Source organism: Duganella sp. Dugasp56 (genome assembly GCF_047304105.1).
In the GTDB taxonomy this organism is placed as follows: domain Bacteria; phylum Pseudomonadota; class Gammaproteobacteria; order Burkholderiales; family Burkholderiaceae_D; genus Rugamonas; species Rugamonas hordei.
The window spans coordinates 112,488-168,892 of the sequence record NZ_JBGLYQ010000012.1; the positions used below are offsets into that span (position 1 = coordinate 112,488).

The 56,405-nt window shown below is 63.4% G+C and carries 50 protein-coding genes (1 of these 50 only partly in view); 24 read left to right on the plus strand and 26 right to left on the minus strand.

The window, feature by feature from the left end; all coding sequences use genetic code 11:
• Window positions 1-247, plus strand: partial view of a dienelactone hydrolase family protein gene (locus ACCD07_RS10740; RefSeq protein ID WP_413447332.1) — the final stretch only. It extends 713 nt beyond the left edge of the window; only the last 247 of its 960 coding nucleotides appear in the window; its start codon lies off the left edge, out of view; its stop codon occupies window positions 245-247.
• A gap of 4 nt (window positions 248-251) precedes the next feature.
• On the opposite strand, the gene ACCD07_RS10745 is transcribed toward ACCD07_RS10740, so the two are convergent.
• The 3 genes from ACCD07_RS10745 to ACCD07_RS10755 are packed head-to-tail and all read right to left on the minus strand — an operon-like array spanning window position 252 to window position 6,420.
• Window positions 252-980, minus strand: coding sequence for an SDR family oxidoreductase (locus ACCD07_RS10745; protein WP_413447333.1), 729 nt, complete (start codon window positions 978-980; stop codon window positions 252-254).
• A gap of 28 nt (window positions 981-1,008) precedes the next feature.
• Entirely contained in the window at window positions 1,009-3,282 is a 2,274-nt protein-coding gene (locus ACCD07_RS10750) for a molybdopterin cofactor-binding domain-containing protein (protein ID WP_413447334.1), read from the minus strand.
• Window positions 3,283-3,300: 18 nt separating this feature from the next.
• Entirely contained in the window at window positions 3,301-6,420 is a 3,120-nt protein-coding gene (locus tag ACCD07_RS10755; RefSeq protein WP_413447335.1) for an EAL domain-containing protein, read from the minus strand.
• A 188-nt stretch (window positions 6,421-6,608) separates the two neighbouring features.
• Between ACCD07_RS10755 and ACCD07_RS10760 the strand changes: the two genes are divergently transcribed.
• Window positions 6,609-7,118, plus strand: coding sequence for a DUF1993 family protein (locus ACCD07_RS10760; RefSeq protein WP_176653854.1), 510 nt, complete (start codon window positions 6,609-6,611; stop codon window positions 7,116-7,118).
• Between the two features lie 6 nt (window positions 7,119-7,124).
• On the opposite strand, the gene ACCD07_RS10765 is transcribed toward ACCD07_RS10760, so the two are convergent.
• Both ACCD07_RS10765 and ACCD07_RS10770 read right to left on the minus strand, forming a co-directional pair.
• Window positions 7,125-7,316: a DUF1289 domain-containing protein gene (locus ACCD07_RS10765; protein WP_141753242.1), complete on the minus strand. Its 192-nt coding sequence runs from the start codon at window positions 7,314-7,316 to the stop codon at window positions 7,125-7,127.
• Window positions 7,313-7,870, minus strand: coding sequence for a DUF1415 domain-containing protein (locus ACCD07_RS10770; RefSeq protein WP_413447336.1), 558 nt, complete (start codon window positions 7,868-7,870; stop codon window positions 7,313-7,315). Before ACCD07_RS10770 ends, ACCD07_RS10765 begins: the two co-directional genes overlap by 4 nt.
• Before the next feature lie 228 nt (window positions 7,871-8,098).
• Here ACCD07_RS10770 and ACCD07_RS10775 point away from each other — a divergent pair, with 228 nt between their 5' ends.
• The 3 genes from ACCD07_RS10775 to ACCD07_RS10785 all read left to right on the plus strand — a co-directional run bounded on the left by ACCD07_RS10775 (window position 8,099) and on the right by ACCD07_RS10785 (window position 12,340).
• Window positions 8,099-9,487 (plus strand): transglycosylase SLT domain-containing protein, encoded by a 1,389-nt coding sequence (locus ACCD07_RS10775; protein WP_353402342.1) that lies wholly within the window; start codon window positions 8,099-8,101, stop codon window positions 9,485-9,487.
• 215 nt (window positions 9,488-9,702) lie between these two features.
• Entirely contained in the window at window positions 9,703-10,494 is a 792-nt protein-coding gene (fabI, locus tag ACCD07_RS10780) for an enoyl-ACP reductase FabI (protein WP_413447337.1), read from the plus strand.
• Between the two features lie 160 nt (window positions 10,495-10,654).
• The gene (locus ACCD07_RS10785) at window positions 10,655-12,340 is read left to right on the plus strand and encodes a methyl-accepting chemotaxis protein (protein WP_413447338.1); all 1,686 of its coding nucleotides are present in this window, start codon (window positions 10,655-10,657) and stop codon (window positions 12,338-12,340) included.
• Between the two features lie 758 nt (window positions 12,341-13,098).
• Here ACCD07_RS10785 and ACCD07_RS10790 read toward each other — a convergent pair.
• Together ACCD07_RS10790 and ACCD07_RS10795 are read right to left on the minus strand one after the other, a co-directional pair.
• On the minus strand, window positions 13,099-14,292 hold the full coding sequence (locus ACCD07_RS10790) for an RHS repeat-associated core domain-containing protein (RefSeq protein ID WP_176653849.1): 1,194 nt from the start codon (window positions 14,290-14,292) through the stop codon (window positions 13,099-13,101).
• 253 nt (window positions 14,293-14,545) lie between these two features.
• Complete coding sequence (locus ACCD07_RS10795; protein WP_413447339.1) at window positions 14,546-15,934, minus strand: arginase family protein; 1,389 nt, start codon at window positions 15,932-15,934, stop codon at window positions 14,546-14,548.
• Between the two features lie 203 nt (window positions 15,935-16,137).
• On the opposite strand from ACCD07_RS10795, the gene ACCD07_RS10800 reads away from it, so the two are divergent.
• From ACCD07_RS10800 to ACCD07_RS10820, 5 genes are read left to right on the plus strand one after another with little or no spacing between them, the layout of a single operon-like run.
• Entirely contained in the window at window positions 16,138-17,388 is a 1,251-nt protein-coding gene (locus ACCD07_RS10800) for an NHLP bacteriocin system secretion protein (RefSeq protein WP_413447340.1), read from the plus strand.
• 1 nt (window position 17,389) lies between these two features.
• Window positions 17,390-19,564, plus strand: a complete 2,175-nt coding sequence (locus ACCD07_RS10805) for an NHLP family bacteriocin export ABC transporter peptidase/permease/ATPase subunit (RefSeq protein WP_413447341.1) — start codon at window positions 17,390-17,392, stop codon at window positions 19,562-19,564.
• On the plus strand, window positions 19,561-22,446 hold the full coding sequence (locus tag ACCD07_RS10810) for an NHLP bacteriocin export ABC transporter permease/ATPase subunit (RefSeq protein WP_413447342.1): 2,886 nt from the start codon (window positions 19,561-19,563) through the stop codon (window positions 22,444-22,446). Before ACCD07_RS10805 ends, ACCD07_RS10810 begins: the two co-directional genes overlap by 4 nt.
• Window positions 22,439-22,969, plus strand: a complete 531-nt coding sequence (locus ACCD07_RS10815; RefSeq protein WP_176653845.1) for a cyclic nucleotide-binding domain-containing protein — start codon at window positions 22,439-22,441, stop codon at window positions 22,967-22,969. Before ACCD07_RS10810 ends, ACCD07_RS10815 begins: the two co-directional genes overlap by 8 nt.
• 3 nt (window positions 22,970-22,972) lie before the next feature.
• Window positions 22,973-24,502: a TolC family protein gene (locus ACCD07_RS10820; RefSeq protein WP_413447343.1), complete on the plus strand. Its 1,530-nt coding sequence runs from the start codon at window positions 22,973-22,975 to the stop codon at window positions 24,500-24,502.
• A gap of 108 nt (window positions 24,503-24,610) precedes the next feature.
• On the opposite strand, the gene ACCD07_RS10825 is transcribed toward ACCD07_RS10820, so the two are convergent.
• The 4 genes from ACCD07_RS10825 to ACCD07_RS10840 form a co-directional block, all read right to left on the minus strand.
• Complete coding sequence (locus tag ACCD07_RS10825) at window positions 24,611-25,975, minus strand: hypothetical protein (RefSeq protein ID WP_413447344.1); 1,365 nt, start codon at window positions 25,973-25,975, stop codon at window positions 24,611-24,613.
• Between the two features lie 437 nt (window positions 25,976-26,412).
• Window positions 26,413-27,336, minus strand: a complete 924-nt coding sequence (locus ACCD07_RS10830) for an alpha/beta hydrolase (RefSeq protein WP_413447345.1) — start codon at window positions 27,334-27,336, stop codon at window positions 26,413-26,415.
• Window positions 27,337-27,338: 2 nt separating this feature from the next.
• The gene (locus ACCD07_RS10835) at window positions 27,339-27,860 is read right to left on the minus strand and encodes a hypothetical protein (RefSeq protein ID WP_413447346.1); all 522 of its coding nucleotides are present in this window, start codon (window positions 27,858-27,860) and stop codon (window positions 27,339-27,341) included.
• A gap of 104 nt (window positions 27,861-27,964) precedes the next feature.
• A complete protein-coding gene (locus ACCD07_RS10840) occupies window positions 27,965-29,245 on the minus strand; it encodes an NHLP bacteriocin system secretion protein (RefSeq protein WP_413447347.1) in 1,281 nt (426 codons plus the stop codon).
• 323 nt (window positions 29,246-29,568) lie between these two features.
• Here ACCD07_RS10840 and ACCD07_RS10845 point away from each other — a divergent pair, with 323 nt between their 5' ends.
• Entirely contained in the window at window positions 29,569-30,972 is a 1,404-nt protein-coding gene (locus ACCD07_RS10845) for a DEAD/DEAH box helicase (RefSeq protein ID WP_176653823.1), read from the plus strand.
• A 119-nt stretch (window positions 30,973-31,091) separates the two neighbouring features.
• Complete coding sequence (locus ACCD07_RS10850) at window positions 31,092-31,925, plus strand: class I SAM-dependent methyltransferase (protein ID WP_413447348.1); 834 nt, start codon at window positions 31,092-31,094, stop codon at window positions 31,923-31,925.
• Between the two features lie 13 nt (window positions 31,926-31,938).
• Here the strand turns inward: ACCD07_RS10850 and ACCD07_RS10855 are convergent, their stop codons facing one another.
• From ACCD07_RS10855 to ACCD07_RS10885, 7 genes are read right to left on the minus strand one after another with little or no spacing between them, the layout of a single operon-like run.
• Entirely contained in the window at window positions 31,939-32,427 is a 489-nt protein-coding gene (locus ACCD07_RS10855) for a hypothetical protein (RefSeq protein WP_413447349.1), read from the minus strand.
• Window positions 32,428-32,436: 9 nt separating this feature from the next.
• A complete protein-coding gene (locus ACCD07_RS10860; RefSeq protein ID WP_413447350.1) occupies window positions 32,437-33,180 on the minus strand; it encodes a DUF899 domain-containing protein in 744 nt (247 codons plus the stop codon).
• Between the two features lie 27 nt (window positions 33,181-33,207).
• Window positions 33,208-33,855 carry a PQQ-binding-like beta-propeller repeat protein gene (locus ACCD07_RS10865; RefSeq protein WP_413447351.1) on the minus strand — a complete coding sequence of 216 codons (648 nt, stop codon included), beginning with the start codon at window positions 33,853-33,855 and terminating at the stop codon, window positions 33,208-33,210.
• 46 nt (window positions 33,856-33,901) lie between these two features.
• A complete protein-coding gene (locus tag ACCD07_RS10870) occupies window positions 33,902-35,122 on the minus strand; it encodes a helix-turn-helix domain-containing protein (RefSeq protein ID WP_413447352.1) in 1,221 nt (406 codons plus the stop codon).
• 24 nt (window positions 35,123-35,146) lie between these two features.
• Window positions 35,147-35,728, minus strand: a complete 582-nt coding sequence (locus ACCD07_RS10875) for a YdeI/OmpD-associated family protein (protein ID WP_353402302.1) — start codon at window positions 35,726-35,728, stop codon at window positions 35,147-35,149.
• The gene (locus ACCD07_RS10880) at window positions 35,725-36,198 is read right to left on the minus strand and encodes a hypothetical protein (protein WP_413447353.1); all 474 of its coding nucleotides are present in this window, start codon (window positions 36,196-36,198) and stop codon (window positions 35,725-35,727) included. The genes ACCD07_RS10875 and ACCD07_RS10880 overlap by 4 nt, the downstream gene beginning before the upstream one ends.
• Before the next feature lie 3 nt (window positions 36,199-36,201).
• Complete coding sequence (locus ACCD07_RS10885; protein WP_413447354.1) at window positions 36,202-36,681, minus strand: GFA family protein; 480 nt, start codon at window positions 36,679-36,681, stop codon at window positions 36,202-36,204.
• Between the two features lie 16 nt (window positions 36,682-36,697).
• Here ACCD07_RS10885 and ACCD07_RS10890 point away from each other — a divergent pair, with 16 nt between their 5' ends.
• The 5 genes from ACCD07_RS10890 (at window position 36,698) to ACCD07_RS10910 (ending at window position 40,735) form a co-directional block, all read left to right on the plus strand.
• A complete protein-coding gene (locus tag ACCD07_RS10890; RefSeq protein ID WP_413447355.1) occupies window positions 36,698-38,260 on the plus strand; it encodes a retroviral-like aspartic protease family protein in 1,563 nt (520 codons plus the stop codon).
• Window positions 38,261-38,308: 48 nt separating this feature from the next.
• Window positions 38,309-38,851 (plus strand): RNA polymerase sigma factor, encoded by a 543-nt coding sequence (locus ACCD07_RS10895; protein ID WP_176653815.1) that lies wholly within the window; start codon window positions 38,309-38,311, stop codon window positions 38,849-38,851.
• Between the two features lie 24 nt (window positions 38,852-38,875).
• Complete coding sequence (locus ACCD07_RS10900) at window positions 38,876-39,169, plus strand: hypothetical protein (protein WP_176653814.1); 294 nt, start codon at window positions 38,876-38,878, stop codon at window positions 39,167-39,169.
• A 4-nt stretch (window positions 39,170-39,173) separates the two neighbouring features.
• Window positions 39,174-40,424 carry an MFS transporter gene (locus tag ACCD07_RS10905; protein ID WP_413447356.1) on the plus strand — a complete coding sequence of 417 codons (1,251 nt, stop codon included), beginning with the start codon at window positions 39,174-39,176 and terminating at the stop codon, window positions 40,422-40,424.
• 119 nt (window positions 40,425-40,543) lie between these two features.
• On the plus strand, window positions 40,544-40,735 hold the full coding sequence (locus ACCD07_RS10910) for a hypothetical protein (RefSeq protein WP_176653511.1): 192 nt from the start codon (window positions 40,544-40,546) through the stop codon (window positions 40,733-40,735).
• A 30-nt stretch (window positions 40,736-40,765) separates the two neighbouring features.
• Here ACCD07_RS10910 and ACCD07_RS10915 read toward each other — a convergent pair whose 3' ends face one another.
• Both ACCD07_RS10915 and ACCD07_RS10920 read right to left on the minus strand, forming a co-directional pair.
• Window positions 40,766-41,014, minus strand: a complete 249-nt coding sequence (locus tag ACCD07_RS10915) for a DUF3297 family protein (RefSeq protein WP_090320741.1) — start codon at window positions 41,012-41,014, stop codon at window positions 40,766-40,768.
• Window positions 41,015-41,026: 12 nt separating this feature from the next.
• Window positions 41,027-42,232 carry a cation:proton antiporter gene (locus tag ACCD07_RS10920; RefSeq protein WP_413447357.1) on the minus strand — a complete coding sequence of 402 codons (1,206 nt, stop codon included), beginning with the start codon at window positions 42,230-42,232 and terminating at the stop codon, window positions 41,027-41,029.
• A 174-nt stretch (window positions 42,233-42,406) separates the two neighbouring features.
• On the opposite strand from ACCD07_RS10920, the gene ACCD07_RS10925 reads away from it, so the two are divergent.
• The 5 genes from ACCD07_RS10925 to ACCD07_RS10945 all read left to right on the plus strand — a co-directional run bounded on the left by ACCD07_RS10925 (window position 42,407) and on the right by ACCD07_RS10945 (window position 47,981).
• Window positions 42,407-42,877, plus strand: coding sequence for a MarR family winged helix-turn-helix transcriptional regulator (locus ACCD07_RS10925; protein ID WP_176653811.1), 471 nt, complete (start codon window positions 42,407-42,409; stop codon window positions 42,875-42,877).
• Window positions 42,878-42,889: 12 nt separating this feature from the next.
• Window positions 42,890-44,242: an MFS transporter gene (locus ACCD07_RS10930; protein WP_413447358.1), complete on the plus strand. Its 1,353-nt coding sequence runs from the start codon at window positions 42,890-42,892 to the stop codon at window positions 44,240-44,242.
• A gap of 12 nt (window positions 44,243-44,254) precedes the next feature.
• Window positions 44,255-45,217 (plus strand): LysR substrate-binding domain-containing protein, encoded by a 963-nt coding sequence (locus tag ACCD07_RS10935; RefSeq protein ID WP_413447359.1) that lies wholly within the window; start codon window positions 44,255-44,257, stop codon window positions 45,215-45,217.
• 143 nt (window positions 45,218-45,360) lie between these two features.
• The gene (locus tag ACCD07_RS10940; RefSeq protein WP_176653808.1) at window positions 45,361-46,656 is read left to right on the plus strand and encodes a Glu/Leu/Phe/Val family dehydrogenase; all 1,296 of its coding nucleotides are present in this window, start codon (window positions 45,361-45,363) and stop codon (window positions 46,654-46,656) included.
• Between the two features lie 92 nt (window positions 46,657-46,748).
• On the plus strand, window positions 46,749-47,981 hold the full coding sequence (locus ACCD07_RS10945; protein WP_413447360.1) for a malic enzyme-like NAD(P)-binding protein: 1,233 nt from the start codon (window positions 46,749-46,751) through the stop codon (window positions 47,979-47,981).
• A gap of 28 nt (window positions 47,982-48,009) precedes the next feature.
• On the opposite strand, the gene ACCD07_RS10950 is transcribed toward ACCD07_RS10945, so the two are convergent.
• The 3 genes from ACCD07_RS10950 to senA form a co-directional block, all read right to left on the minus strand.
• Window positions 48,010-49,293 (minus strand): hypothetical protein, encoded by a 1,284-nt coding sequence (locus ACCD07_RS10950; RefSeq protein ID WP_413447361.1) that lies wholly within the window; start codon window positions 49,291-49,293, stop codon window positions 48,010-48,012.
• A 126-nt stretch (window positions 49,294-49,419) separates the two neighbouring features.
• A complete protein-coding gene (locus tag ACCD07_RS10955; RefSeq protein WP_353402287.1) occupies window positions 49,420-50,709 on the minus strand; it encodes a metal-dependent hydrolase family protein in 1,290 nt (429 codons plus the stop codon).
• A gap of 54 nt (window positions 50,710-50,763) precedes the next feature.
• The gene (gene senA, locus ACCD07_RS10960; protein WP_413447362.1) at window positions 50,764-51,966 is read right to left on the minus strand and encodes a selenoneine synthase SenA; all 1,203 of its coding nucleotides are present in this window, start codon (window positions 51,964-51,966) and stop codon (window positions 50,764-50,766) included.
• Between the two features lie 34 nt (window positions 51,967-52,000).
• Between senA and senB the strand changes: the two genes are divergently transcribed.
• Both senB and selD read left to right on the plus strand, forming a co-directional pair.
• Window positions 52,001-53,023 carry a selenoneine biosynthesis selenosugar synthase SenB gene (senB, locus tag ACCD07_RS10965; protein WP_413447363.1) on the plus strand — a complete coding sequence of 341 codons (1,023 nt, stop codon included), beginning with the start codon at window positions 52,001-52,003 and terminating at the stop codon, window positions 53,021-53,023.
• Window positions 53,013-54,059 (plus strand): selenide, water dikinase SelD, encoded by a 1,047-nt coding sequence (gene selD / locus ACCD07_RS10970; protein WP_353402281.1) that lies wholly within the window; start codon window positions 53,013-53,015, stop codon window positions 54,057-54,059. The genes senB and selD overlap by 11 nt, the downstream gene beginning before the upstream one ends.
• A 342-nt stretch (window positions 54,060-54,401) precedes the next feature.
• On the opposite strand, the gene ACCD07_RS10975 is transcribed toward selD, so the two are convergent.
• The 3 genes from ACCD07_RS10975 to ACCD07_RS10985 form a co-directional block, all read right to left on the minus strand.
• Window positions 54,402-55,118: a hypothetical protein gene (locus ACCD07_RS10975; protein ID WP_413447364.1), complete on the minus strand. Its 717-nt coding sequence runs from the start codon at window positions 55,116-55,118 to the stop codon at window positions 54,402-54,404.
• On the minus strand, window positions 55,048-55,686 hold the full coding sequence (locus tag ACCD07_RS10980) for a transglycosylase domain-containing protein (protein WP_413447365.1): 639 nt from the start codon (window positions 55,684-55,686) through the stop codon (window positions 55,048-55,050). Before ACCD07_RS10980 ends, ACCD07_RS10975 begins: the two co-directional genes overlap by 71 nt.
• A gap of 129 nt (window positions 55,687-55,815) precedes the next feature.
• Window positions 55,816-56,271, minus strand: a complete 456-nt coding sequence (locus ACCD07_RS10985) for a hypothetical protein (protein WP_413447366.1) — start codon at window positions 56,269-56,271, stop codon at window positions 55,816-55,818.
• Between the last annotated feature and the right edge of the window lie 134 nt (window positions 56,272-56,405).

A 56,405-nucleotide genomic window follows, 5' to 3' on the forward strand; every position in this document is an offset into this window, starting at 1 on the left:
CTATCCGCTGCATATCCTGCCGAAGGCGCCCAGCGCCATACCCTGCGGCACGGTGCAATGGGATATCGCAAGCTGGACCATCCATTCGGAATTGACCGGTGCCGATCTGGCTTCCGCAGCCCTCCCCGACTTCTTCAAGAAGTGCACCCGATACGGTCTGCACGTCGGCCGCAACACGGCGGCGGCAGTACAGGCGCGCAGCGACGTGCTTGCGTTCGTGCAGCAGGTATTCTTCAACGCCAAATAACGGCCTAGAGATTACGCAAATCGGCGGTCGCCTGGCTGCCGAAATCCGGCCGCAGCAGATAATCGATGACCTCGCGAGCGCAATCTGCCGGAGAGCTCAAGTGACCTTCGGCCTTCAATTGCTCGAAACGCGGGCGCAAGGGGAAACCATCGAGCTCGGCGCCCCTGACCTCGGCCTGCATGTCGGTATCGATGACGCCCGGCGCCAGGCTGCAGATGCGCACGCCGGGAATGGCGTCCGCGACCACAGCGCGGGCATGATGGTCGAGTGCGGCTTTGCTGGCGCAATAGATGCTCCACCCAGGATAAGCCTGCTGCGCGGCGCCCGAAGACAGGTGCAAGATGCGCCGCTGCTTCGCCAGCGGCGTAGCCGCCAGGAAGGCGCTGGTCAGCATCAGCGGCGCGCTGACATTGAGCGCGATGGCCGCGGCGATGGCGTCCGGGGCATGCCGGTCGGCGCGGCCGGTCGGCTGGACGGTGCCCGCATTATTGAGCAACAGCACCTCGTCCTCGCCCTGCAGGAAATCGCCCAGCGCCCCGCTGTCCAGCCAGCGCAATACCGCGCCGCTATCGGCCAGACTCAGCGCCTGCTGCCGCAGCGCCGCGCCGAAGCGTTGCTGCAACGCGGCACTCTCTCCGCGCGCCAAACCCAGCACCGGTATTCCGCGCGACAACAACTCGCCCGCAAGCGCCAGGCCCAGCCCCCGCGAATGACCAGTAACGACAGCTTTCATGCCGACCTCTCTCTAACAAGAATTGAACCTACAGCGTCAGCGGCAAACTGCGCAGGCGCTTGCCCGTCAGTTTAAACACCGCGTTGGCGACGGCAGGCGCGATTGGTGGCGTGGCCGGTTCGCCCATGCCTTCCGGATGCTCGGCGCTCGGCATGATGATGGTTTCCACCTCCGGCGCCTGGTTCATGCGCAGCACGGGATAATCGCCAAAATTGCTTTGCTCGACCTTGCCGTCCTTGATCGTCACCGCGCCGAACAGCGCCGCCGACAGCCCGAACACCACCGCCGACTCAACCTGCTGCGCGATGATGTTCGGATTGACCGCGATCCCGCAATCGACCGCGCACACCACCCGGTGCACCTTGATCTCCGTGCCCTCCACCGACACCTCCGCCACCTGCGCGACGATGGTGCCGAACGACTGGTGCAGCGCCACGCCGTGCGCGCGGCCCTCCGGTGCGGCGCCGGCCTTGGCCACCGCCGCATTCAGTACCGCCAGATGGCGCGGATGCCGCTTCAGCAGGCCGCGCCGGAACTCCACGCTGTCCTTGCCCGCCGCGTGCGCGAGTTCGTCGACAAAGCTCTCCTTGAAAAACGCATTGTGCGAGTGCCCCACCGAACGCCAGTAACCCAATGGCACCGGGCTGTCCACGATCACATGCGCGATGCGCTGGTTCGGAAACTCGTACTGCATGTCGAATTCGCCCTCGGCGGTGGTCTTGTCCGGCCCCCCCGGCGGCAAGCCCAGGTTGCGCTTCATGAACTGGTGCGACACCGATCCACTGGCCGACTTGTTGTCGTAGCCGAGCACATTGCCCGCCGCATCCAGGCTGGCGTTGAAACGCGCCAGCGCCGCCGGGCGATACACATCGTGCGTCATGTCGTCTTCACGCGACCAGATCATCTGCACCGGCACGCCGGCGGAAGCCTTGGCCACCGCCACCACCTGCGCCACCATGTCGACATCGAGCCGGCGGCCGAAACCGCCGCCCAGCATCGTCACCACCAGCACCACATTATCGGTCGAGACGCCGCCAACCTTGGCCGCCGTTTCCACTGCAAATCCTGGCGACTGCGTCGGCGCCCACAGATACACCTTGCCATCCTTGACCTGCGCCGTGCAGTTGACCGGCTCCATCGCCGCATGCGCCAGGTAGGGCGCGCGGTACTCGGCCTTCACCGTCTTGGCGACGCCCGCGGCCTTGCCTTCCACCGCATCCATGTCGCCGGCCTTGTAGTAGGCATGGCCCGACTCCGCATCCAGCCTGGCGGCAAAGTCTGCATAGATCGCGGCGCTGGACAAGCCGGCCTGCGCTCCCGCATTCCATTGCACCTCCAGCGCCAGCGCGGCCTGCCTGGCCTGCCACCAGGTCGACGCCACCACCGCCACACCGGCGCCGGCACCGGTCTTCTCCGGCAGCGCGCTGGAAAAATCGACCACGCGCAGCACGCCCGGCATCTTCAACACCGCATCCTGCTTGACGCTGGCGACAGTCCCGCCGATCACCGGCGACATGCGCACCGCCGCATACACCATGCCGGCAGGCCGCGCGTCGATGCCGAAAGCCGCCGTGCCATTGACCTTGGAAGGCGTATCCCGGCGCGGCTGCGCATGGCCGATCAGCTTGAAATCCTTGGGTGACTTGAGCCGGATCTCGCCCGGCTCGGAAGTGGCGGCGGCAGTGGCCAGCGCGCCATAGGCCAGCCTGCGGCCATCGGCGTGGATCACGAAACCGTCCTCGGTACAGCAGGCGGCGACGCCCACGTTCCATTGTCTGGCCGCCGCCGCGACCAGCATCGCGCGCGCGGAAGCGCCGGCCTCGCGCATCGGCTGCCATGCATCCTTCACGCTGGACGAGCCGCCGGTGATGATCAGCCCCAGCTCGCGCGCCACCTTGCCGACGGTCCAGCTCACCGCAGCCTTCAGGTTGCCGCTGTCGTCCGGGTGGAACGGCAGGCCGTCCTTGAGCATGGCGATATTGCCGAAGATTTTATCGATGGGCGACTGCACCAGCCGCACGGAGGCCAGCGGCACGTCCAGCTCCTCCGCCACCAGCATCGGCAGCGCGGTATGGACGCCCTGCCCCATTTCGCTGCGCGGCATGGCCACGGTGACCATGCCGTCCGCGCCGACGGCGACCCAGCCATTCAAGGCCACCGCGCCGTCGCTCACCGGCAGCGGATGCGAAGCGTTCAAGCGCTGGCGCGCCGGCATCACGCCCCAGCCCACCACCAGCGCGCCAACGGCCGCCACGCCGCCGAAAATAAAACGGCGGCGCGATCCTGTCTTCACTCCGTGCATACCAGTCTCCGGTTTTTATTATTTGTGCCAGCGGTCCAGCATGTCGGCGGCAGCCAGCGGTTTGCTGTAGAAATAGCCCTGCGCCAGATGGCAGCCATGGCGCAGCAGGAACGCCGCCTGCTCTTCCGTCTCCACGCCTTCCGCGATAACGGAAAGATTCATGCTCTTGCCCAGCTGGATAATCGCGATGGCGATCGCCTCGTCGTTGACGTCGGTCGAGATATCCTTGATGAAGGAACGGTCGATCTTCAGCGTCTGCACCGGCAGCTGCTTCAGATAGGCCAGCGACGAGTAGCCGGTGCCGAAATCGTCGATCGCCAGGCCCACGCCGATCGAATGCAGGTCGTTGATGAAGACCATGGCGTCGCCGGTATTCATGATCACCGATTCGGTCACTTCCAGCTGCAGGCGGCCCGGTTCCAGTCCCGTCTCGCGCAGGATGTCGGCCACCATGTTGACGATGCTGCCGCGCTCGAACTGCTTGGCCGACAGGTTGACCGCCATCTTCGGCACGACCAGGCCGGCCTCCTGCCAGCGTATCATCTGGCGGCAGGCTTCTTCCAGCACCCACTTGCCAAGCTGGTTGATGAAGCCCGTGTCCTCGGCCAGCGGAATGAAGCGGATCGGCGGTATCAGGCCCAGTTCCGGATGGTTCCAGCGCACCAGCGCCTCGACGCCGACCAGGCGGCCGGTATCGATTTCCACCTGCGGCTGGTAGTTCAGGAAGATCTCGTCCTTCTCGATCGAACGGCGCAGGAAGGTCTCCAGGCGCAGGCGCTCGACGCCCTCGCCGGTCATCGACGGCGCATAGAAGCTGTAGCCGTTGCGGCCGCGCGCCTTGGCCTGGTACATCGCCACGTCTGCGTTACGGATCAACATGTTCAGGTCGACCGCGTCTTCCGGGAACAGGCTGATGCCGACGCTGCAGGTGACGAACAGCTCGTGCCCGGCCACCATGAACGGCTGCTCGAACATCTGCACCAGCTTCTCGGCGACCTGGCTGGCGCCGAACTCGTTGTCGATATTTTCCAGCAGGACGATGAACTCGTCGCCGCCCAGGCGCGCCAGCGTGTCGCCCTCGCGCAGGCGCTCCTGCAACGCCTTGGCGACCTGCTTGAGCAGCTCGTCGCCGATGTGGTGGCCCAGCGTGTCGTTGACGTTCTTGAAGCGGTCCAGGTCGATGAACAGCAGCGCCAGCTGTTCGCCGTCGCGCGCGGCGCGCTGCAGGGCGTGCTGCAGGCGGTCGTGGAACAGCAAACGGTTCGGCAGCGCCGTCAGCGGATCGTGGTGCGCCAGGTGGTCCAGCTTTTCCTGCGATTCCTTGACCTTGGTGATGTCGCTGAACACGCCGACGTAATGCGTGGTCTCGCCGCGGCTGTCGCGCACCGCGCTCACCGTCAGCCACTCCAGATACAGCTCGCCGTTCTTGCGCTGGTTCCAGATCTCGCCGCGCCAGAAGCCCTTCTCCATCTGCTCCTGCCACATGGCGTCGTAGAATTCCTCGTCGTGGCGGCCGGAGCGCGTCAGCGTGCGGTCGCGGCCCAGCGCCTCGGCCTCGGTGTAGCCGGTGATCTGCGTGAACGCCGGGTTGACGGCGACGATGGTGCCGCTTGCGTCAAGCACCACCACGCCGTCGGCGATGTGCTCGATCACGGTGGCCGACAGGCGCAGCTTCTCCTCGGCCTCCTTGCGCTGCGTGACGTCGGCATACACCCAGATGCTGCCCTCGTTGGCGCGGTTGTGGTCGAGCGCATAGCCGCTGACCATGCACCAGAACAGGCTGCCGTCCTTGCGGCGGTAGTGGCGCTCCTCGTTGAAGTAGTCGCCCTTCGACAGCGACGGGTACTGGCGCGCGCCGGCCGATTCGAAGTCGAAGGAATTGGGGAACACGATCGAGGTGGAGGCGCCGGTCATGGCGCCCGGCTCGTAGCCGAACAGCTCTTCGCAGCGGCGGTTGACCGAGACGATCTGGCGGTTACGCACGAACATCACGCCGAACATCACGTTGTCCAGGATCGCGCTCTGCTCGGCCAGCAGCGCCTCGATGCGCATCTCGTTGTGCTTGCGCTGGCTGATGTCGGAAATGATGCCGTCCACCCAGGGCGCGTTGCCTTCGCCGTCGTGCGGCTGCGGCTGGCCGTTCTCGGCCACCCAGCGTTCATTGCCGGAGGCGTCGAGGATGCGATATTCCACCTCGTACGGTTCGCCATTGTGGATTGCATCGGACACGGCCTGGCGCTGCTTCTCGCGGTCTTCCGGCTCGATCAGGTTGATCCACGAATGCGTGGTGCTGCGCATGAACTGCGCGGCCGAATAGCCGGAGATCTCTTCGATCGCGTCGGAGACGAAGTCGATCGGGCCGTTGGGACGGAAACGGAACACCGCGCCCGGCACCTGCGTGACGATGGTGCGGAAGCGCTCCTCGCGCTGGCCGATGTCCTCGAACAGGCGCTTGATCGCCACCCGCATCTGGTCCAGCTGGCTGGCCAGGCGGCCCAGTTCATCGCTGCCGGTCAGGTCCAGCCGGGTTTCGAAATCGCCGTGCGACAGGCGGTCCGAGAAGCGCATCAGCTTGCGCAGCGGCTTGATCAGCCGGGTATTCAGAAACAGCACGATCAGCAGCAGCGACACCATCAGCTGCGCCGCCAGCACGAACACGTAGGAAATCTGCTTCTCGCGCAGTTCCTGCTGGCTGCGGGCGTCGTCCATCTCGACCATGATGCGGCCGATGCGCTCGCCGCGCACCAGGATCTCGCGCTCGGCGCGGTAGACGTTGCCGGCCGCCTGCCGCGGCGAATGCAGCTTCATGAACTGGGTGTCGGCCTGGCCCACCACCTCCACCTGCAGCACGGAACGGTCGCGCATCACCGACTCAACCAGCGAATGGGCCGATTCGGCGTTCATGTTCCACAGCGATTCCTGCATGCCCAGCGCGAGGATGTCGGCGTTGCGCTGCAGCGATTCCTTCAGCGTCGCGCGCGCCGACTGCTGCTCGTGCACGCCGATCAGCAGGTAGCTGCCGATAATGGCCGGGATCACCAGACCGCCGAACACCACCAGCAGCAGCGCACCGTAGATGGACAGACCGTACAGCGCGCTCAGCCTGGCGCGCATTTTTTGATAGATGGTGCTAGTCATGCACCATCACGGGTAGGTTGGTAAGTTTGCATCGTCAGTCGGTAAGTAAGTGGTAGCGCAAACTTTTTACTATTACTCTTCTAATACTAATCGGAATTATGCACGGAAAATGCATGAAAAATCACGGCCCGAGCAAAAAACCCACAGGCAGGCTATCATCGCGGCTCCATTCAACAGAGGAACCCGCCATGACCACCTTCTCCATGTACTCCGCCTCCATTCCTGTGTTCAAGCAGATCCTCAACAGCCTGCTGGCCATCCTCGACAAAGCCGAGGCCCACGCGACCGAGAAAAAGATCGAACCGAACGCGCTGCTGCAGTTCCGCCTGTTCCCGGACATGCTGCCGTTCACCCGCCAGATCCAGATCGCCTGCGACTTCTCCAAAGGCGCAGCAGCCCGCCTGGGCGGCCTGGAAGTGCCGTCGTACGACGACACCGAAACCACCTTCGCCGAGCTGAAAGCCCGCATCGTCAAGACGCTGGCCTACATCGACAGCGTGCCGCAGGCGGCCATCGAAGGCAGCGAAACGCGCGAAATCACCACCGGCAGCGGCGAAAAGACCAAGCACTTCACCGGCCAGAGCTATCTGTTCCACTACGCACTGCCGCACTTCTTCTTCCACGCCACCACCGCCTACGACATCCTGCGCCACAACGGCCTGGACATCGGCAAGAAGAATTTCATCGGCACTTATTAATATCGGCTAGGTATTCCGGCGCGGGTAACCCTGCGCCAGGATGCGCTGCCACACCAGCTCTTTCTGCTCGGCGCTCATGGATACCCAGTGCGCCACCTCCACCACGCTGCGTCCGCAGCCGCGGCAGATCTCGTCGAACGTGGTCGAACACACCGCCACGCATGGCGTGTCCGGCCGGACCGGCAAATCGCCCATCATTTCACCTGCATCAGCTTGTCCCAGCCGTCGTGGCCGAGGGTGCGCAGGGTGTCGATGTTCTTCTCGAAGATGTCGGCCGCCTCCGGGAATGCCTCCACGGCGCGCTCCACGCTGTCTTCGCGCAGCAGGTGCAGGCTCGGGTACGGCGAGCGGTTGGTGTAGTTCTCGATGTCGTTCTTGTGGGTGTCGGCGAACTGGTAGTCCGGGTGGAAGCTGGCCACCTGCAGGATGCCGTCCAGGTCCATGTCTTCCAGCGCGGCGTCGGCCACGTCCAGGAACTCGTTGTAGTCCTCGAAGTCGGCCAGCACGTTGGGATGGATGATGATGGTCGTGTCGACCTTGTCCGGGTCCGCCTCGGCCAGGTATTCCAGCTCTTCCATCAGCTTTTCCAGCAGCGCCTCCGGCGTATCGGCGTCGCAGACGACATAGCGGATCTGCTGCTTGACATGGACGGCTTTGGCGAACGGACACAGGTTCAGGCCGATCACGGCCTTTTCCACCCAATTGACGGTCTCGGCGATAACGGCGTCGTGATCGATGGCGGGGCTGCTCATATTTCTATTCCTTGGTGAACTACTCAAAGACGAGATTGTACGCATTCTTTGCGCTATCTCATACTTCAGCCAATATGCAGCGATCTGAGCCTTATTTACATAGAATTATTGCATAAAAGAATTAGTCATCCGCCTGACATATTCCTTGACTCGACCGGGCGACCTTCGTACACTCCACGTTTATTCATGGTCCGTCCGATGTTTCACCTTCGGCAACAATGGAAAACTATGCAAGCACGAATTCCTAAATCCGCGGCCCTGGCGGCACTGCTGGCGCTGATGGCGCCGGCGATCAGCCAGGCCCGCGATATGGCGCTGGAGCTGCCGCCGGCGGCGACCACGCCGCTGTCTCCCCTGCCCAAACCTCCCGCCCTCGACGTTTCCTCCCTGAAAATCAACAAACCGGCAAAGCTTGCCGACGATGATGCTTTCCGCGAGAAAGACGTGTGGGGCCGCATCCGCAGCGGCTACGCCATTCCGGATATTAATAACGAGCTGGTCGGCAAGCACGTGACCTGGTACGCCACCCGCCCCGACTACATCGCCCGCACCACGGCGCGCGCCTCGCGCTACCTGTTCCACGTCGTCACCGAACTGGAAAAGCGCGGCATGCCGACCGAGCTGGCGCTGCTGCCGTTCATCGAGTCCGCGTTCAACCCGCAAGCGCTGTCGAGCGCCAACGCGGCCGGCATGTGGCAGTTCGTGCCGGGCACCGGCCGCGATTTCAACCTGAAGCAGGACGCCTTCAAGGACGAGCGCCGCGGCATCCTGGCCTCGACCGACGCCGCCCTGACCTACCTGCAGCGCCTGTATGACATGTTCGGCGACTGGCAACTGGCGCTGGCCGCCTACAACTGGGGCGAAGGCTCGGTGCAGAAAGCCATCAAGCGCAACCAGGCCGCCGGCAAGCCGACCGATTTCGAAAGCCTGGCCGAGCTGATGCCGGCCGAAACCCGCAACTACGTGCCCAAGCTGCAGGCGGTGAAGAACATCATCGCCAATCCGGCCCAGTTCGGCCTGAGCCTGCCGGCCATCGACAACACCCCCTACTTCACCGCCGTCGACAAGACCAGCGACATCGACCTGACCATCGCCGCCCACCTGGCCGAGCTGTCGGTCGACGAGTTCAAGGCGCTGAACCCGCAGTTCAAGCGCCCGGTCATCACCGGCGACGAACAGACCAAGATCCTGCTGCCGAAGGAAAACGCCGACAAGTTCCACCTGAACCTGGCGCAATGGGGCAAGGAACTGTCGACCTGGACCACGCACAAGATCACCAGCGCCCGCGAAAGCATCGGCACCCTGGCGTCGCGCTTCCACACCACGCCGGAAGTGCTGCGCCAGGCCAACAATATCCCGCAGAAATCGCTGCTGAAGGCCGGTTCGACGATCCTGGTGCCGAAAATCTCCACCTCGGCCAGCGTCGACATCTCGCCGGAAGTCGAGCGCAACGCCACGGTCGCGTTTGAAGCCGAGCGCGAGCGCACCACCGGCAAATCGGGCTACAAGCTGGCCAAGGGCGGCAAATCCGCCAAATCCAGCCCTGTGGCGCTGGTCAAGGCCCACGTGTCGCGCGACGCCGCCAAGGGCAAATCCCGCCACAAGAAAGACAACTGACCCCCGCTGAGCCCGCGCCGCCGCCGTCGGCGCGCGCGGAACCGGGGCTGCGGCTGCGATCAAAGGTTGCAGTCGCGGCTCAGTCGCCCTACAATCTTGGTCTTGCAGCGGCCGGCAACGGGCCTCTCACACTAACAACAACCCCACTGACGTCGCCAGCCAGCTTAGCAATCCACTAAGGCAAGCCCGGGCGCGCAGTTGCAATCGGAGTCACTATGGCGTTCTTGCAAGGCAAAAAAATCCTCATCACTGGTTTGCTGTCGAACCGTTCCATCGCTTACGGTATCGCCAAGGCCTGCCATCGCGAAGGCGCCGAACTGGCGTTCACCTACGTCGGCGAACGCTTCAAAGACCGCATCACCGAATTCGCCGCCGAATTCGGCAGCAGCCTGGTGTATGACTGCGACGTCGGCAGCGACGAACAGATCGACGCGCTGTTCGCCGACCTGGGCAAGAGCTGGTCGCAGCTGGACGGCCTGGTGCACGCGATCGGCTTCGCGCCGCGCGAAGCCATCGCCGGCGAGTTCCTGGACGGCCTGAGCCGCGAGAACTTCCGCATCGCCCACGACATCTCGGCCTACAGCTTCCCGGCGATGGCCAAGGCCGCGCTGCCGCTGCTGAAGGAAGGCTCGTCGCTGCTGACCCTGTCCTACCTGGGCGCGGTCCGTGCCATCCCTTACTACAACACCATGGGCCTGGCCAAGGCGTCGCTGGAAGCGTCGGTACGCTACCTGGCGGAAAACCTGGGCAAGCTGGGCATTCGCGCCAACGGCATCTCCGCCGGCCCGATCAAGACCCTGGCCGCCTCCGGCATCAAGGACTTCGGCAAGCTGCTGGGCTTTGCCTCGTCGCACGCGCCGCTGCGCCGCAACGTCACCATCGAAGAAGTGGGCAACACCGCCGCCTTCATGCTGTCGGACCTGGCCTCGGGCATCACCGGCGAAATCACCTATGTCGACGGCGGCTTCTCGCACGTCATGGGCCTGAACGCGGAAGACTACACCTGACCGCGTACGCCGTATCGCATCCAAGGCGCCTGCGGGCGCCTTTTTTTGTTAACCACGGGTAAGGATATCCTTATAGGCATCTCAGCCTCAGCCGCTGCCATCAACGCGATTTCTTTGCTATTCTTCAACAAATACGTAAGTTCACCGAAGGAGGCGCAGCATGCTGGAGAGATTGAACGTCAAGACGCGTTTTTTCGTATTAATCGGCTGTTTCGTGGCCGGCTTCGCGATCTACGGAAGCTGGTCGTTCAAGATCCTCAGTGAAATCAAGGTCAACGGGCCGATCTACGACCGCATCGTGCAAAGCAAGGACTTGATCGCCGACATCCTTCCTCCGCCGGAATACATCATCGAATCCTATATGGTATGCCTGCAAATGGCGGCCACCGAGGACAAAGGCGCGCAGCAGAAGCTGGCGGAGCGCCTGAAGGAACTCAAGAACGACTACGATACGCGGCATGCCTACTGGGCCCAGCAGCCGCTGGAACCCGAACTGAAACAAACCATGCTGGAGCGGGCGCACGAGCCTGCGATGGCGTTCTATCAGACCGCGTTCGACACGTATGTCCCCGCGCTGATGAAGCAGGACAAGGATGCCGCCGCGGCGGCGATGACGCGGCTGGGCAGCCTCTATGAAACGCACCGCAAGGTCATCGACCAACTGGTTCAGATGGCCACCAAGCGCTCCGAAACCGACGAGGCGTCGGCGCGCGAACGCATCGCCACCGCCGCCTGGCAGAGCGCCTTGATTTTGGCGGCCACCCTGGCCACCAGCGTGGTCGTGACGGAGATCATCACGCGCGGCCTGCGCAGGCAACTGGGCGGCGAGCCGGCGCTGGCCGCCGAGATCGCCAACCGCATCGCGGCCGGCGATCTGACGGTCGAAGTGGCAACGGCACCCGGCGATGAATCGAGCCTGCTGCACGCGATGCGCGACATGCGCGACAAGCTGGCCCAGATCGTCACCCAGGCGCGCCAGGGCACCGACGCCATCGCCTCCGCCTCCGGCCAGATCGCCTCGGGCAACCTCGATCTGTCGTCCCGCACCGCGCAGCAAGCCGGCTCGCTGGAGGAAACCGCCACCTCGATCGAGGCGCTCAACGACACCGTGCACCGCAACGCTGAAAACACGCGGCGGGCCAACGCGATGGCGGTGTCCGCGTCCGACGTGGCGGCCAGGGGCGGCGCCGTGGTGGCACAAGTGGTCGACACCATGGGCTCGATCAACAATTCGTCGCGCAAGATCGCCGACATCATCGGCGTGATCGACGGCATCGCCTTCCAGACCAATATCCTGGCGCTGAACGCGGCGGTCGAGGCGGCGCGCGCCGGCGAACAGGGACGCGGCTTTGCCGTGGTGGCGACCGAGGTGCGCAACCTGGCCCAGCGCAGCGCGGCGGCGGCCAAGGAAATCAAGGCCCTGATCGACGACTCGGTGCAGCAGGTCGACGCCGGCGCCAGGCTGGTCGATCAGGCCGGCGCGACCATGTCCGAGATCGTCGCCAGTGTCCAGCGCGTGACCGACATCATGGGAGAAATCGCCTCGGCCACCGACGAGCAGACCTCGGGCATCGCCCAGATCGGCCAGGCCGTCAATCAGATGGACCAGGCGACACAGCAAAACGCCGCGCTGGTGGAGGAAGCCGGCGCGGCGGCCCACTCGCTGCACGACCAGGCCAGCGAACTGGCGCAGGTGGTCAGCGTGTTCAAACTGAGCGCTCAGCCTGCGGCCGCGCGCTCCATGGCGGAGGTGAAACCATTGGTCCGGCCTCGTACCGAGGCCAAGCGACCGGCGCCGGTGGCCATCACGCAGCAAATGACGTCGTCGCACCGAACACGGCTGTGACAGCACAGGCACTACCGCAATTTTCACTCAGAGTTGCAACTTGACGAAAAAAATCGGCGAGTCCGAAAACGAACTCGCCGACGCGACAGGATGATTCGTCGTCAGAGGCTAGTTGCGCTTATTTGCTCTCCATATTTTCCAGACTTGTATCGCCATTGGTACGGCATAGATTAAAACAACCGAAAGGGGCAACATGGCAAGCCCCACTGAATTACGAAGGCGTGCTGGGCCCGACGAACCAAAATACAGGAGGAAACCGAACACAGCCCCTGCGAAGGCGCCCGTGGCCACAAATTTAAGCAACGCCACTATCAACTCTCTCATCACAATCCCCTTCAATGCCAACCAAGACCACCGGGACTATTGCGCAGCTCCCAGCGGGGTAATGCCATCATCGACCAAGTCATCACCACATTCCAGACGTCGCTGAGCAGACGCTTACCACCACCTTGACGGAAATGCCGTAAAAATAAAATCGGCGAGCCCGAATACGAACTCGCCGACGTGACAGGCCGATTCGCCGTCAGAGACTAGTTGTGCTTATTTGCTCTCCATATTTTCCAGATTTGTCTCGCCATTGAAGCGCCATAGATCAAGAAAGCCGAAAGGGGAAGCATAGCAAATCCTACTGAATTACGAAGGCGTCCCGGGCCCGAAGAGCTGAAATACACGGAGAAACCGATCATCGCTCCTAGGAACAAGCCTATTGCCACAAATTTGAGCAACCCAATTATCAAATCTCGTATCATGATTTTTCCTTAATGCCAACCAGGGCCATTGGGAAGATCACTGAACCCACTCAGGTTTCCGAGAAAATTCGATGAAGAGACGCCAATAGCATTCATATTTGGAGCCAAGGTAGAATTGGCGGGGCTATATCCCAATCCCTTGCCAAGGCTCAGCAAGTTACTTCTATTCAATCCAGCCTGCAAGCCAACTCCGATATTAGCGGCCATTTGCCCGACTGCTCCTCCTACGGCCCCCAGCATAGCATTTCGGACAAAGTTGGCGGCCTGGCCTTTGCCTGCAGGGTCGCAGCCAAGCAGATTACTTGCAGTTTGGGTCGCCATACCTATTCCGCCGTTAAAAATAGCCCCAGCAAGCGCGCTTTTCGCAACGGAAGTGGTGACGGCACCAACCCATGCGCCGGAAGCACCGGAAAGCGCCCCGCCAGCGGTGTTGACGAGAACAACGCCCCAGTTGATTGGAGCATCGCCGTTTAGTTGCTGAATCAGATTGGTACCGCCTCCGAATAGTCCACCTACAACCGCGCCGAAGCACCACGGGCAGTTACCTGTAGGGTCCGTCACGCTCACCGGATTGCCATTGACATACGCATAGGTGTTTACACCGGCCGCGATGCCAAGTGGATCGCTCTGGATGTAGCGCTTTACGGCCGGATCATAATAACGATTCCAGTTGTACCACAGGCTGGACTCCGAATCATAATATTGTCCAGGGAAACCGATATTCATCCCGCCGATGGTATTGACCACAACGGTGCGATCAAACGCCGTGTTGTTTGCGCGCCAAACGACAGCGCCGGCAGTACTAGTCAGTACTTCTGGACGTCCGAGCTGATCTGAATGGACCGCGTAAAACGTGCCGCTACGAGCGACGCCGATCAGCAAACCTTCCAACCAAACATAGCTGGTGGGAGTTGCACCATTCTCGTAGATCAGATGTCCTTGCTCATCGTAAATATACCGGTTTGTGCCCTTGAGAACACGTTGATTCAGAGCATTAGTTGAGTATGTCGTCGTCACACCAGCAACGGTCATCGTTTGTGTACGATCAAAAGTGTCATAGGTGATGCCGTGAGTTCCGTCATTTAGCACATTGCCGATACCATCATAAGAATAGCTCCGCGAAACTCCCCCGCTGACCGAGTCGATCCGGTTACTTTGCGAATTTAGAACAATAGTGCTCGATACACCGGCCCTGCTGCTCACCGTAGGGTTACCGGCAAGGTCCCAGGTAATGCTCTGATTATCGCTAGAGCGCGTTATGCTAGGCTTGCGAGGAGGAGGACTGCGGGGCAATCAGCTTTTACGACTCAGGCAAGCCTAGGCGGGAAGGCCAGAATTTTTGGCCGACGGCGCGCACCTACCCCGAACACAAGTGTGTGAGCCAAGTAACTTTGCCATGGGAAGCCGTGGAATCGTCCCTTTCCAACCCAGGCCGCCAGCTGGTGCGACGGTTAACCTAAAGCGGCATCCGCGCGTCGATCGGCGTTTCGCAATAAGCGGCGATCGATGGCAGCGCGCGCAGGCGCCGCACCAAGTCAGGCCACGGTTGCGCCCACACTTGCGGATACAGGCGCTCGCCGTCCGTCACCACCGGGAACGCCAGGTTTTCATGGCCGGGGGTGAACTCGCAATGGACGGTGGCCTTGTTGCCGCGCGCGTCGCAGCGGTACCAGCCGCCCTCCTTCAGCCACACCGCGACCAGCGCGTGCGTGCAAAACGGCGAGCCGGCGTCACGCAGCGTCAGGCGCTGGTAGCACAGGCCCGCCGGGATGCCGTTGGCACGCAGCAGCGCCACCAGCAGGTGGCTCTTGGCGATGCACAGGCCGGTGCCCAGCGCCAGCGCCTCGGAGGCGTTGACGCTGACCTCGTCGCGCTTGAAATCGATGCTGTGCTGGATACGGTCGCGTACCCATTCGAAGCAGCGGCGCGCCGTCGCCTCCGGCGTATCCGCCGCCAAGGTGCGCGCCAGCGCGGCCACGTCGGGATGGTGGAAATCGATTACGTCGCTGACCGCCAGGTAGTCGTCGGCCAGCAGGCGCCTAATGACCGGCTCCAGGCTGTCGATCAGCGGCCCGGGCGATACCGGCGCCCCGCCCGCTTCCCACGCGTCTTGAAATTCCGCGATTTCCAGGCCGACGATCTCCACCTCCGCCAGCACGGTGCCCGCCGCATGCAGGTCTTCCAGGCTGAGGCCGTGATCGCAGCGATATTCGGTGGGCACGATGCCCGGCTCGAGCACGTCGCAATCCAGGTGGATGTACACCGGCCGGCCGGTGACCGCGGCGCGCAGTTCGGCGGCCAGGTTCGGCCCCGGCGCGATATGCCTGACCGCCCCGCCGTCGATCAGTGCCTGCTCGGCCGGGTCGATGTCGCGCTGGCCGACCAGGATCACGTTCGACAAGGCCAGGCCGGCGCCCAGGCCGGAATCCCACAAGCCCAGCGGCCCGGACAGCGCCATCCCGCCCAGGTAGCCGCTGCCGGTGGTGGCCGGCGTGTTCAGGTCCGCATGGGCGTCGAACCACACCACGCAGGCATCCGGCCGGTGCGCGGCGACGGCAGGCAAGGTGGCCAGCGACGCGGAACAGCGACTGGACGCGGTCAGCGGGCGCCTGCCCTGCGCCATCAAAAGGTTGAAGTGCGCGCTTATCGCCGTCAGCTCGGGCAGCGCCGCGTCCAGCTCCACTTTCCAGTCCGCGCCGATGGCAGGCCGGGGATGGCCGAGCAGCACGGGCGCCAGTGCCAGCCGCTCGCCCAGCAGCGCGCCCAGCGACCTGGCGCCTGCGATGGCCAGGTCGTTGCGATCGCCGACCCTGGCCTGGACGATGGAAAGTGCGATATTGCTCATGCAAATGCTCCTGAAGATGGACATCGAAACCGATGCCGGAATAATAACGGTTTCGCCCGCAGCCTGCCTGCAAGCCGGTGAGCGATGTAATGGAGCAACGAGTTATTGCTTATGAGATATCTTTCCGGTCGAAAAAACGTTATACTTTTACTCTTAGTCATTAGGTAAACAACAGTACCGTGGGCGCGAACCGGAATCCGTCGTTGGAACGCTTGATCTCGCCCGACCGCGCGGATGTCTTGCCGTCGGTAAATCACCCGCCCAAGCGCCTGTTCGTTGCCGGCGCGCTGATCCTGCTGCTGCTCTGCTGCGCCTGGCTGGTGTTCGGCGTCGTCGACACCCGCATCAAGGGCCGCTGCCTGCTGCTGTCGCCGCAGGGCGTCGACAACATCGCCAGCGCCGTCGACGGCCGCGTCGAGGGCATCGCCATCCGCCCCGGCGACAGCGTCGCCGCCGGCCAACTGCTGGCCACCATCTCCCGTCCCGAATTCGACACCCGCCTGCGCAAGGCCGAAGCGCGGCTGGCCGAACTGCGCCGCCGCAGCGACGCCGCCGCACCGGTCATCGCCCGCAGCCTGCAACTGGGCCGCAACGGCGTCGCCAGCGAACAGGCCACCGTGGCCGAACGCCTGCGCACGCTGACCGAGCGCCAGCAACTGGCGGCCAAACGCCTGCAGGGGCAGCAATCGTTGTTCGAGCAAGGCCTGTCGACCCGGCAGTCGCTGCTGTCGGCGCAGGACCAGGTCGACAAGCTGGCGATCGAGCAGGCCGGCCTGCAAAGCCGCGCCAAGCAGCTGGACTTCCAGGCGCAGGAGGAACAGCGCAACCTGAACGGCGAGTCCGGCCAGCTGGCGCTGCAAGTGGCCGAGGCGGAGCGCGAACTGGCGCAACTGCAGCTCCAGCAGCGCGAACTGATGCAGGTGCGCGCGCCGCACGCCGGCACCGTCATCGAGCTGAAGACCCGCAACGGCCTGGCGCTGCCGGCCGGCGGCGACATCGCCTCGATCGAGCTGGCCAACGGCGGCAATGGCGGCAACGGCAGCAAACTGCCACCGCCGTTGTCGGCGCTGATCTTCGTCCACGCCGCCGACGGCAAGCTGCTGCAGGCAGGCATGAGCGCGGAGATCACGCCGACCAACGTCAAGCGCCAGGAGTTCGGCTTCATCCGCGCGCAGATCGGCGCCGTGTCGGCCTTCCCCGCCAGCCGCGAGGCGATCAACCAGCGCCTCAACAATCCGGACGTGGTCAAGGAACTGGCCGGCGACGGCGTCAGCACGCAGATCCAGTCCGCGCTGCTGCGCCGGCCCGACGGCAACTACGCCTGGTCCGGCGCCGCGCGCCAGCCGCCGGACGTGCGCAGCGGGTCGATGTGCAGCGCCGAGATCGTGGTGCGCGAACAGCATCCGATCGAATTCGTCTGGCCGCTGATCAAAAAACTGACGGGGACCAGCTGACATGGGCCTATTGAACAAAGCCATACAGCGCAACGTCGTGCGCACGCCGACGGTGCTGCAGATGGAATCGCTGGAATGCGGCGCCGCCGCGCTGGCGATCATCCTCGGCTACCACGGCCGCCACGAGCCGCTGGAGCAGCTGCGCGTGCGCTGCGGCGTCGGCCGCGACGGCGCCAAGGTCAGCAACCTGCTGCGCGCCGCCCGCAGCTTCGGCATGCAGGCCACCGCCTGGAGCACCGAAGCGGCCGAGCTGCCGAAGCTGAAGATGCCGTTCATGGTGTTCTGGAACTTCAACCACTTCGTCGTGGTCGAAGGCTTCGCCGACGGCATGGCGTACCTGAACGACCCGGCCAGCGGCCGCCGCCAGGTGCGCGCCGAGGATTTCGCCGCCGCCTTCACCGGCGTCGTGCTGACCTTCGAGCCGGACGCCGACTTCAAGACCGGCGGCGCCACCGGCGGCCTGCTGCAAGCCATGCTGGCGCGCATGGCCAGCGACCGCCCGGCGCTGATCTTCGCCGCCCTGGCCGGCCTGTTCATGGTGGTGCCGGGCATGGTGATCCCGGTCTTCACGCGCCTGTTCGTCGACCGCATCCTGATCGACAGCCAGATGGGCTGGTTCCTGCCCATCCTGCTCGGCCTGTTCCTCAGCACGATGCTGGAGGCGGGCCTGGCCTGGCTGCAGGGCTACCATCTGCTGCGGCTGCAGTACAAGCTGGCGCTGGCCGCGACGGGCCGCTATTTCTGGCACATCCTGCATCTGCCGGTGCTGTATTTTTCGCAGCGTGCGCCGGGCGAGGTGGCCTCGCGCCTGGCCCTCAACGAATCGGTGGCCAAGGTGGTGTCGGGCGACCTGGCGCGGGCGCTGATCAACGGCGGCCTGGCCTTCTTCTTCGTCGCCGTGATGCTGACCTACGACGTGCTGCTGACCTGCATCAGCGTGACCATGGTCTGCGCCAGCATGGCGGCCTTCCGCTACGCCGCCAAGCGCACGCAGGAACTGTCGATCAGCTACGCCATCGCCGACGGCCGCCTGCGCGGCAACGCCTCCAACGGCATCGCCATGCTGGAGACGCTGCAGGCCGGCGCCGACGACAGCCATTTCTACACCAGGCACATGGCGCAGCAGGCGCTGGTGGTCAACGCCAACCAGCGCATGGAAACCAGCAGCGCCATGTACAGCCAGGTGCCGGCCTTCCTGATGATGTTCAACGCCACGCTGATCCTGGTCATCGGCGGCTTCCGCGTGATGGACGGCTACCTGACCATCGGTATGCTGATCGCCTACCAGGGCCTGGTCTACAACTTCTCGCGGCCGATGTCGGACCTGTTCAACGTGCTGGAAAAGGTCCAGCGCCTGCGCGGCGACCTGCAGCGGCTGGACGACGTCCTCAATTGCAGCGTCGACCCACTGACCACCGCGCCCGCGCCGCAGGATCCGGACCTGTCGCAAAAACTGTCCGGCGCCTTTGAACTCAGCGGCCTGCGCTTCGCCTACAGCCCGCAGGACAAGCCGTTGTTCGACAACCTCGACTTCAGCGCGGTGGCCGGCGAGCGCATCGGCATCATCGGCGCATCCGGCAGCGGCAAGTCGACGCTGGCGCGGCTGGTGGCCGGCATGTACAGCCCCGACGCCGGCGAGATCCGCTTCGACGGCAAGCCGCGCCTCCACTATCCGCGCGCGATGCTGGCCAGTTCCGTCGCCCACGTCGACCAGGACATCCAGTTCGTCGAAGGCACGGTGCGCGAGAACCTGACGCTGTGGGACAGCAGCCTGACCGAAGCGCAGATCGTCAGCGCCGCCAAGGATGCGCTGATCCACGACTTCATCATGGCCATGCCGAAGGGCTACGACACGCCGATGCAGGAAAACGGCCGCAACCTGTCCGGCGGCCAGCGCCAACGGCTCGACATCGCCCGCGCGCTGGCCGGCAATCCGCGCATCCTGCTGCTCGACGAATCGACCAGCTCCATCGACGCCGCCTCCGAAGCACGCATCATGGACAACTGCCGCCGGCGTGGCTGCACCACCATCATCATCACGCACCGCCGCTTCTCGCTGCAGGCCTGCGATCGCGTGATGGTGCTGGAACGCGGCGCCATCACCGAAGAAGGCCTGTTCGACACGCTGTACGCGCGGCGCGACAGCACCTGCCGCCGCGTGCTGGAGGAAGCATGAGAGACCGGGCCGACAAGCAGGACGGCCTGCCGCGCCAGGCACGCCCGCTGGCTGCGCCTATGCTGTTGACCGAAGGCGCCATCAGCCTGGTGCTGCACCGCACGCCGTCGCAAAGCCCCGGGCGCGGCCTGCTGCCGCTGGGCGAAGTGAACGCACCGGCGGTGATTCCGGCCATCGCCGACGTGCTGGCCGGCTCACTGACGTACCAGCCGCTGGCCTTCCACACGCGAACCGCGCGCAGCGTGCCGCTGGCCGGCGAAGACTCAATGGAAAGCGCGCCGCTGGACGCATGGCTGAACGGCGCCGCCGCCGTCGCCGGCTGCTGGCCAATGCCGTCGGCCGCCAATCCCGTCAACGACACCATCACGCGCGGCCGCTACCAGGCCGCCGCCGGTCAGCGCATCGCCAGCCCCGCGCTGGTGCTGGTGCGCGTGCTGGAAGGCAGCCTGCAGGTCGAGGGGCTGGAGCACGAAACGCTGCAGCCAGGCGACCTGCTGGCGGTGCCGCGCGAACTGTCGTTCACAGTGCTGGAAGACGTGGCGCTGGACGTGTTCCGCTTCGGCGAGGCCGACTTCCCCACCCGCATGGCCTGCCTGGAAAAACTGTGGCGGCTGTCGTTCGTCATGGCGTGGGAGCTGCGCTGCACCGAGGAAGCCAACGAAGAGCAGCGCCTGGCAGACACCCGCGCGCGCGACGACGGCGACATGGAAACCGGCATCGGCGCCCTCGCCGGCCTGGTCGAAGGTGACGCCGACTGGATCGCCCCCAAGGACGGCGAAGCCGGTCCGCTGCTGCAAGTGGCGCGCCACATCGGCGCCCTGATCGGCGTCGAGTTCAAGAAGGAAGTCCGGCGCGGTCGCGGCAACAACGACACGGCGGCCGACCTGGCCGAAGCCAACGGCCTGCGCAGCCGCCAGGTTCTGCTGGGCGCGCGCTGGTGGCAGATGGACAGCGGCGCGCTGCTGGCCTTCGACGCCGCCACCGAGGAGCCGCTGGCATTGCTGCCGCAACGTTGGAAGCGCGGCTACGTCGCCGTCAACGCCGCCGGTGAACGCACCGTGCTCGATGCCGCCAGCGCGGCCCGCATCAAGCCTTACGGCTACGTCTTCTACCGCCCGCTGCCGGCCAAGGCGCTGACGGAAATCGACCTGCTGCGCTTCGGCCTGCGCGGCTACGGCAGCGAGATGGCGGCCGTGGTCGCGCTGGCCGGCGTGATCGGCGCGCTGGGCCTGGTGGTACCGCTGGCCAGCGCCAGGGTGATGGACTCCATCATCCCCTCGGCCAAGGGCAACCTGCTGATCCAGATGGGCCTGGGCCTGTTCTTCGTCACCATGACGGTGGCGCTGTTCTCGCTGGTGCGCTCGCTGATGGTGCTGCGCATCCAGGACAAGATGGACATGGCGATCCAGGCCGCCGTGTGGGACCGCCTGCTGCGCATGCCGGCCAGCTTCCATCGCAAATACTCGGTCGGCAATCTCGAGACGCGCGTGCGCGCCTGCCAGAAGGTGATACGCATCCTGTCGGCGCGCACGGTGGCCAACATCTTCGCCGGCGCCTTCTCCGCGCTGAACTTCCTGGTGCTGTTCTGGTTCAGCGCCAGCTTGTCGCTGCTGGCGCTGGCGCTGGTGCTGGTGGCGGCCGTCGCCGTCACCTGGTTCCGACGCAAGTCGGTCAGGATCGCTATCGCCGCGCCGGACTCGCCGCGCAACCTGGCCACGCTGGTGCTGCAGATGATACAAGGCGTGGGCAAGCTCCGCGTGGCGGGCGCCGAGGGCCGCGCCTTCGCGCTGTGGACCCGCGAGCACGCGCTGGGCGAGGTGCCCAACGTCGGCCAGGCCAAGCTGGTCGTCATCGAATCCGTGTTTTTCCGTTCGCTCGACCACCTCGCCGTGCTGTTCCTGTTTGCCGCCGCCGGCTACATGATGAACGGCGGCGGCGCGCAAAAACTCTCCGCCGGCGAATTCGTCGGCTTCTTCGCCGCGTTCGGCGGCGTGTTCCACGGCGTGGTCAGCCTGTGCGAAACGCTGATCAGCGTGGTGGCCGTCAACGGAGCCTACTTCAAGGCCAAGCCCATTCTCGACACCGTGCCGGAAGTCGAAAAAGGCAAGGCCAATCCGGGCCAGCTGACCGGCATGGTGGAGGTGAACAAGGTCAGTTTCTGCTACGCCGGCGGGCCGCCGGTGCTGCACGAAGTGTCGCTGAGCGCGCGGCCGGGAGACTTCATCGCCATCGTCGGCGCCTCCGGTTCCGGCAAGTCGACCCTGATGCGGCTGTTGCTGGGCTTCGAGAAGCCCAGCGCAGGCTCCATCCTGTTCGACGACAAGGACCTGGCCGACCTGCACCTGCGCAAGCTGCGGCGCCAGTTCGGCGTGGTGCTGCAGGACACGCGGCTGCTGGCCGGCGACATCCTCGGCAACATCGTCGGCGACTCAGGCGCATCGCTCGAAGACGCCTGGGCGGCGGCCGAGGCGGCGGCGGTCGACGACGACATCCGCGCCCTGCCGATGGGCATGTACACGGTGATCGGCGTCGGCGTCAACACGCTGTCGGCCGGCCAACGCCAACGCATCCTGATCGCTCGCGCCCTGGTGCGCAAGCCTCCGGTGCTGTTCCTCGACGAGGCCACCAGCCTGCTGGACGGTCCGGCGCAAGCCCGCGTGATGAACAACCTGGCGCGCATGCGCGTCACGCGCATCGTCATCGCCCACCGCCTGACGGCGCTGACCGAGGCCGACCAGATCGTCGTGATCGACCAAGGCCGCATCGTCGAACGCGGCAACTACCGCGAACTGACGGCGCAGGATGGCCTGTTCAAGGCCATGGTGCGCGACCAGTTCATGGACACACAAGATATCGAAAAGGTTGATACCCACAATGCGTAAGGTCCTGTTCATCCTCAGCGAACTGCTGGACGAAGACGTCGACTGGCTGGCCAATTACGGCGAACGTGTCAGCTATCCCGCCGGCACGGAGCTGATCGCCTTCGACAGCCGCGTAGACAGCGTCTACTTCGTCCTCGACGGCAGCTTCTCCGTGCTGACCGGCGGCGGCGACTTGATCGTGGAGCTGGGCAGCGGCGAGATCATAGGCGAGATGTCGCTGGTCGATCCGGCACGCACCACGGCGGCGGTGCGCGCCGGTGAAGGCGCGGTGGCTCTGCGCCTGCCCAACACGCTGCTGCGCGAGAAGCTGGAAGCCGACGCGCCCTTCGCCGCGCGCTTCTATCGTGCTCTGTCGGTGTTCATGTCCGACCGCATCCGCCACACCACGCGCCGCTTCGGCTACGGCAGCGCCGCGCCGGATCCGTCCAAGCCGCAGCTGGAAGAAATCAACGAAGAGCTGGTCGACAAGCTGTACCTGGCCGGCGCGCGCTTCGATCGCATGCTGAAACGTCTGGCGAGCTAGCACGTGAAGCGCTTGATCCATATCGCCATTGCCACGCTGCTCGCCTGCGCCGCGCCGACGGCTGTCGCGCAATCCGTTGCGCCAGCGGTGCTGGACCTGCGCGCGGCGATCAACCTCGCGCTCGAACGCAGTCCGGACATCGAACTGCAACGCTACAACGAAAGCGCCGCCGCAGGCATCGCACAGGGCAGCCGCGCGCCGTTCGACCTGGTCACCAGCGGCGCGATAGGCGCCAGCCGCGACGAGCGCCCGCTGCGCGCCGACGAACGCGCCAAGGCGCTGGCCGCCGGCACCGACCAACTGATCAACGCCAACACGCTGAGCTTCGGAGCCTCGCGCCAGCTCGACTCCGGCATCCAGCTGAGCGGCATCTACGCCCTCACCCGCTCCGCCGACAACGTTCAGGAAGCGCAAAACATCCCGCGCCAGAGCAGCGACAAGCTGACCTTCACGGTGCGCCTGCCGCTGCAAAAAAATCCCGGCCGCGACCAACTGGCCACCCGCAAAGCCACCGAACTGGAAGCCGCCGCAGCAAAGCGCGACACCGAACAAGTGGTGGCGCGCTCGGTGCTCAGTGTAGTGCAGGCCTATTGGGACTGGGCCTCGCGCGTGGCCGCCGCCGACGTCGCGCTGAGCGCCGAGACCCGCATGCGGCAGCTGCGCCGCGAAACCGAGAAGATGGTGGCCGAGGACGAACTGCCGCCGTCGGAACTGAACCTGCTGACCGCCGCCATGACCGAGCGCGAAACAGCCCGCATCGGCGCTCAGCAGCGCGCCCGCGACGGCCGCTATGCGCTGGGACGCCTGTACGGCATGGGCGCGCTGGAAACCGAGACGCTGCCGCAACCGTCCGAGCTGCTGCCGGAACGCGCCGCCGGCGCCGGCCTCGAAGCATTGGGACCGCATGCACTGGAACGGCGCGCCGACATCGCCGCGCTGCGCCTGCGTGAGCAGGCCATGGCGGAACGGCTGGAAGCGGCCCGCAGCAACAACAAGCCGGTGGCCGACCTCGATCTGTCGGCCTACTACGCCGGCCTGCGCGAAGGCACGCGTCCCTTGTCGGCCGCCTTCGATCCGACCGTGCACCGCAGCGGTCCCGGCGTCGCCGCCAAGTTATCGGTGCAATGGCCTGTCGAGAATTCCGCCAACAATGGCGCGCTGCGGCTGGCCGCCGCCAACGCCGACAGCGCCCGCCTGCGCCGCAGCGTGCTGGAACAAACGGTGTTGGGCAATGTGGAAGCGGCCTACCTGGGCTACAACAGCTACGTCGCCCAGCTGCGCGCATCGGAGCAGACGATAGAGCGCTACCGCAGCGCGCTGAAGGACACGATCACCAAGCGCCAGTTGGGCAGCGCCACGCTGATCGACGTGCTGAATGTGGAGGACCGCCTGAACAACGCCATCCTGGCGCGGCTGCAGTACCAGCAAGCCTACGCTCTGGCCCGCGCACAGATCCTGTACGAGAGCGGCGCCCTGCTGCGGACCGCATCGGACGGTACGATGACCGTGGAGCTGGAAGCAATCCGTCCCTAACGATCTGGCAGGCTAAACACACTGCCTCAAAACGACAGGCGGCTTCCGCCCCTTAGCAGACCTCGTTTGAATGTGACCTGATACTAGCTGCCGTCCATCACGCTCTGCTCACCGCGACAGGGCTTGCACGACCGGAGCTAAGACAAGCTCGCCGACCACCGCCGCTCCCGGCCCCTCACCCAACAATTCTTCGATCCTGCGTTCATCAAGAAAGCCAGCCTTGATGTCTGCCCGCATCTGGGCAATCAGGGCGCTCTTGGCAAGTTCAAGTGTCGCACTTGCTGTGTCCGACAGTCCATTCGGGGAGCTAGGGTCGCGCGCAATCAACATATCAAGCATTGGCCCAATAACAGCCCCAGTCTCTTTCGCAAGATGTAGCTTGAAGTTCGAAATGACCCAATTCGCGAGATTCCATACACGCTGCGCTTGCTTATCCACAACACGGCAAAGCAACTCGTCGCCCTCGACAGAAGACAGGCTCGAAAACACTGCCAACTCGGCATGCATTTTCCTCGCCGCCTTGCGGAGCGAATGTTCTTCCATGCGTCGAATTAAGTTCGCAAAAATGGCCTCCTGAGTCTTTCCGCTAATCGCGGCGGCCAAGCCTGCGGTAGGTTCCGTCGGCCACGCGACGCGCGCGGACGCGAGAGAGCTTTCAGTCCTCCTGATGTCATTGGGCGGATGCTCAGCCAACGGGTCAATGTCAATCGTCACGGTCCTGCTCACGATCGGCGTGCTTGCTATCCCAAAGCACATCCCAAAATTAATCGAAGAAAATAACGTGAATCGGCCAAAAATCTGACCGTCCGACGCGTCCACCCCAACTGTTACGCGGTGGCCAAATTCAAAGGCATTTGGCGTCGAATCAGGCTGCGGGTCGAAGTCCCACCAAACAGGTTCCTTTCCACCCCAGGCCGCCAGCGCGATCCTTAGATCGTGTTGAGCCTGCGCCAGCTTTGGATCAGGTTGAGCTGGCACGACGCCTCCACAGCCGCCCTTGATTTGGGCGACATTCGCGATGGCTTGCGTGTAGTCGAGGAAGGCCTTCACGGCGCTCGACCGAGCGAGATCTGGAAACGCCTGCGCCATGAAGGTCTGCGTGATATACGCAACCGCACCGAGTCCGCATGGGCCTCCGAACTTTCGCTGATGATGCACTTCGCCGAGGAAGTACTGCCGCTCCTCAGCCTTTTGCAAAGGAGTCACGTCATTTCCTTGCGCCTTCTGCTCAGCAATCCAGTCGTTCATCGATTTGCGATCGGGAAAAGCCATGTGCTGGAGCACACCTTTTTCCAACGGCAGCTGCGAAATGACGCGCGGCGCCGTGAACCTATTTTCCTCAGCGGAGAGTCTTAACTCTTGGCCAGTTTCCTTGTCCTTCGCGACGACACTCTTACTCGCTTTGGAGTGATCCATGACCACGCCCAAATGAGCGTTGAAAATATCAACCTGACTCCCCAGCTCTGCGACCAAGCTGGAATATCCATTGTCATGCGGCGTGCAATAAATGCCCTTATTTGTCCGCCGCCCCCCTAGCGATGCTGGGAAGACATGCTCACCAGAGCCGGCGGCGTTGCCGCATACGATACACGTTCTTGCCATTTGCTTCCCTTCAGTGTCTAGTGGTCAAGCTTTAACGGTCCGCAAGTCGAGCCGGGACCGAGGTGCTTGATTAATTAATTAATTTATTGAAATGTGCAAGAATGTCCGCTTTTGGCCGGAGACGGTCGGACGGAACAGGATAGCATCTTGCTCAAGTGAAAAGATCACATATTGTCACGTCCAGTCGACCCCGTTTGTCTACAAACGCTGGCAACACAAAGGAGTTAATCTGACGACTCGGAACACAAACAAGCTGCACTTGGCGGCAGACACGTTCATCCCTGCGGCCAACTCCCACGGTGACTCGCCTATAGCATCCCGATTTCCTTGAGCCAGTTTTCAACCAGCGATGGCCAGGACGAAACGGGATGTTCTTTATCCCTGAGGCCGAAGGCGTGTCCGCCCTTGGCAAAGAGATGCACCTCCGCCGGCACGCCCGCACGATCAAGCGCCCGCGCATAAAGCGTACTGTTGCAGATGGGGTCGACGGGGTCATCCCAAGCTTGCAGCAAAAATGTCGGCGGCGTTTTCTCTGTGACGCGAATGCTCGGATCGAGTGTGCCACCGGAACGACACAGGTGGCCCGGATAAAGCGCCACCGCAAAGTCAGGGCGGCTGCTCAACTTGTCCACTGCATCGACTGGCTTGTAGGTCAGCGCGAAAACGTTGCTGGTCTGCGCAACCAGATAACCGCCTGCCGAAAAACCGATCACGCCAATTTTGCCGGGATTGATGTCCAGTTCCTTGGCCCTGGATCGGACAAGCCTGATGGTCCTTTGCGCGTCCTGCAGCGCGCGCGGGACCTTGGGCGTAATAGAGCACTGGCATTTTTCATCCCAATGGTGATTGCCATTGGGAACGCGGTACTTGAGCAGCACGCAGGTAATGCCGCGCGACGTCAGCCAATCGCAGATTTCAGTACCCTCCAAATCCATGGCCAGGATCCTGAAACCTCCGCCAGGGAATACCACTACCGCCGCCCCGGTGTTCTGGCCCTTGGCCGCATACACCGTCATGGTCGGCAGGCTAACATCGGTAGCCTGGGTCCACCCGCCGTGTCCAATCATAGGGCCGACAGACTCGGCCTTCGGGGAGGATATCGCATCAGGTACGGCGCCAGGCCAGATCGGAACCTGCACCTGCCCAGATGATGGTTGCCAGGTCTCAGCTTGCGCCGGAACGTTGCCGATCAATAGAACAAACAAAAACGAGAAGATGGTGAGTTTGCGCATGCCTAACCAACTTTCCGAAGATGACGTATCCAAGTAATTTTGTGCGCTTGTATGTCAGACAGATACAAGATCAAGTCCCCTACCTGAAACTCTGCGCCGCCATTGACGAAGGGCTTGACGACTATCTGCGGCTCCCATAATTCTCCATAGCCCTTAACGTCACTGCGGGTGATGACCAGAATGTATTTTTGGTAGGGAACGCTGAAACTGTAGCGCCAGGAAATTACCGCCGGCGTGGCGCGGAAGGCTTCCTCCAACTGCGCTTTGGAACTGAGCTCGCAAGGGCCGCGCAGCTTGTCGAGGCTTTTCATCTGGCCGTCGCTGGCGTAGGAGAACCACTGGCATTGGGCAGGCCAGGGATTGGTCGGCAGCAGTTTGGGTTGCAGCTGGTCGGGCAATGGCACAAGCTGCCAGTAGCCCTCTATTTCAGATGCGGTAGCGTTGCGCGCCGCGTCGGCCTGCGAGAACGCCGGTGTGGCCAGGAACAATAAACCAAGAGCGAACAGCACACCTCGCACATTCATAAGCAACCTTGTCTTTAACGCCAGAGAATCCGGCCGGATGCGCGGAGGATAGCATCTCGCCGGAGCGTCAAAGTACGCAGATTGTCACGTACAGACTGTTTGCCTCAACCGCCATGTCCGCTGACGGTGCTGCGGAAGATCGGCAGCACCAGACTGATGGGCCGCTCGTGGTGCACCAGTATCTCGCCCTGGCACAGCGAACCGCTGGACACCGGCAACGAGCTGCCCGCCGCCGCCGACCACAGATAGGGATTGCGCGCCTCGACGCCTGGCGCTGGATTCTGCGCCAGCGCGATGCGCACCGCATACGTGGCCGTGCCATGCGCCAGTTCGCGCATCAGCTCCGGATTGGTAATCGTGTTCATCAAGCCCTGCGGCGTGGCCGGATAGGCCGACGTCGATTTGACGCTGGCGCGCAGCACGCCATGCTCCTCCTTGCGCGCGTGACCGGGCACCAGTTCGACCTGGTCGTTGGCCGCGATCTTCTTGCCATCCGACGCCGACACATACATCACCGCTTCCAGCCCGCCGCCATTGCCGCCGCCGTCCACCCGCTCGATGCTGACCACCGGCGTATCGCGCCGCACCGCGCTGTTGACGGACGCCTTGATCTCCACCACCCGGCCCGCCACCTGGCTGCGCAGGCGCGTCACCGACTGGCTCTGCGCTTCCAACCCGGCCAGCTCGCGCCGCGCCTCGTTGAGCTGCAAATCCAGCTTGGACCTGCTGCCGCCGGCCACCCGCTCGTAGTCGGTGGTGCGCTTGTCCAATTCCGCCAGCTTGCGCTGCGTGTCCTCCAGGCCGGCGCGCGCATCGGCCAGGTCCAGCGGCGTTTGCGCCGCCGCCCGCGCCGTGATCAGGCCGTCGGCGCGCAGGCGCTGGTCCAGTTCCATCTGCTGTTCGAGGATGCGGATGCGCTTGCGGTCCGATTCCAGCCGCAGCGCCAGCGCGCCGCGCTGCTCGGCCATGCTGTCGCCGTTCAGGCGCTGGCTGCGCTGCGCCTCGGTGTGCGCCACCTTGGCCACGGCCTCCAGGTCGGCCAGCTTGACGCGCGCGTTGGCGATCTTCTCGGACAGCTCTGGAGTTGCTACCACAGCAACCTCCTGCCCCGCCTCGACCATGGCACCCGGCTGCACCAGCAGCTCGGTGATCTGGCCCGCCATGTCCGCCGTGACGTCGCTGACGCCCTGCGGATGCATGATGATGCAGCTGCCGGCCACCCGCGTGGGGATGTCGCCGAACACGCTCCACAGGATCACCACGCCTATGACCAGACCCAGTCCGGCCAAGTTGGCCCAGGCCGTCCAGCTGACGCGCGCCACGTGGTGGTCGAAGCCGCGCAGCGAATCGGGCAATTTGGCGGGGAAATCTTGGTGTTCTTTCATGAACGTAATTATAATTCGGAACTGGCCTATACAAGATGAACAAACTACGGTATAGTACCGCCTGTCGCTGCAATGAGCGTACCGCCAACCTGGTGGTGCCGATTGATCAGCCAGGTAGTACTAGCAGCTTCGCAAGCCTTAGCGCATCACACTGATGTCGCTTATAAAGCCCTCCCGCCTTTGGTGTCGCACCTGACACCGTCCCGGCGCAAAGCTTTTGTGCCGAAATTTCTTTCGATTTTGATTGAGTCATTTCGTTTTGGTAGGCGTTGCTATTTCGCGTTCGGCTTTTGCACGAGCGCTGATTTTTACGAAAGAACAGCATGACATTTGAAGCACTTGGTCTCAACACGTCCCTGATTAAAGCCCTGACCGACGCCGGCTACACCGCGCCGACTCCCGTTCAGCAGCAGGCTATCCCTGCAGCGATCGCAGGCAAGGACTTGTTGGTTTCCTCGCAAACCGGTTCCGGCAAGACTGCAGCGTTCATGCTGCCGTCGCTGCACCGTTTGTCCGAGATCGACCCGGCAACCGCCGGCAAGACTCCGAATCAAGAAATGCAAGCCGCCCGCGCCCGTGGCGAGCGTCCACGTTTCAAAGCCGCACAGCCAAAAATGCTGGTGTTGACCCCAACCCGCGAACTGGCCCTGCAAGTAACCTCCAATACCGACAAGTACAGCGTCAACCTGCGTCGTCTGAAAGCAGTGTCGATCCTGGGCGGTATGCCTTACCCTAAACAGATGCAACTGCTGGCCAAGAATCCTGAGATTCTGGTGGCAACCCCTGGCCGTCTGATCGACCACATGGAATCGGGCAAGATCGATTTCTCGCAACTGGAAATCCTGGTGCTGGACGAAGCCGACCGCATGCTGGACATGGGTTTCATCGACGACATCGAAAAAATCGTCGAAGCGACCCCGTCGACCCGCCAGACCATGCTGTTCTCGGCCACGCTGGACGGCGTCGTCGGCAACATGGCGCGCCGCATCACCAAGGATCCGCAAGTGATCCAGATCCTGAGCGCCGCCAACAAGCATGAAAACATCACCCAGCGCGTGCACTTCGTCGACGACCTGTCGCACAAGAACCGCCTGCTGGACCACCTGCTGCGCGACGACTCGCTGGACCAGGCCGTTGTGTTCACCGCCACCAAGCGTGACGCCGACACCATCGCCGACCGCCTGAACATCGCCGGTTTCTCGGCCGCCGCACTGCATGGCGACATGCATCAGGGCGCCCGTAACCGCACGCTGGACAGCCTGCGCCGCGGCCAGGTCAAGATCCTGATCGCCACCGACGTTGCCGCCCGCGGTATCGACGTGCCGACCATCACCCACGTGTTCAACTACGATCTGCCGAAGTTCCCGGAAGACTACGTCCACCGCATCGGCCGCACCGGCCGTGCAGGCCGCAACGGCCTGGCGATCTCGCTGGTGAACCACGCTGAAGGCATGAACGTCAAGCGCATCGAACGCTTCACCAAGCAGCTGATTCCGGTCAACGTCATCGAAGGCTACGAGCCGAAGAAGACTGCGTCGGCAGCACGTTCGACCTCGCGTCCAGGCGGCTGGAAACCGGGCGACAACCGTACCGGCGCCAAGCCATCGGGCCAGCGCACGTTCAGCAAGCCAGGCGCGCCGCGTAAAGAAGGCAGCACCGGCGGCGGCTACAAGGGCAGCAACCCACGCAGCACCGACGGCGCACGCCGCAGCTACGGCGACCGTTAATCGTCGCCAGGCTTCAAATGAAAACGCCCCTTGTGGGCGTTTTTTTTCGCCGCCACCTGCGGAATGCGGCGGAAAGTCGGATACTTCATGACACAGCAGCACTTTCGAAAGGAGCGGTCATGGAGCAGCAGCAAAGCGCAGGATGGCAAGGCACGGGCGGCAATATGTGGGTCGAAGCGCAGGAACTGCTCGACCAGATGTTCCAGCCGATCGAGGACCTGCTGATGCAAGCGCTGCCGGCGGACACGCGACGGCTTCTGGACGTGGGCTGCGGCACCGGTGCCACCACGCTGGCAGCCGCGCGCCGGCTTGGCCCGGACAGCCACTGCACCGGCATCGACATTTCCGGCGCGGTGATCGAAGCCGCCCGCGAGCGCACCGCGCAGGCCCGTTCCAACGCCTGCTTCATCCAGGACGACGTGCAATCGCACGCATTCGAACCGGCCAGCTACGACACCATCATCTCCCGCTTCGGCGTGATGTTCTTCGACGATCCCGTCGCAGCGTTCCGCAATCTGAGACTGGCTGCGCGCGGCAACGCGACGCTGCGGCTGATCGCCTGGCGTAGCGCTGAAGACAATCCCTTCATGACCACCGCCGAACGGAGCGCGGCCGCCCTGCTGCCCCAGTTGCCCGTCCGCGTGCCGGACGAACCGGGCCAGTTCGGCTTTGCCGACCGCGACCGGGTGCGAACTATACTTGAGCATAGCGGCTGGGAGCGGATCGTCATCGAGCCGCTCGACGTCGTGTGCAGCTTCCCCGAAAAAGAACTGCTGCGCTACATCACCAGGATGGGCCCGGTCGGCAGGCTGCTGCAGACTGTGGACGACCACACCCGCCAGCAAGTGGCCAGCACCGCGCGCGCCGCCTTCGAACCCTTTGTCCACGGCGATGAAGTCCGTTACACCGCCGCCTGCTGGGACATCCGCGCAGGCGCGAGCGACCAGCATTAGCAGGGCATCGGGCTCAGTGTCCCCGGAGTTTGCACAATAAGCAGGAGATCGCGCCGGTTACGGCCAGCATTGCCGCCATGTGTACGCCGACGGCCGCGAGCGCCAGCAGCAGCGAGCCGGATGCGGTGATCTCGCGCGCCGGCGACCCGGCCAGGCACAGCGGAATCAATGCCGGCACCAGCATCAAGCCGGCGCCGTGCAGCGTGCACATCATGAAGGACCATAAGGCCAAGCCTGCCCGCCGACGGCGGCACAACAGCAGCGCCGCCAGCAGAACGCCGGCCAGCGCCAGCAGCACATCCCGATCCATCGCCATGCCCAGCGCGACGGCGCCGGCCACCAACGCCACCGATGCCGCGTGTCCGGCCGCGATCGGCACCAGCGCCAGCAGCGCCCGTGTCCGGTCGCGCGCCGCGGCGGCGAACAGCCAGCCGGTGGCGGGATTCAGGCCGTGCAAGGCCCCCGCCCCGGCCACCGCCAGCCATGGCCATAAGCTCGACATGGCATGCGCTCACGAATGCGAGCAGCACGAGCCGGCCGCCGGCGCCGTTTCATAGCGGTCGTGGTAACGCACCCACGCCATCGTATAAGGCAGCCCCTCCTCGTTGCGGCCCAGCGGCGTCAGGTCGAGGAAGTTATAGGTGTGCATCATCACTTCAACGCCACGGCCGTAGGTCGAGTAGGTGTGGAACACCTCGCCCGCGTCGTTTTTGTAGAACACGCTGACGCCGGGCGCGTCCGGGTGCGGGAACGGCTGCTTCTGGTAGTTGTAGTAGACCTCGCCCTTGGCCAGGTCTTCCGGCTTGAAGCTGACGTCGAAGTCGTAATTGAAATCGCCGTCGTCCGACGACACCCACTTGAAATGCCAGCCCATGCGCCGGCGGAAGCGTTCGATGTCGGCCAGCGGCGCGCGCGAGACGGCCACCAGCGTCGTGTCGCGCTGCGCCAGGTGCGCCAGGGCGCCATCGGTGTGGTCGGCCATGTAGGAGCAGTGCGAACAGCCCTGTTCCGCTCCCGGCGTGAACATGAAGTGCTGCACCACCAGTTGGCGGCGGCCTTCAAACAGGTCGGCGAGCGAGCGCCGGCCCTGCGGTGTATCGAACACATAGTTCTTGTCGATGCGCACCCACGGCAGCGCGCGGCGCTCGCGGGCGATCTGGTCGTGCAGGCGCATCAGTTCCTTCTCGCGCACCAGCAGGGCCTTGCGCTCTTGTACCCATTGCTCATTGGAGACAACGGTGTGTGCTTCAGTCATTACGGTATCCATGATGTTCTCCTTTGCTTAATTGGCGGGACGACGTACGGCGCGGACTTTGCCGCTCTCGCCGCCGCCGCAATAAAACAGGCTGGCGCCGTCCGATTCGAGGCCGCTGACGGCGGTGCCGGCCGGCATTTCCAGCCGTTCCAGCACGGCGCCGGTCTTGGGATCGATGTGGCGGATATCGCTGTCGTCGCCCTCCCACGTCGCGTGCCACAGCTCGCCGTCGACCCAGGTCACGCCGGTGACGAAACGGTTGGAATCGATGCTACGGATCAGCGTGCCGGTAGCAGGATCGATCTGGTGGATCTTGCGCGCCCGATACTCGCCCACCCACAGGCTGCCCTCGGCCCAGGCCATGCCCGAGTCTGCGCCATGGCCGGGCGCCGGTATCGACGCCACCACCTTGCCGTCGGCCGGGTCGATCTTGTCGATGCGCTGCTCGGCGATCTGGTACAGGTACTTGCCGTCGAAGGCCGTGCCGGCGTCGCAGGCACAGTCCAGCGAGCGGGCAAGCTTGCCGCTGGCGGGATCGAAGGCGATCAGTTTGTCGCCGGTGGCGGCCCAGACGCGCTGGCCATCGTGGGTAACGCCGGCTATTTTGCTGGCGCCGTCGAACGGGCCGTACTCGCGCACAATTTCTGCCGTGCGTACTTTTTCCTTGCTGGTCATTGCTGCCTCCTTGAGTAGCGCCTCGGATCGGCGCCGCACAACAACTTTATGCGATTGGCAGTGCGGCGGGGAGTAACAAGATTGTCGTGTATCCGGCCAGCGGCGGCGACAGCCAGCGCCGGGTGCGCGTCTGGCCGATCGAACGCACCCGACCCGCCGTCTCCAGTTCGGCCAGCGCGCGCTGGATGGTGCGCTGGCTGTCGCCCAGCGCCATCGCCAGGGCCGAGGTGGACCAGGCGGCGCCGTCGGACAGCAGCGCCAGCAGCGAGGCCTGGTCGCCGGCGATGGGCGGAGCCAGCACGGCCACTTCTCGCCCGGCCAGCGGCCTCAGGGCGAAGCCGCGCGCGGTGGCCTCGATCTGCGCCATGCCGGCCACCAGCGCGCGCAGGCGGCTGATTTCGACACGCAGGCGGGCGCGGTGCGTCTCGTCCGGCTGATGGGTGCGGAATGCGCTGGCGATCAAGGCTTCCCGGCCGATATCGCCGGGCCATGCCTCGGCCAGCGCAAGTGCCAGCGCAAACAGTATCGGACGGCGCGCCAGCGACTGCCATGCGTCCCCCGCACTCAGTCCGCGACGGCAGGCGTCGAGCACCAGCACGTCCGAGTCCAGCAGCGCCGCCACTTCGTCGAGACGCAGCGCCTGTTCGCCGCCGGCCAGCAGGCGCCGCGCGGCGGGACGATCGAGCGCGGCCTGCGCTTCCTTCACTTCGGCCAGCAAGGCCGGCACGCGGGCGCGTTCGGCCGCATCGTGCGCGCGGCCCAGTGCCGCTCGCGCCTGGGCGACGCGCAGCGACCGCAGCGCCAGCTCCGCCGCCGCCAGTTCGGCCACCGCCGCCCGCGCTGGCGGCAGGCTGTGGCCATTGAGTCCGGTCAGTGTCGCCTCGGCTTCGTCAAGGCGGCCAAGCAGCAACTGCCTGCGCGCCGCGATGAGCCGGGCCTGCAGCGCATTGGCATGATCGGCGTGCGCTTCAAGAACGGCAAGCGCCGACGCCAGCGCGCGCGGCGAACCGCCAAAGTCGCGCACGGCCAGCGCCACTTCGGCCTCGGCGACCACGCAGCGGGCGCGCGCAAGTTCCTCGTGGGCGCCGAATTCGCGTGCGGCGCGGCGCAGCAGTTCGCGGGCACGCGGGTGCTCACCCAGTTGCGCCATCGCGATGCCCCGCAGCGCCAATGCCGGAGGATCATCCCGCAACGCGACCCGCTTCAGCGCGCCCAGCGCGTCGCCGGCGGCGAGCGCGCGCGCGGAAGCGGCGATCAGCGAATCCATCGCTTTGCTGCCTTATTTGCGGCCTTATTTATCGTTCCACCCTATGCCGTCGAAAATCTTGTCCCGGCATTTTTCTATCCTGGACTCGCGGGTACTGGATTGCTTGGCACCCGCGAAATACAGCAGATAGCCGCGTTGCCGGCCGGGCGTCAACGCCTGAAAAGCATCCCGGTAAGCAGGATCGTCATCCAGCACGCGCCGGAACTCCTCGGGCACAGGGAATTCCTCGGTCTTTTTCATCTCGATCTTCAAGCCAGCCTTTTCCACCTCGATGGCTTCCTTGATATAGGCTTTCAAGGTCGGCGCCAGCTTGGTGATTTCCTTGAGGCTGGTGAAGCGTATCTGCCGCCCCGACTGCACGTTCTCCGTCTGCGTGATGAGGATGCCCTTGGGATCCTTGAGCAAGACACCCTTCATGAACAGCAGCGCGCAGTACTCCTTGAAGCCGTGGATTAAAACGATGTTCTTGTCGTCGAAGGTGTAGCAGGGAACGCCCCACTTCAGTTCTTCGGTCAGGTCGCAGGCAAGCACGATCTCGCGCAATTTCTCGCATTCTTCCCGCCACTGCTTGATCCTGCCCATGTACGCATCAACCTTGGGGTTCACTTTTTTCCTCCAATATAGATAGCCTTGCGGGTCGCCCAGACGATCGGCAGCCCGAACAAAAAGATGTGGGATGCCAGGTCCATGACGGTGGCCAGCGGTTTGAACGTGACCGGGCGCGGGAAGGCCGACAGCGGCAGCACCACCAGCCGCATGGCGAGGAAAACGACGATGCCGTACCCGATGGCGGAGACCAGCGGACGCGCCGCCAGTCCCGGCGACTGCCTGGCCGCCAGCAGGAACAGCGTCATCCACACCAGGCTCAAGGCGAAATGGCATAGCAGCCCCACGGCGGCCGTCGCCGTGCCGCCGGTGAACGCCTCCTTGCCCAGCAAGCCGCTGGCGACGATCTGCAGCAAACGCTCCGGCGTCAGGCCGTTGTAGATGCCAAAGGAAATCGCGAATGTGATGTCCAGGATGCCGGCGATCAGGCCGCCGACCAGGATGGCGCGTGGAATGGACCAGGTCCGCATGGATTACCTCTCCCTTACCGGCAGCCAGCCGGGCTTGTTTTCGACATACAGCTCGCGCTGCACCGGTCCGTCGTATTCCCGCTCCAGCGTGCCCAGGGTGATGGCGATGCGGTCCGGCGACTGGGTGCTGCGCCAGAACAGCGTCGAGCCGCAAACGCGGCAGAAGCCGCGCCGGCCATGGTCGGACGACGCGTACTCCGTCACCAGATCCGCGCCGCGCTCGACGACGTAGCCGGCACGGTCCACATTGGCGTAGGAACCGGCGGCGGCGCCATGCTGCTTCTGGCACATGGTGCAATAACAATGGCTGGCGTGCCTGACGGGCCCCTCGGCCCGGTATGCCACGCCGCCGCATAAACAACTTCCGTTGAATTGACTTGTCTCACTCATCGCCGATATCCCCGCCTTGAAGTGAAAATCAGTATAACAAAAGCTTGCCAAAACAAGCACACTTCCATTTTTGAGATAACATGTCAAGTTCATCCCGAGAAAGCGCCCCTTGTCCGCCCATATATTCCTGCGCACCGCCGCCGGCCTGGCCCTGGCTGTCGCGGCACTCCACTGCAACGCCGACGACAGCGCTGCGGCGCTGCTCGACCGCGCCCGCAGCGCCGTGGGAGGCGACGCCTGGGACCAGGTCAGCACGCAGCACACCGATTTCGTCCGCACCTACCTGGGCCACGACGAAGCCGGCAGCAGCGATATCGACTATGCCACCGGCCGCTACGCGCAGCGCATTCCGTCGTCGGCGGTGGCGCGGCTGATCTCGAATTCGGACGGCCGCGATTTCTGGCGGCAGAAAATGGGCCAGCTGGAAAAGCTCGAAGGCGCGGCCGGCAGCCCGGCCCAGCACCTGGGCCGCCAGTCCTACGCCTACTGGTTCGCCCGCGGCAAGGCCCGCACGCTGCAGCTGCTGCCGCCGCGCCGGCACGACGGCATCGATTACGCCATCGTCCGCGTCACGCTGGACGCCGGCAACTCCTTCGATTACTGGATCAATACCGCCAGCCAGCGCATCGAGCGCCGCCAGGAAACGGTGGACGGCGTCGCCATGATCATCGACTACCGCGATTTCCGCCCCGTCGGCGCCGTGACGCTGCCGTTTGAAGAGCACTACCGCAACGCCAACGACAACAAGGACGAGGAAGTGCTGCGCATCTCCGGCATCGTCCTCAACCGCCCGGCCGCGCAGATGGATTTCTCTCTGCCGCGACCGGCCGCCATCCAGGGCTTTTCCGCCGCGCGACAGGCCGTGACCGTGCCGTTCGAGCCCTGCCTCGGCCACATCTGCATCAAGCTGACGCTCAACGGCCAGGGCCCGTTCCGCTTCATCCTCGACACCGGCGCCCCCAACGTCATCAGCGACCGGCTGTACAAGAAGCTGCAACTGCCGGCGCAAGGCGTGGCGCTGCTGCACGGCCTGGGCGAACACACCGAGCGCGGCGCGCTGACCACGATAGACCGGATCGCGCTGGCCGGGCTGACGCTGGACCGCCAGGCCTTCTTCACCAGCCCGACGCTGGACGAACTGCCGGTCGACGGCACCATAGGCTACGAATGGCTGTGGAATACGCCCACGCTGATCGACTACGCCGCGCGCCAGCTGACCTTCTACGATCCGGCCAGCTTCGTCTACCACGGTTCGGCCGCAGCCATGCCGCTGACCTTCCACAACAAGATCCCGCAGATCGAAGCGGTGCTCGACGGCCTGCCGGGCAAGTTCAACATCGACACCGGCAGCGACTATTCGCTGACGATGAGCAAGGCCTTCGTCGACCGCCACGCGCTGGTCGACAAATACCGGGCCGGCGACGCGGTCCAGGTCAGCCGCGCCGTCGGCGGCATGACCCGGGTGCTGGCCACGCGCGGCAAGCTGTTTGAAATGGGCGGCGTGCGCATCGCCAACCCGGTGCTGGAACTGTCGCAGCAACCGGCCGGCTCGCAGAACGGCACCGATATCGCCGGCAACATCAGCAACGGCATCCTGCGCCAGACCAGCATCCTGTTCGACTACCAGGGCGGCAAGGTGTACATCGCGCTCAATCAGTCCGCCGACGAATAGTTTTGCATCCCGACACAATATCCGCAGCCCAGGCCCGTCTTCAAACGCATGACACCGCCGAATTCAAGCATCGACCAGGACATCACTGCCACCGTGTTGCGGGAACGCTCGCGCCTGGGCAATTTTATCCGGCGCCGGGTCAGCGATCCGACCGATGCGGACGACATCCTGCAGGATGTGTTCTACGAGTTCACCGAGGCCTACCGCCTGCCCGAACCGATCGAACAGGTCAGCGCCTGGCTGTTCCGCGTGGCGCGCAACCGCATCATCGACCGCTTCCGCAAGAAAAAGGAAGTGGCGCTGGACGACATGACCGACGAGGACGGCGAAGAATACCGCCTCGACCTGCTGCTGCCCTCGGCCGAGGGCAGCCCGGAAGACGCCTACACCCGCACCCTGCTGCTGCAGGCGCTGCAGGTGGCGCTGGAAGAATTGCCCGCCAACCAGCGCGAAGTGTTCATCGCGCACGAACTGGACGGCACCAGCTTTAAAGAAATGTCCGCGCAATGCGGCACCCCCGTGAACACCTTGCTGGCGCGCAAGCGCTATGCGGTCCTGCATTTGCGCTCGCGCCTGCAGGACTTTGTCTGACAAAGAATTGAAAGGAGAATTGAAATGAAACGCAAACTGTTGTTCCTGCCCCTGATCCTCGCCTGCATCGCCCTGCTGGCCGCCGTCGTGATGCTGCTGTGGAACTGGGTGACGCCCGCATTGTTCCCCGCCGCGTTACAAATCGACTACTGGCACGCGCTGGGCTTGTTGGTACTATGCCGTATCCTGTTCGGCGGCTTCAAGGGACGCCACGGCGGAGGCCACGAGCGCTGGTACCGCTGGCATGCAATGACAGATGAAGAGCGCGAGCAATTCCGTCAAAAATTCATGGGCCGCTGCCGCCCGAATGGAGAATAAAAATATGAAGAAACCCACTCCGGTGCCTTTCACCGGCTATCAAAAAACCGTCGTGGCGATGCTGGCCTTCCTGCAGTTCGCCGTCATCCTGGATTTCATGCTGATGTCGCCGCTTGGCGCGGTCATCATGCCGGCCCTGAACATCGGCCCGGCGCAGTTCGGCCTGGTTGTCTCGGCCTACGCCTTCAGCGCCGGCGCCTCCGGCCTGCTGACCGCCGGCTTTGCCGACCGCTACGACCGCAAGAAACTGCTGCTGTTCTTCTACACCGGATTCATCCTCGGCACCCTGTGGTGCGGCCTCGCGCAAAGCTTTGAATCGCTGCTGGCGGCGCGCATCGTCACCGGCCTGTTCGGCGGCGTCATCGGTTCCGTGGTGCTGGCCATTTCCACCGACCTGTTCCCGCCGCAGATGCGCGGCCGCGTCATGGGCCTGATCCAGACCGCGTTTGCCGCCAGCCAGGTACTGGGCATCCCGGCCGGCATCTACCTGTCCAACCAGTGGAACTGGCATATCCCGTTCATCGCCATGGCGGCGTTCGGCCTGGTCGGCGGCCTGCTGGTCGCATGGAAGATGCAGCCTGTGAACGAGCACCTGGGCAAGCCGCAGGAGCACACCGCGTGGATGCACCTGTACCACACGCTGACGGAAAAACGCTATCTGCTGGCGTTCGCCACCACCGCCCTGCTGACCACCGGCGGCTTCATGCTGATGCCGTTCAGCAGCGCCTACGTGGTCAACAACCTGGGCATCGACCTGCACCACCTGCCGACCGTCTACCTGGTGACCGGCCTGGCGACCATCTTCATCGGTCCGATGATAGGCAAGGCGGCCGACGCGGTCGGCAAGTTCAGGGTGTTCCTGTTCGGCACCACGCTGTCGATCGCCATGGTGCTGATCTACACCAACCTGGGGCCGACCTCGCTGCCGGTGCTGATCATTGTGAATACGGTGCTGTTCATCGGCATCTTCTCGCGCATGATCCCGTTCCAGGCGCTGGTGTCGTCGGTGCCGTCGCAGACCCAGCGCGGTTCGTTCAACGCCATCAGCGCCTCGATCCAGCAGTTGTCGGGCGGGTTGGCCTCGGTCGTGGCCGGCCATATCGTCACGCAGGGCGCGGACGGCCACTTGCAGAATTTCAACGTGGTCGGCTACGTGGTGGTGGGCAGTTCATTGGTGGCCACCACGCTGTTGTGGCGTTTGAACCGGGGACTGGCGGCACAGGTGCAGGTGCCGGCGCCGCAGGCCGCCGCCTGACGAAATCATGGCAAATTGTTTCCGAATGTTAAGGAAACCCAATAAAGTTTCCACATGGCACTATTTTGGACTACAATACTTCAAGTAGCCCAAACAACTGCTCAAAAAGGAAATAGTTCATGAACGCCAGGAATATGGATCCAGCCTGTCTGCGCGCGCTGCGCCGCCGCGGACACTCCGATGCCAGCATCACAGCAATGACCCCGGAAGAAGCGTTTTGCGAGTATTGCGCTTATCACGGCATCATGAATTTGCTGCCGGCGACGCTGGAAATGCTCGACAAGCTGCGCGGGGAAACCGTAGCGCAGTAATGAAATGGCCACCCTGAGGTGGCCATTTTTTTAACGATAAAACGCTTCGACTTTACCCTTCAGCTTGATCAGCATCGGGTTGCCCTTGCGGTCCAGGCTCTTACCGGCAGGAACCTTGATCCAGCCTTCGCTGATGCAGTACTCATCAACGTCCAGGCGTTCTTTATCGTTAAAACGGATGCCGACGTCGTGTTCGAAGACGGCGGCAACGTGGTGCGGGCTGCGCGGATCGATCGACAGACGATCCGGCAATGGAGGGAGTTGGGTAGTATCGTTCATCCCTCAATTATATCAGCTGGTTTTGAAGATCAGCTGCGCCACCCGCTGCAATTTCGGATACACCATCGGCACCGTCAGCATGGTGCTGCCGATCGCCATCAGCAGCAGCGCGGTGAAGGTCTCGCTGGTGATGATCTGCTTGTCCAGCAGGATGTTGACGAAGATGATCATGATCAACGCCTTGGTCTGCAGCAGCCAGCCGATGATCGACGCCTCGCCCGGCCCCCACTTCAGGATCTTGCCGGCGATGTGGACGCCGGCCAGCTTGCCGCTGACCGAGGCGATCAGCATCACGGCCGCCACGATGAACACCGCCGAACCGCCCATCGCCCAGTTGGTGCGCAGGCCGGTGCTGAGGAAGAATACCGGCATGATGGCCATCAGCACGTTGGCGCGCAGGAAGTCCATGCGCTCCTGGTTGAACCAGTGGGAATCCATCACCGCGCCGGCCAGGAAGGCGCCGACCATGAAGTGCAGGCCGGCCCAGTCGGCGGCAAACGCGCACACGGCCAGCCAGATGAAGGAGATATACCAGCGGTCGCGCTCTTCCAGGCGCACCATCATCATGCGGAACAGCTTGGTCGCCACCCCGAACGCCACCAGGAAGCCGACCTGGCGGCCAACGCGGTCCCAGTCCATCAGGATCGCCGCCAGCACGCCCCAGATGGCGATGTCGTCGACGCTGGCGTAGCGCAGGATGCGCTGGCCAATCGGCTGGCGCAGGATTTCCAGTTTCTCCATCAGCAGGATCAGGATGGGCAGCGCGGTCACCGCGCAGGCCATGCCCACGCCCACCACGAATTGCCAGGTCTGGGCTTTCGGCCCCATCCAGCCGGCATAGCCGATCAGGCCCAGCGCGGCGACGCAGCCGAACACCAGCGGCGTGCCCAGGGCCAGGCCGGCGGTGATGGCGCTTTCGCGGCGGTGCTCCCAGGCCTTCTTCAGATCCAGCTCGATGCCGGCGATCATCACGAAGATCATCACCGCCCACCAGGCGACGCCGTTCAGCGACTGCACCACCTGCGGGTTGAAGACGAAACTGTAGTACTCGGGATAGGCGCGGCCCATGATGCCCGGCCCCAGCAGGATGCCGGTGATGATCTGCACCACCACCAGCGGCGCGTAGTAGTCCGTGTTGCCGAAGCGCCAAATGATGTATGGCACGCTAAAAATGATAGTCATCGCGATCAGGAAGATCTCGGTTGTCCCCATGTGCATTGCGGTCTCCGCTGTTTTTGTAGGATGGAAACGATATCATAATTACGTAATGTTATGTAATTAAAACTAATTATCCAGCAAACGTTGTGAAAATCTTACATCGGTGTAAATATCTTCTCACATATACTTGATTAATCAAGTATAATTCAAGCATTAATCAATGAGGAGTCCGCTATGGATGAAAATACAACTTCCGTCTCGCCGGCCGTCAGCCCCAGCCTGGAATTCGCGCTGCGGCTGGCGCGCGCGCAGGCGACGCTGGTGCGCCGGCTCGACCAGGTGCTGGGCGGCTATCACGGCATCAGCTTTGGCGACTTCATGCTGCTGCACTACCTGAACCGCGCACCAGGCGGCCGCCTGCGCCGCGTCGACCTGGCCGAACGCCAGGGCCTGACCGCGTCCGGCGTCACCCGCACCTTGCTGCCGCTGGAAAAAATCGGCCTGGTCGAGCGCCAGCAGGATCCGCGCGACGCCCGCGTCGCCTATGCCGCCATCACCGAAACCGGCCGCGAGCTGCTGAACAACGCCGTCACGGTGGCGGAGCAGATCAGCAAGGACCTGCTGCGCAACTGCCCGCCCGCGCATTTCGACGACGTGAGCACCGCGCTGGGCCTGATCGCCGGCATGAACGCCACCAATTCCTGAGAGAGCTCCATCATGGACGATCCGAAACTGCAACGCGCGGCATTGAAGCGCGACCCGAACTTCAAGTGGCTGCTGCGCGGCGGCGTGATCTCCATGCTGGGCGACCAGCTGACCATCGTCGCCCTGCCCTGGCTGGTGCTCAAGCTGACCGGCGACACGCTGGCGCTGGGTTTCGTCATCGCGCTGATGAGCATACCGCGCGCCGTCTTCATCCTGATCGGCGGCGCGCTGACGGACCGCTACTCGCCCAAGCGCGTGCTCATGCTCAGCAAGTACGCCAACGCCGTGCTGCTTGCCTTGCTTACGCTGCTGGTGCTGAACCACGAACCGGCGCTACAGATATCGGACACGCTGTCGCTGACGGTGGACCTGTCGCCGCACGCCACGCTGAACATCATCTATGTGCTGGCCTTCGCCATAGGCCTGGCGCAGGCTTTCGGCATCCCATCCGGCACGTCGATGATGCCGCATGCGATCCCGCCCGCGCACTTCCAGGCGGCCAACGGTATGATGATGGGGCTGCGCCAGCTGACGATGCTGGTCGGCCCGCTGATGGCGGCGGGCCTGCTGGCCATCAGCGGCGGTAGTGGCGGTAATGGCGGCAGCGGCGGAATGATCGCCGATGCGCGCGGCCTGGCGTTCGCGTTCGGCTTCGACTGCGTCAGCTTCCTCGTCTCAGCATGGACCTTGTCCAGGGTCCGCACGCTGGCCATGCCGTCGAAAACGGAAGCGCCGCAATCGGTGCTGGGCTCCGTCCACGCCGGCCTGGCGATGGTATGGAGCGACGTGCCGCTGCGCCTGTGCTTCATCTACTGGGGCACCGTCTCGCTGTTCATCGGCGGCGCGATGCAGGTGGCGATTCCGGTGCTGGCCAGCGAGCTGCATGGCGCCTCCACGCTAGGCCTGCTGATGGGCGCCAACGGCGCCGGCATGCTGCTGGGGATGGCCGGCGCCGCGGTCGGCGGCAAGCGCCTGCGCTTCGCCACCTTCGGCACCACGATCCTGCTGATCGACGCCATCGCCGGCCTGCTGCTGATACCGATGGCCGCCGTGCACGCCGCATGGCAGGCGGCGCTGCTGATGCTGCTGCTCGGCGTGCTGTCCGGCTTCATGCAGGTCAACGTCTTCACCTGGATACAGCGCCGCGTGCCGCCGCACATGATGGGCCGCGCGATGAGCATCTTCATGTTCATCTTCATGGGACTGGCGCCGATGTCGGCCGCCGCCGCCGGCTGGATACTGACGATGATCCCGCTGTCGCAATTGTTCGTCGGAGGTGGCATCATACTGATGGCGTTCGCCGCGCTGGCCTGGCTGCTCACGCCCATCCGCGGCATCACGTCGAACACACCGCAACCGCAGTAAAAGGAACCGTGCATGGAAACCAAATGGCTGGAAGACTTCATCTCGCTGGTCGAGACCAATAACTTCAGCCGTTCCGCGGCGCTGCGCCACGTGACGCAGCCCGCCTTTTCGCGCCGCATCCAGTCGCTGGAAAACTGGCTGGGCACGGACCTGATCGACCGCACCTCGTATCCCACCCGCCTGACGCCGGCCGGCATCGTCTTCTACGAGCAGGCGCTGGAAATGCTGGCGCAGATCAACGGCGCGCGCGACATGCTGCGCTCCAAGCGCGCCGCCGCGCAGACCAGCATCGACCTCGCCGTGCCGCACACGCTGTCGCTGACCTTCGTGCCGAAATGGCTGACGTCACTGGAGCACGACTTCGCCCCGATCAGCAGCCGCCTGATGGCGCTCAACGTGCACGACGCCGTGATGCAGCTGGTCGAAGGCGGCTGCGACCTGCTGTTGTGCTACCACCATCCGCGCCAGCCGGTGCAGCTCGACCCGGGCCGCTACGACATGCTGGTGCTGGGCCACGAATCGCTGCGCGCCTACGCCCGCTGCGACAAGAACAAGGTGCCCGAATTCACGCTGCCCGGTTCGAAAAAAGAGCCTCTGCCGTTTTTATCGTACACCAACAACGCCTACCTGGGCCGCATGGTGGAGCTGATCCTGGCCGACGCCAAAACCCCGCTGCACCTGGATCCGCACTACGAGACCGACATGGCCGAAGGCTTGAAGATGATGGCGCTCGAAGGCCGCGGCATCGCCTTCCTGCCCGAGTCGGCGGTCACGCGGGAGCTCAAGCAAAAGCAGCTGGCGCGCGCCGACGGCGGCACCTCGGACTGGGAAATCGAAATGGAAATCCGGCTCTATCGGGAGCGTCCGTCGGCGCAGCGGCGCGGCAAGGCCATCGTCGAACGGTTGTGGGAATTCCTCGAACAGCAGCAGAAAAGCAGCGGCCGCAAATGTCGCGCTCCCGTATCGGAGCGATAATACCAATCCGCTAACTATGCATTTTTTGCATAGCCGAATGCGCATACAGCATTGGCCCGTTTTACGTCTCCCACCCTATGATTCGTTCCACTTGAACGCCGCCACGAGCAGCCTTCAGCCACGAATCCACCGGAGACTTGAGCATGACCACTGTACAAGCACAACACACACTGCCTTCCTACCTCAATCCAGAAGACCTGGGTCCCTGGGGCGTCTACCTGCAGCAGATCGACCGCGTCACGCCGCACCTGGGCAACCTGTCGCGCTGGGTCGAAACGCTGAAGCGCCCGAAGCGCATCCTGACCGTCGACGTGCCGATCGAGCGCGATGACGGCTCGATCGCCCACTACGAAGGCTACCGCGTTCAGCACAATATGTCGCGCGGCCCGGGCAAGGGCGGCGTGCGCTTCCACCAGGACGTCACGCTGTCCGAAGTGATGGCCTTGTCGGCCTGGATGACGGTCAAGAACGCCGCGGTCAACGTACCGTACGGCGGCGCCAAGGGCGGCATCCGCGTCGACCCGAAGACCCTGTCCCGCGGCGAACTGCAGCGCCTGACCCGCCGCTACACCAGCGAGATCTCGCTGATCATCGGACCTAACAAGGACATCCCGGCACCGGACGTCAACACCAACGAACAGGTGATGGCATGGATGATGGACTCCTACGCCATGATCGAAGGTAACCTGTCGACCGGCGTCGTCACCGGCAAGCCGATCTCGCTGGGCGGCTCGCTGGGCCGCCGCGAAGCGACCGGCCGCGGCGTGTTCGTGGTGGGCCGCGAAGCCGCCGCCAAGCGCGGCGTGGCGATCGAAGGCGCACGTGTCGCCATCCAGGGTTTCGGTAACGTCGGCGGCGTCGCCGCGACCATGTTTGCCAACGCAGGCTCCAAGGTCATCGCCGTGCAGGATCACACCGGCACCGTGGTGCACCAGGGCGGCCTGGACGTCGCCCGTCTGCACGATCACGTCGCCGAAACCGGCAGCGTGACCGGCTTCGCCGGCGCCGAAGCCTTCCTGGACCGCGAGGCCTTCTGGGGCATCGAATCGGACATCCTGATTCCGGCCGCGCTGGAACAGCAGATCACCGCCGCCAACGCGCCGACGATCCGCACCAAGATCATCCTCGAAGGCGCCAACGGCCCGACCACGCCGGAAGCGGACGACATCCTGACCGACAAGGACGTGCTGATCGTTCCCGACGTGCTGGCCAACGCCGGCGGCGTAACCGTGTCATACTTTGAATGGGTACAGGACTTCTCCAGTTTCTTCTGGAGCGAGGACGAAATCAACGCACGACTGACTCGCATCATGCAAGACGCATTCAACGCCGTATGGACCGTATCGCAAGAGAAGAAAGTAACACTGCGCACAGCGACTTTCATCCTGGCGTGCACCCGTGTGCTGCAAGCCCGCGAAGTACGCGGCCTGTATCCATGATCCACTGAACCCCAGCAGTTTTGCGCCTGTACCAGCTTCGGCTCGTGCAGGCGTTTTTCACATCTAAAAGACAAGAATAAAGAGGACGCACCATGAGCACCATCGAACAGAAAGCGCTGGCCTATCACCGCGCCGGCAGCGCAGGCAAGATCGCCATCGAAGTCACCAAGAGCGTGGTGACCCAGGAAGACCTGGCGCTGGCCTACTCGCCCGGCGTGGCGGCACCCTGCGTGGAAATCCAGCGCGAGCCGGCCAAGGCCTACGAATACACCGCCAAGGGCAACCTGGTCGGCGTGATCACCAACGGCAGCGCGGTGCTCGGCTTGGGCAACATCGGCGCGCTGGCCGGCAAGCCTGTGATGGAAGGCAAAGTGGTGCTGTTCAAAAAATTCGCCGGCATCGACGCCTTCGATATCGAAATCGACGAATCCGATCCGGACAAGCTGATCGAGATCATCGCCGCGCTGCATCCTACGTTCGGAGGTATCAACCTGGAAGACATCAAGGCGCCGGAATGCTTCTACATCGAGCGCAAGCTGCGCGAACGGTTGTCGATACCGGTGTTCCACGACGACCAGCATGGCACCGCCATCGTGGTCGGCGCCGGCATGCTGAACGCCATCGAGATGACCGGCCGCGATATCGCCACCGTGAAGATCGTCTGCTCCGGCGCCGGCGCGGCGGCCATGGCCTGCCTGGAACTGCTGGTGGACCTGGGCGCGGAGCGCAAGAACATCTACGTATGCGACAGCAAGGGCGTGCTGACCACGGCGCGCGCGCTGGACGGCGAAAAAGCCGCGTGGGCGCAGGACACTACGGCCACCAGGCTGTCGGAAGTGATGGAAGGCGCGGACGTGTTCCTCGGCGTGTCCGGTCCCGGCGTGCTGTCGCAGACGGACATCCAGCGCATGAAGGCCCAGCCCATCGTCTTCACGCTGGCCAATCCGGAGCCGGAACTGCGGCCGGAACTGGTGCGCGAGGTGGCGCCGGATGCGATCATCGCCACCGGCCGTTCGGACTATCCGAACCAGATCAACAACGCGCTGTGCTTCCCGTATTTGTTCCGAGCGGCGCTCGACAGCGGCGCCTCGACCATCAACCAGGAAATGAAGCGCGCCTGCGTGGTGGCGCTGGCCGACATGGCGCGTGCCGACGCCCGTTTCGGCAAGGACTACGTGGTGCCCGGCCTGCTCGATCCCCGCCTGCTGCGCGGCGTCACGCCGAAGATCGCCTCGGCCGCCTGGCGCAGTGGCGTCGCCCGCAAGGAGCTGATCGAACTCGAATACGCGGACGACCTGACCGACCTGGCCGAATCGCTGATTTAAACCCGGGGTCAGATCTGACCCCGTCTTGCTAGTTGCGGACCACGCGCACGGTCCGCAGCTGGTTTTCGTCGCCGATCAGCAGCATCGCGTGATCGGCGAACAGCATCTGCCGGAACACCGGCGAGCTGCCGATGCCGTTCCCCGGACCGGTCAACCGGACACGCTCGACCAGCGATTTCTGCGCCGTCAGCGCCGCCGTGCCCACGCCATAGTCGGCCAGCACCACGATGTCGCCGATCGGATCGCCGGGGTTGTAGGAGCCGAGCACCAAATCGGCCAGCAGCAGGCTGCCCTTGTATGCCCGCGCATCGAATTCCGGTCCGCGCACATTGCCCTTCCAGTGGCCCGACAGGGTCTCCAGCGCCAGGTCGGAGTTGCTGACCGATAGCACCGGCGCGCCGTTGCTGTCAATCGCCACACCATTCACGCCGCCAGGACTGGTGGTGGTGCCCTTGGCGTTCCACAGCACGCCCATCTTGCCGTTGGTGTCCAGCACTGTCGGATAAGGCTGCGCCCCGCCGGTGGCGAGTGTACGTAACACCGGCGCGCCCAAACCCTTCGGCCACATGGCCAGCATGGCGCCGCCGTTTTCCAGCCAGGCCGTCAGCACCGCGCCGCCCGCAGCCGCCACGCGCGGATGCAGGGACGACGTCGAAATCTCGAAAGGAGGGGTCAGCTGCCTGCCGTTGAAATCGAATTTGCACAATTTGAGCAGGTACTGCGTCTTGTCGGTGATAGGAAGCCGCGAGAATGTGGTGGCCAGCCAGAAGCCGTTGCCGTCCACGGCGCCGCCGCTTTCGGCCGCCGACAATTCGCTGGTGGAATCGGCCGCCGCCACCGGATACAGGTCCGTCGCGCCGCCCTCCAGTTTCGCTTGCGCGTCGAAGTGCAGCAGCTTGGTGCCGGGCCCCGATTGAACCATGATGAAGCCATCCGGCGACGGCATCATCAGCCAGTCACCGGTATAGCCGGCCGCCAGCGCGAAGCCATAGTCGGTGCTCGCGGTCAGCTTGCCATCCTTGTCCAGCAGGCTCAAACGCGTGCGCGCGTATAGCTGCTTGCCGTTGACGGTGATGGAGGATGCGGATAGCGAGCGCACCACGATATGGTCGCCGACCACCAGCGCGTCGTGCATCGACGGCAGGCTCACTACTTGCGGATCTGTGACGGTGATGCCGGCCGTGGTGTCGGGCGAGGTGCCGACAAAGGTGCCGGCGGTCGCATCCGCCTGCGGGGTGCCCGAAGAGGAACCGGAACCGCCGCAGGCGGTCAGCGCGCAGGCCAGGATAAAGGAAAAAACTTGAGGACGCATACCGGCTCGCAGTGCACTAAGTGAAAGCGAAAAGTATATAGAAGAACAACGTTCTTCCCGAACCATCCGCGCCACAACAGCATGGCCCCGCGAGCCAGTTTGATGGCCTGTCAGACCCTATGCAGCCTAGCGGCGGATTACTTCGCCGCCCTTCATCACAAACGTCACCTTGGTCAGTTCGGAAGCGTTCTCGGACGGATCGCCCTTCACGGCGATGATGTCGGCGAACTTGCCGGCGCTGATGGAACCGACCCGGTCCTTCCAGCCCAGCAGGTCGGCCGCGTTGATGGTCGCCGCCTGGATCGCCTGCATCGGCGTCATGCCGTACTTGGTCATGTAGGCGAACTGCCTGGCGTTGTCGCCATGCGGGTAGACGCCGGCGTCGGTACCGAACGCCATCTTCGCGCCGCCGGTGAAGGCCTTGCGGAAGTTATCGCGCTGCAGCTGGCCGATGACCTTTTCCTTGGCGATCGATTCCGGCAGCATGCCGGCCTTCTCGCCTTCCTGCAGGATGAAGTCGTCGTTGTAGATGTCCATCACCAGGTAGGTGCCTTTCTCGCGCGCCAGCCGGATGCCTTCGTCGTCGATCAGGCTCGCATGTTCGACCGAATCGACGCCCGCGATGATCGCGTCGCGGATGGCGCTGGTGCCGTGCGCATGCGCCGCCACCTTGCGGCCCAGCTTATGCGCCTCGCCGACGATGGCCTGCATCTCTTCCAGCGTGTACTGCTGCGCGCCCGGCTCGTCGCCCTTGGACAGCACGCCGCCCGATGCGCAGATCTTGATCACGTCGGCGCCGTACTTGGCCATCTCGCGCACCTTGGCGCGCGCCTCCCATGGACCGTCGGCCACGCCGCGGCTGGTGAACTTCATCTCCGCCGGCAGCAGGTTCTCGTCGCAATGGCCGCCCTGGATGCCGATGGCGTAACCGGCCGTGCGCATGCGCGGGCCGATGAAATCGCCGTCGTTGATGGCGTCGCGCAGCGCGACGTCGCCGAAGCCGCTGGCGCCGACATTGCGCACCGTGGTGAAACCAGCTTCCAGCGTCTTGCGCGCGGCGCGCACGCCGTACAGCGCGGCCCGCGTGTCGGATACGCCCAGCGCGTTGTAGCCGCCCAGGTAAGGGTCGCCGGTCAGGTGGGTATGCATGTCGATCAGGCCTGGCAGCACCGTTTGCGACGACAGGTCGATCAGTTGCGCGCCGGCCGGCACCTTGGCCGATGCGCTCGGGCCGACCGAGGTAACGCGATCGCCGGTGATGATGATGGTCTGGTCCTTGAGCACCGTGCCGGCCACCACGTCGACCAGTTTGCCGGCACGGATCGCGACGACCTTGCCGGCGTCGGCGAACGACGGTGCCGCCGCGCCCAGGGCGCCCAGGACGGCGGCGGAAATCAGGAGATGCTTGAACTTCATGGGATGCGCCCTTTTCTGGAAAAAGAAAAGGATAGCAGAGCCCTCGCTAAAAGACTATCCGGGCCAGGCGCAGGTACGAAAACCGGCGAAGATGTCGTCGCGCTCGGGCATGAAGAAGTTGCGGAACCTGGCCGATCCGAAACGCGACGGCGTCGCGAACGAGGCGCCGCGCAGGACCTGGTGCGTGGAGAACCAGGGCTCGGAATATTCGCGGTAGCGGTCTGCCTGGAACTCCGGATAAGGCTCGAATGGCGACGCCGTCCACTCCCACAACTGCCCCCAGCGGAAGGCCGGATGGCCGGACAGCGCGGCATATTCCCACTCCGCCTCGGTCGGCAGGCGGCGGTTGGCCCAGGCGCAGTAAGCCTGCGCTTCATACAGGTTCACGTGGCGCACCGGTTCTGCGCCGGCCAGCGTCGAGAGCTGGCCGAAGCGCATCGTGCGCCACTGGCCTCCGTCGCGCTGCCAGTAGCGCGGCGCCGAGCGATCCTGCCGCATCAGCCAGTCGGCGCCGGCGGTGCTCCAGAACTGGCGGTTGTCATAGCCGCCGTCGGCGACAAAGTCGGCGTACTGCGCGTTGCTGACCAGCGTGCTGTCGATGGCGAACGGCGTCACGCGGTGCGCATGCGCCTGGCGTTCGTTGTCGAAGGCGAAGCCGTGGCCTTCGGCACTGCCCAGCTGGATGGTGCCGCCGGGGAAGCCGATCTCGGACGGCGCAAACAAGGCCTGCTCGTCGCGCGGCGCCCGCTCCGGCGCGGCCAGGCCCAGCGTCTGCAGCGTGTACAGCAGCGCCTCGCCGTGCATGTCCTCGTGCGCCAGCGCCAGCCGGTAGGGATACAGCGCCGCATCGTCGTTCGGCTCGCGCGACAGCTTGTCGAGCACGCGGTCCAGCACTTCGTGGCAATAGGTCTTCAGCGCGCCGGCGCTGGGCAGGTCCAGCGTCCAGCGGCTGCGGTGCGGCACGCGCGCGGAGTCGAACCAGCCGTCGCCGCGGGTCAGCAGGCAGTTGCCGACGGCATCGGCCGGATCGCTGGAAGCGGCGTCGCGCAGGATGAACCACTCGGCGAACCAGGCGATATGGCCCAGCTCCCACAACGGCGGATTGACGATGCGCAGCTGCGGCACGCGCTCGGACACGTCCATGCCGGCGGCGGCAAAGCATTCGAACAGCGACAGCGTATAATCCCGCGCATGCCGCAGCGCCTCCGCCAGTTGACGGGGCGTGGCGATTCTGAAGGAAGATGGACTTGAATTCATGGGCCGATTGTAACGATTTCCAGGCAAAACACCAGTGACCGCACACCACATCTGGATCGTCAGCCCCGCCTCGGCGCGCGCCAACAACGGCAATTGGCAGAGCGCGAGCCGCTGGGCGCGTTTTCTGCGCACGCGCTACAAGGTAACGATTTCGCAACAATGGCCCGACCCGGACGAGATGGGCAATGCGGCCCATACCAGGCCTCCCGACCTGCTGATCGCGCTGCACGCGCGCCGCTCCGCGCCGTCGCTGGCTGCCTATGCGGAGCAGCATCCGGACCGCCCGTCCATCCTGCTGCTCACCGGCACCGATCTATACCGCGACATCGAGACCGACGCCAGCGCCCAGCGCTCGCTGCGGCAGGCCAGCGCGCTGGTGCTGCTGCAGCCGGCCGGCATGGATGCCCTGCCCTCGCCATTGCGCGCCAAGGCCAGCGTCATCTTCCAGTCTGCGCCAACGCTGCGGCCCGCCCGAGCACCAGCCGCGCGGCGCCACGCCGACATCGTCATGGTGGGCCACCTGCGCGCCGAAAAAGATCCGCTGACCTTCATGCGTGCCGCCGGACTGGTCACGGCGGCCAAGGTGCGCCTGGTCCACATTGGCGGCGCGCTGGAACCGCAACTGGCAGAAGCCGCGCAAGCGACGGCCGCCGCGCAGCCGCGCTACCGCTGGCTGGGCGCCCTGCCGCACGCCGCCACGCGCCAGCGCCTGAAGCGCAGCTATCTGATGGCGATCACCTCGCACATGGAAGGCGGCGCCAACGTCATCATCGAAGCTGTCTGCAGCGGCGTGCCGGTGCTGGCCAGCGACATCAGCGGCAATCGCGGCATGCTGGGCGACGACTACGCCGGCTATTTCCCGCCCGGCGACGCCGCCGCGCTGGCGCGCCTGATCGACCGCGCGGTGCAGGACCAAGACTTTCATGCGCACCTGCGCGCGCAGTGCGACGCCCGCGCTCCCCTCTTCGCTCCAGCGGCCGAGCAGGCGGCATTGCTGGAGTTGGTGGATAATCTGCTTCAACACAAGACCAATCAAGGAAATCAAAATGAGCAATGACGCTATCAAACTGACCTCGTTCTCCCACGGCGGCGGCTGCGGCTGCAAGATCGCGCCCGGCGTGCTGTCGGAGATACTGAAGAATTCCACCGGTTTCCCGGTGCCGAAGGAACTGATGGTCGGCATCGAGACCGCCGACGACGCTGCCGTCTACAAGCTCAATGACGAGCAGGCGCTGATCGCCACCACCGACTTCTTCATGCCCATCGTCGACGATCCGTTCGACTTCGGCCGCATCGCCGCCACCAACGCCATCTCCGACGTCTACGCGATGGGCGGCACGCCGATCATGGCGTTGGCACTGGTCGGCATGCCGATCAACAAACTGCCGATCGAGACCATCGGCCAGATCATCAAGGGCGGCGAATCGATCTGCGCCGAAGCCGGCATTCCTATCGCGGGCGGCCACACCATCGACTCGGTCGAACCGATCTACGGTCTGGTGGTGCTGGGCCTGGTGCATCCGTCCAAGGTCAAGCGCAATGCCGACGCCAGGGCCGGCGACACGCTCATCCTGGGCAAACCGCTGGGCGTGGGCGTGCTGTCCGCCGCGCTGAAGAAGGACAAGCTGGATGCCGATGGCTACAAAGCCATGATCGCCAACACCACCAAGCTGAATAAGCCAGGCAAGGCCCTGTCCGAGATGGCTGGCGTGCACGCGCTGACCGACGTCACCGGCTTCGGCCTGCTGGGCCACCTGCTGGAACTGGCGCGCGGCGCCAAGCTGGAAGCGCAGCTGGACATGGCGAAGATCCCTTTGCTGCCGGGCGTCGAGCAACTGGCGCACGAGGGCTACTTCACCGGCGCCTCCGGCCGCAACTGGGAAGGCTATGGCAAGGACGTGCAGCTGTCGCCATCGATCACGCAGGCGCAGCACATGCTGCTGACCGATCCGCAAACCTCGGGCGGCCTGCTGGTGTCGTGCGATCCGGCCAGCGTGGACGAAGTGCTGGCCCTGTTCCACCGCGAAGGCTTCGGCGAAGCGGCGGTGATCGGCCGTATGGCCGAAGGCACGCCGCGCATCGTCGTCTCCTGAACGAATATCCGCCGCCAATGGACGGCGCCCGACCTTCGGCGGCGAGATCCTGGAGTACACATCGCGGCTGGAGGAAACGCGCCGCCACGCGACGGGCTGCATGATCAAAAGCGCACGGCAGCCAACAAGCCGCGCAACGCACTATCCGCGCCACCGGCGAACAACCCGGAATCCGGCGCAGCAATGAAGGTGCAATAACGATCCCACCACCGGTGACGGCGTTCTGCGGGAAGCCCCGAAACCAAAAGATACAGTGGCTGAGAAAAGACAGGGCGAGCTACACATTCCGTCAGACGATCGGCGGCTCGCGCCCCTTTTCGAACCTCGCATTTGGTACAGATGTCACTCAACTACATCTAAGGGTTTCGACAATTCTTTTCTTGCACTTTCAAGATTAAAAGACACCCGCCTTATTAAGGCGTTCCAGTCTCGATAAATTCTCGCAGTTATTTTCTTTGGCGCAGGGACGCCCTTCGTTTTTTCGAGTCGCTTCTGAAGCCGCGACATCGTATCATTGACATTTCGGATAGAAAGGTAATTTTCATTACCTGGAAATTGGCTTGTATCAACAAAACCAAATTTTGCAATATTTGGTAGCCGTAGAATGGTATCTTTCCAATAAGTTTCCTGTTTTTCGTTATTTGGAGATATCAATTTATTAGAGAAATCATTAGCAAATTTTGCTGCGTCAGCTTGGCAATTCTGGAAAAGCGCTAGATTAACAATTGTTAAATCCAAATCTGATGATTTGTTGAACTCGCGCCCAAAAAAGAGAGGCTTCATCGAAAACCCTATGCGCCCACTTCCCACAAGCGTTACATCTTTGATGTGAACCATCAACCTGGCTGCAAGCCACTCTCTCATTTCATCATAAGTTCCTGCGCTATTTTTAAAAGCATACGGAATTCCTTCGGTAAGCCAAAGTCTAACTAAGCTTTCGCGGTCTCGCATGGATGAAGCGAGGACTGCTTTCTTGAAAATATCTGGATTAGGATGATGAACCAAATCTTGCAAATGATCGTTTGCCAAAGCGAATGGGCCGAGGGTCGAGATATTCATGAAGTCCCAGAAGTGAGTGTCTTTTGTGCAATTTAATTAAATGCTTTTCTCTCTGTAATATCTTAATATTTCTCTTTTCGCAAAAATTCTTTGGTTGTGGATATTTTAGTCTAGCAACAATTTTTGCGGCAATTAGAATATTTTCCTCTGAGCATGGCACCCCTATTTTCTTGCAGGCATTCTGATAACCCACCATCCCGGCCCCATAATAACCAATGGATAGATATATTGCAGGAAATATTATTTTATCAAATCTTTCCACAACCAATAATGCCAATGAAATTTCCTTTAATTTTCGCCGAAATGAAATCTCATATTCATTATTGAGAACTCGAATTACTTGCTGAACTATAGTGCTAGCCCCTTCACGACGGCCATAAATTACCCTTACAAATATGGCCCTCGCAATCGCATGAAAATCTACCCCTTGATGTCTGGATGCCCTGTGGTCTTCGGCAGAAACTAGCATCTGTTGCGCGCATAGAGGTGGGCGTGCGAAAACTCCCATCTCCAATGAACGATGAACTCTTTGGATCTCCACCGTCACGCGCTCTAATTCGGTATGCAAGAATATTTGAGCAATTCTACGGATCGTCCATACCAATATTTTAATAGTAACCTCACTTCGATCTTCGGCAATACACAATCTTGCAATAATATTGCTATCGGACAGCGACAGCTTCTGGCCGGTACCAGCCTACAGGTCAGCAGCAGATGCAAATGCCGCCATCGCATCTTCACTAGACCAAAGATCTGAAAGATCCACTTTTTGATTGTCCCAGTCACAAACTTCCGAAAAGTCGCTGAGCGACAAAGGGGGTTCGCCAGCTAGTTCTCTCTTTCGCATGTCGAGGAGCCCAGCTAAACAGTTTGCCCCATACGCATTTTCACGCGCTAGGAAGTCTGGGCCGTGCTCCTCCATCAGCTTGCTCAACGCTCGATCAGCGGCAGACCAGAAATCAATCTGATCGTGCAGGGTCAGGCTGCGAACGTCAAAATCAAGATACCCGCTTGGCCTATCAGATAAATCAAAAAACCAGAGAGCTAGTTGTTTGGAATGAATTTCCTCCGCAATCAGCCAGAACATACTGCTGACTGCGAGATTGGATCTCAACAATACTCTACCATCGGCCAATACAACTGCGGATGACATACTGCCCTCTCATTCATTGTCTATCTCGTGTTAAAACCACGAATTGTTTCGTCAGCGTCTGTATATGGACTCCTCCTCGTTTGCAAACATTCCGTCTTTGACTTTCAGGTACGACTGCTCACGTATATTCGGTC

Coding starts and splice junctions, on each gene's coding strand:
- ACCD07_RS10745 (WP_413447333.1), bottom strand. CDS start 980: ATGAAAGCTGTCGTTACTGGTCATTCGCGGGGGCTGGGCCTGGCGCTT.
- ACCD07_RS10750 (WP_413447334.1), bottom strand. CDS start 3,282: ATGCACGGAGTGAAGACAGGATCGCGCCGCCGTTTTATTTTCGGCGGC.
- ACCD07_RS10755 (WP_413447335.1), bottom strand. CDS start 6,420: ATGACTAGCACCATCTATCAAAAAATGCGCGCCAGGCTGAGCGCGCTG.
- ACCD07_RS10760 (WP_176653854.1), top strand. CDS start 6,609: ATGACCACCTTCTCCATGTACTCCGCCTCCATTCCTGTGTTCAAGCAG.
- ACCD07_RS10765 (WP_141753242.1), bottom strand. CDS start 7,316: ATGATGGGCGATTTGCCGGTCCGGCCGGACACGCCATGCGTGGCGGTG.
- ACCD07_RS10770 (WP_413447336.1), bottom strand. CDS start 7,870: ATGAGCAGCCCCGCCATCGATCACGACGCCGTTATCGCCGAGACCGTC.
- ACCD07_RS10775 (WP_353402342.1), top strand. CDS start 8,099: ATGCAAGCACGAATTCCTAAATCCGCGGCCCTGGCGGCACTGCTGGCG.
- fabI (WP_413447337.1), top strand. CDS start 9,703: ATGGCGTTCTTGCAAGGCAAAAAAATCCTCATCACTGGTTTGCTGTCG.
- ACCD07_RS10785 (WP_413447338.1), top strand. CDS start 10,655: ATGCTGGAGAGATTGAACGTCAAGACGCGTTTTTTCGTATTAATCGGC.
- ACCD07_RS10795 (WP_413447339.1), bottom strand. CDS start 15,934: ATGAGCAATATCGCACTTTCCATCGTCCAGGCCAGGGTCGGCGATCGC.
- ACCD07_RS10805 (WP_413447341.1), top strand. CDS start 17,390: ATGGGCCTATTGAACAAAGCCATACAGCGCAACGTCGTGCGCACGCCG.
- ACCD07_RS10810 (WP_413447342.1), top strand. CDS start 19,561: ATGAGAGACCGGGCCGACAAGCAGGACGGCCTGCCGCGCCAGGCACGC.
- ACCD07_RS10815 (WP_176653845.1), top strand. CDS start 22,439: ATGCGTAAGGTCCTGTTCATCCTCAGCGAACTGCTGGACGAAGACGTC.
- ACCD07_RS10830 (WP_413447345.1), bottom strand. CDS start 27,336: ATGCGCAAACTCACCATCTTCTCGTTTTTGTTTGTTCTATTGATCGGC.
- ACCD07_RS10835 (WP_413447346.1), bottom strand. CDS start 27,860: ATGAATGTGCGAGGTGTGCTGTTCGCTCTTGGTTTATTGTTCCTGGCC.
- ACCD07_RS10840 (WP_413447347.1), bottom strand. CDS start 29,245: ATGAAAGAACACCAAGATTTCCCCGCCAAATTGCCCGATTCGCTGCGC.
- ACCD07_RS10845 (WP_176653823.1), top strand. CDS start 29,569: ATGACATTTGAAGCACTTGGTCTCAACACGTCCCTGATTAAAGCCCTG.
- ACCD07_RS10850 (WP_413447348.1), top strand. CDS start 31,092: ATGGAGCAGCAGCAAAGCGCAGGATGGCAAGGCACGGGCGGCAATATG.
- ACCD07_RS10855 (WP_413447349.1), bottom strand. CDS start 32,427: ATGTCGAGCTTATGGCCATGGCTGGCGGTGGCCGGGGCGGGGGCCTTG.
- ACCD07_RS10860 (WP_413447350.1), bottom strand. CDS start 33,180: ATGACTGAAGCACACACCGTTGTCTCCAATGAGCAATGGGTACAAGAG.
- ACCD07_RS10865 (WP_413447351.1), bottom strand. CDS start 33,855: ATGACCAGCAAGGAAAAAGTACGCACGGCAGAAATTGTGCGCGAGTAC.
- ACCD07_RS10870 (WP_413447352.1), bottom strand. CDS start 35,122: ATGGATTCGCTGATCGCCGCTTCCGCGCGCGCGCTCGCCGCCGGCGAC.
- ACCD07_RS10880 (WP_413447353.1), bottom strand. CDS start 36,198: ATGCGGACCTGGTCCATTCCACGCGCCATCCTGGTCGGCGGCCTGATC.
- ACCD07_RS10885 (WP_413447354.1), bottom strand. CDS start 36,681: ATGAACTTGACATGTTATCTCAAAAATGGAAGTGTGCTTGTTTTGGCA.
- ACCD07_RS10895 (WP_176653815.1), top strand. CDS start 38,309: ATGACACCGCCGAATTCAAGCATCGACCAGGACATCACTGCCACCGTG.
- ACCD07_RS10900 (WP_176653814.1), top strand. CDS start 38,876: ATGAAACGCAAACTGTTGTTCCTGCCCCTGATCCTCGCCTGCATCGCC.
- ACCD07_RS10905 (WP_413447356.1), top strand. CDS start 39,174: ATGAAGAAACCCACTCCGGTGCCTTTCACCGGCTATCAAAAAACCGTC.
- ACCD07_RS10910 (WP_176653511.1), top strand. CDS start 40,544: ATGAACGCCAGGAATATGGATCCAGCCTGTCTGCGCGCGCTGCGCCGC.
- ACCD07_RS10915 (WP_090320741.1), bottom strand. CDS start 41,014: ATGAACGATACTACCCAACTCCCTCCATTGCCGGATCGTCTGTCGATC.
- ACCD07_RS10920 (WP_413447357.1), bottom strand. CDS start 42,232: ATGCACATGGGGACAACCGAGATCTTCCTGATCGCGATGACTATCATT.
- ACCD07_RS10925 (WP_176653811.1), top strand. CDS start 42,407: ATGGATGAAAATACAACTTCCGTCTCGCCGGCCGTCAGCCCCAGCCTG.
- ACCD07_RS10930 (WP_413447358.1), top strand. CDS start 42,890: ATGGACGATCCGAAACTGCAACGCGCGGCATTGAAGCGCGACCCGAAC.
- ACCD07_RS10935 (WP_413447359.1), top strand. CDS start 44,255: ATGGAAACCAAATGGCTGGAAGACTTCATCTCGCTGGTCGAGACCAAT.
- ACCD07_RS10940 (WP_176653808.1), top strand. CDS start 45,361: ATGACCACTGTACAAGCACAACACACACTGCCTTCCTACCTCAATCCA.
- ACCD07_RS10945 (WP_413447360.1), top strand. CDS start 46,749: ATGAGCACCATCGAACAGAAAGCGCTGGCCTATCACCGCGCCGGCAGC.
- ACCD07_RS10950 (WP_413447361.1), bottom strand. CDS start 49,293: ATGCGTCCTCAAGTTTTTTCCTTTATCCTGGCCTGCGCGCTGACCGCC.
- ACCD07_RS10955 (WP_353402287.1), bottom strand. CDS start 50,709: ATGAAGTTCAAGCATCTCCTGATTTCCGCCGCCGTCCTGGGCGCCCTG.
- senA (WP_413447362.1), bottom strand. CDS start 51,966: ATGAATTCAAGTCCATCTTCCTTCAGAATCGCCACGCCCCGTCAACTG.
- selD (WP_353402281.1), top strand. CDS start 53,013: ATGAGCAATGACGCTATCAAACTGACCTCGTTCTCCCACGGCGGCGGC.
- ACCD07_RS10975 (WP_413447364.1), bottom strand. CDS start 55,118: ATGAATATCTCGACCCTCGGCCCATTCGCTTTGGCAAACGATCATTTG.
- ACCD07_RS10985 (WP_413447366.1), bottom strand. CDS start 56,271: ATGTCATCCGCAGTTGTATTGGCCGATGGTAGAGTATTGTTGAGATCC.